Annotated in this window: 50 protein-coding genes, 2 riboswitches and 2 other annotated features (2 of these 54 only partly in view); of the genes, 43 read left to right on the forward strand and 7 right to left on the reverse strand. The window is 33.5% G+C overall.

The window, feature by feature from the left end; genetic code table 11:
* The 14 genes from secA to ACFVRR_RS05445 form a co-directional block, all read left to right on the forward strand.
* A protein-coding gene (gene secA / locus ACFVRR_RS05380) for a preprotein translocase subunit SecA (protein WP_387325564.1) crosses the window boundary here: on the forward strand, positions 1–1,810 show its 3' portion. The gene continues 704 nt to the left of window position 1, outside the view; the window shows 1,810 of its 2,514 coding nt (coding positions 705–2,514); the start codon falls outside the window, past its left edge; it ends in the stop codon at positions 1,808–1,810.
* Between the two features lie 139 nt (positions 1,811–1,949).
* A protein-coding gene (prfB, locus tag ACFVRR_RS05385; RefSeq protein ID WP_387325567.1) for a peptide chain release factor 2 occupies positions 1,950–3,048 on the forward strand; the annotation gives its coding sequence in 2 pieces (ribosomal slippage) (positions 1,950–2,012 and positions 2,014–3,048; 1,098 coding nt in all).
* Between the two features lie 456 nt (positions 3,049–3,504).
* Positions 3,505–4,383, forward strand: a complete 879-nt coding sequence (locus tag ACFVRR_RS05390; protein ID WP_097975035.1) for a YitT family protein — start codon at positions 3,505–3,507, stop codon at positions 4,381–4,383.
* 69 nt (positions 4,384–4,452) lie between these two features.
* Complete coding sequence (gene cccB / locus ACFVRR_RS05395; RefSeq protein ID WP_387325570.1) at positions 4,453–4,782, forward strand: cytochrome c551; 330 nt, start codon at positions 4,453–4,455, stop codon at positions 4,780–4,782.
* 339 nt (positions 4,783–5,121) lie between these two features.
* Entirely contained in the window at positions 5,122–5,808 is a 687-nt protein-coding gene (gene ftsE, locus ACFVRR_RS05400) for a cell division ATP-binding protein FtsE (protein WP_387325573.1), read from the forward strand.
* Positions 5,798–6,691, forward strand: coding sequence for a permease-like cell division protein FtsX (gene ftsX / locus ACFVRR_RS05405; protein ID WP_387325576.1), 894 nt, complete (start codon positions 5,798–5,800; stop codon positions 6,689–6,691). The genes ftsE and ftsX overlap by 11 nt, the downstream gene beginning before the upstream one ends.
* 136 nt (positions 6,692–6,827) lie before the next feature.
* Positions 6,828–8,198 (forward strand): murein hydrolase activator EnvC family protein, encoded by a 1,371-nt coding sequence (locus tag ACFVRR_RS05410; RefSeq protein WP_387325579.1) that lies wholly within the window; start codon positions 6,828–6,830, stop codon positions 8,196–8,198.
* A 224-nt stretch (positions 8,199–8,422) separates the two neighbouring features.
* On the forward strand, positions 8,423–9,886 hold the full coding sequence (locus ACFVRR_RS05415) for a catalase (protein WP_387325582.1): 1,464 nt from the start codon (positions 8,423–8,425) through the stop codon (positions 9,884–9,886).
* Positions 9,887–10,064: 178 nt separating this feature from the next.
* Positions 10,065–11,498, forward strand: a complete 1,434-nt coding sequence (locus ACFVRR_RS05420) for a S41 family peptidase (protein WP_387325584.1) — start codon at positions 10,065–10,067, stop codon at positions 11,496–11,498.
* Positions 11,499–11,773: 275 nt separating this feature from the next.
* On the forward strand, positions 11,774–12,967 hold the full coding sequence (locus ACFVRR_RS05425; protein WP_387325587.1) for a PDZ domain-containing protein: 1,194 nt from the start codon (positions 11,774–11,776) through the stop codon (positions 12,965–12,967).
* A 323-nt stretch (positions 12,968–13,290) separates the two neighbouring features.
* Positions 13,291–14,724 (forward strand): PTS mannitol transporter subunit IIBC, encoded by a 1,434-nt coding sequence (locus tag ACFVRR_RS05430; RefSeq protein WP_387326048.1) that lies wholly within the window; start codon positions 13,291–13,293, stop codon positions 14,722–14,724.
* A 19-nt stretch (positions 14,725–14,743) separates the two neighbouring features.
* On the forward strand, positions 14,744–16,846 hold the full coding sequence (locus ACFVRR_RS05435) for a BglG family transcription antiterminator (protein ID WP_387325589.1): 2,103 nt from the start codon (positions 14,744–14,746) through the stop codon (positions 16,844–16,846).
* A gap of 11 nt (positions 16,847–16,857) precedes the next feature.
* Complete coding sequence (locus tag ACFVRR_RS05440; protein WP_387325592.1) at positions 16,858–17,295, forward strand: PTS mannitol transporter subunit IIA; 438 nt, start codon at positions 16,858–16,860, stop codon at positions 17,293–17,295.
* A 1-nt stretch (position 17,296) separates the two neighbouring features.
* Positions 17,297–18,460, forward strand: coding sequence for a mannitol-1-phosphate 5-dehydrogenase (locus tag ACFVRR_RS05445; protein WP_387325595.1), 1,164 nt, complete (start codon positions 17,297–17,299; stop codon positions 18,458–18,460).
* Between the two features lie 90 nt (positions 18,461–18,550).
* Here the strand turns inward: ACFVRR_RS05445 and ACFVRR_RS05450 are convergent, their stop codons facing one another.
* A complete protein-coding gene (locus ACFVRR_RS05450) occupies positions 18,551–19,798 on the reverse strand; it encodes a helix-turn-helix domain-containing protein (protein ID WP_387325597.1) in 1,248 nt (415 codons plus the stop codon).
* 403 nt (positions 19,799–20,201) lie between these two features.
* On the opposite strand from ACFVRR_RS05450, the gene ACFVRR_RS05455 reads away from it, so the two are divergent.
* On the forward strand, positions 20,202–24,260 hold the full coding sequence (locus ACFVRR_RS05455; protein ID WP_387325600.1) for a S8 family serine peptidase: 4,059 nt from the start codon (positions 20,202–20,204) through the stop codon (positions 24,258–24,260).
* Between the two features lie 147 nt (positions 24,261–24,407).
* Here the strand turns inward: ACFVRR_RS05455 and rluF are convergent, their stop codons facing one another.
* Complete coding sequence (rluF, locus tag ACFVRR_RS05460; protein ID WP_387325603.1) at positions 24,408–25,124, reverse strand: 23S rRNA pseudouridine(2604) synthase RluF; 717 nt, start codon at positions 25,122–25,124, stop codon at positions 24,408–24,410.
* 189 nt (positions 25,125–25,313) lie between these two features.
* Positions 25,314–25,415, forward strand: a riboswitch (purine riboswitch).
* An 87-nt stretch (positions 25,416–25,502) separates the two neighbouring features.
* Between rluF and ACFVRR_RS05465 the strand changes: the two genes are divergently transcribed.
* The gene (locus tag ACFVRR_RS05465) at positions 25,503–26,804 is read left to right on the forward strand and encodes an NCS2 family permease (protein WP_387325606.1); all 1,302 of its coding nucleotides are present in this window, start codon (positions 25,503–25,505) and stop codon (positions 26,802–26,804) included.
* Between the two features lie 65 nt (positions 26,805–26,869).
* On the opposite strand, the gene ACFVRR_RS05470 is transcribed toward ACFVRR_RS05465, so the two are convergent.
* A complete protein-coding gene (locus ACFVRR_RS05470; RefSeq protein WP_387325609.1) occupies positions 26,870–28,204 on the reverse strand; it encodes an APC family permease in 1,335 nt (444 codons plus the stop codon).
* Between the two features lie 284 nt (positions 28,205–28,488).
* Between ACFVRR_RS05470 and ACFVRR_RS05475 the strand changes: the two genes are divergently transcribed.
* From ACFVRR_RS05475 to ACFVRR_RS05490, 4 genes are all read left to right on the forward strand, one after another.
* Positions 28,489–29,202, forward strand: a complete 714-nt coding sequence (locus ACFVRR_RS05475; protein ID WP_387325612.1) for an MBL fold metallo-hydrolase — start codon at positions 28,489–28,491, stop codon at positions 29,200–29,202.
* A 162-nt stretch (positions 29,203–29,364) separates the two neighbouring features.
* Positions 29,365–29,562, forward strand: coding sequence for a hypothetical protein (locus ACFVRR_RS05480; protein WP_387325615.1), 198 nt, complete (start codon positions 29,365–29,367; stop codon positions 29,560–29,562).
* 615 nt (positions 29,563–30,177) lie between these two features.
* Entirely contained in the window at positions 30,178–31,062 is an 885-nt protein-coding gene (locus ACFVRR_RS05485; RefSeq protein WP_387325618.1) for a LysR family transcriptional regulator, read from the forward strand.
* 83 nt (positions 31,063–31,145) lie between these two features.
* On the forward strand, positions 31,146–31,940 hold the full coding sequence (locus tag ACFVRR_RS05490; protein WP_387325620.1) for an SDR family NAD(P)-dependent oxidoreductase: 795 nt from the start codon (positions 31,146–31,148) through the stop codon (positions 31,938–31,940).
* Positions 31,941–31,981: 41 nt separating this feature from the next.
* On the opposite strand, the gene ACFVRR_RS05495 is transcribed toward ACFVRR_RS05490, so the two are convergent.
* The 4 genes from ACFVRR_RS05495 to ACFVRR_RS05510 form a co-directional block, all read right to left on the reverse strand.
* Positions 31,982–32,566: a DUF47 domain-containing protein gene (locus ACFVRR_RS05495; RefSeq protein ID WP_387326050.1), complete on the reverse strand. Its 585-nt coding sequence runs from the start codon at positions 32,564–32,566 to the stop codon at positions 31,982–31,984.
* 118 nt (positions 32,567–32,684) lie between these two features.
* Positions 32,685–33,770, reverse strand: a complete 1,086-nt coding sequence (locus ACFVRR_RS05500) for a Ger(x)C family spore germination protein (RefSeq protein ID WP_387325622.1) — start codon at positions 33,768–33,770, stop codon at positions 32,685–32,687.
* A gap of 11 nt (positions 33,771–33,781) precedes the next feature.
* On the reverse strand, positions 33,782–34,873 hold the full coding sequence (locus ACFVRR_RS05505; protein ID WP_387325625.1) for a GerAB/ArcD/ProY family transporter: 1,092 nt from the start codon (positions 34,871–34,873) through the stop codon (positions 33,782–33,784).
* Positions 34,870–36,357, reverse strand: a complete 1,488-nt coding sequence (locus ACFVRR_RS05510) for a spore germination protein (RefSeq protein WP_387325628.1) — start codon at positions 36,355–36,357, stop codon at positions 34,870–34,872. Before ACFVRR_RS05510 ends, ACFVRR_RS05505 begins: the two co-directional genes overlap by 4 nt.
* Before the next feature lie 237 nt (positions 36,358–36,594).
* Positions 36,595–36,845, forward strand: a binding site (T-box leader).
* A gap of 43 nt (positions 36,846–36,888) precedes the next feature.
* Positions 36,889–37,152: a binding site (T-box leader), on the forward strand.
* Between the two features lie 111 nt (positions 37,153–37,263).
* Between ACFVRR_RS05510 and trpE the strand changes: the two genes are divergently transcribed.
* The 23 genes from trpE to ACFVRR_RS05625 all read left to right on the forward strand — a co-directional run.
* Positions 37,264–38,634, forward strand: coding sequence for an anthranilate synthase component I (gene trpE / locus ACFVRR_RS05515; protein WP_387326053.1), 1,371 nt, complete (start codon positions 37,264–37,266; stop codon positions 38,632–38,634).
* Positions 38,618–39,229 carry an anthranilate synthase component II gene (locus tag ACFVRR_RS05520; protein WP_387325630.1) on the forward strand — a complete coding sequence of 204 codons (612 nt, stop codon included), beginning with the start codon at positions 38,618–38,620 and terminating at the stop codon, positions 39,227–39,229. The genes trpE and ACFVRR_RS05520 overlap by 17 nt, the downstream gene beginning before the upstream one ends.
* On the forward strand, positions 39,201–40,229 hold the full coding sequence (gene trpD / locus ACFVRR_RS05525) for an anthranilate phosphoribosyltransferase (RefSeq protein ID WP_387325632.1): 1,029 nt from the start codon (positions 39,201–39,203) through the stop codon (positions 40,227–40,229). The genes ACFVRR_RS05520 and trpD overlap by 29 nt, the downstream gene beginning before the upstream one ends.
* Positions 40,230–41,018: an indole-3-glycerol phosphate synthase TrpC gene (trpC, locus tag ACFVRR_RS05530; protein ID WP_387325635.1), complete on the forward strand. Its 789-nt coding sequence runs from the start codon at positions 40,230–40,232 to the stop codon at positions 41,016–41,018.
* Positions 41,015–41,620, forward strand: a complete 606-nt coding sequence (locus ACFVRR_RS05535; RefSeq protein WP_387325639.1) for a phosphoribosylanthranilate isomerase — start codon at positions 41,015–41,017, stop codon at positions 41,618–41,620. The genes trpC and ACFVRR_RS05535 overlap by 4 nt, the downstream gene beginning before the upstream one ends.
* Positions 41,621–42,820, forward strand: coding sequence for a tryptophan synthase subunit beta (trpB, locus tag ACFVRR_RS05540; RefSeq protein ID WP_387325641.1), 1,200 nt, complete (start codon positions 41,621–41,623; stop codon positions 42,818–42,820).
* Between the two features lie 6 nt (positions 42,821–42,826).
* On the forward strand, positions 42,827–43,612 hold the full coding sequence (gene trpA, locus ACFVRR_RS05545; protein ID WP_387326055.1) for a tryptophan synthase subunit alpha: 786 nt from the start codon (positions 42,827–42,829) through the stop codon (positions 43,610–43,612).
* Between the two features lie 542 nt (positions 43,613–44,154).
* Complete coding sequence (locus tag ACFVRR_RS05550; RefSeq protein ID WP_097975091.1) at positions 44,155–44,580, forward strand: DMT family transporter; 426 nt, start codon at positions 44,155–44,157, stop codon at positions 44,578–44,580.
* 26 nt (positions 44,581–44,606) lie between these two features.
* A complete protein-coding gene (locus ACFVRR_RS05555; protein WP_387325643.1) occupies positions 44,607–45,305 on the forward strand; it encodes a Crp/Fnr family transcriptional regulator in 699 nt (232 codons plus the stop codon).
* 44 nt (positions 45,306–45,349) lie between these two features.
* On the forward strand, positions 45,350–45,832 hold the full coding sequence (locus tag ACFVRR_RS05560; RefSeq protein ID WP_387325647.1) for a DMT family transporter: 483 nt from the start codon (positions 45,350–45,352) through the stop codon (positions 45,830–45,832).
* 28 nt (positions 45,833–45,860) lie between these two features.
* A complete protein-coding gene (locus ACFVRR_RS05565) occupies positions 45,861–46,580 on the forward strand; it encodes a YjjG family noncanonical pyrimidine nucleotidase (RefSeq protein ID WP_387325649.1) in 720 nt (239 codons plus the stop codon).
* A 221-nt stretch (positions 46,581–46,801) separates the two neighbouring features.
* Complete coding sequence (locus ACFVRR_RS05570; protein WP_387325651.1) at positions 46,802–48,298, forward strand: FTR1 family iron permease; 1,497 nt, start codon at positions 46,802–46,804, stop codon at positions 48,296–48,298.
* Entirely contained in the window at positions 48,288–48,662 is a 375-nt protein-coding gene (locus tag ACFVRR_RS05575; RefSeq protein ID WP_387325653.1) for a hypothetical protein, read from the forward strand. The genes ACFVRR_RS05570 and ACFVRR_RS05575 overlap by 11 nt, the downstream gene beginning before the upstream one ends.
* Positions 48,663–48,880: 218 nt before the next feature.
* Positions 48,881–49,111: a FeoA family protein gene (locus ACFVRR_RS05580; RefSeq protein ID WP_056469652.1), complete on the forward strand. Its 231-nt coding sequence runs from the start codon at positions 48,881–48,883 to the stop codon at positions 49,109–49,111.
* Positions 49,105–51,105 (forward strand): ferrous iron transport protein B, encoded by a 2,001-nt coding sequence (gene feoB, locus ACFVRR_RS05585; RefSeq protein WP_387325655.1) that lies wholly within the window; start codon positions 49,105–49,107, stop codon positions 51,103–51,105. The genes ACFVRR_RS05580 and feoB overlap by 7 nt, the downstream gene beginning before the upstream one ends.
* 18 nt (positions 51,106–51,123) lie before the next feature.
* Positions 51,124–51,279 (forward strand): FeoB-associated Cys-rich membrane protein, encoded by a 156-nt coding sequence (locus ACFVRR_RS05590; RefSeq protein ID WP_056469655.1) that lies wholly within the window; start codon positions 51,124–51,126, stop codon positions 51,277–51,279.
* A 105-nt stretch (positions 51,280–51,384) separates the two neighbouring features.
* A riboswitch (TPP riboswitch) is annotated at positions 51,385–51,495 on the forward strand.
* Between the two features lie 134 nt (positions 51,496–51,629).
* Complete coding sequence (thiD, locus tag ACFVRR_RS05595) at positions 51,630–52,436, forward strand: bifunctional hydroxymethylpyrimidine kinase/phosphomethylpyrimidine kinase (RefSeq protein ID WP_387325658.1); 807 nt, start codon at positions 51,630–51,632, stop codon at positions 52,434–52,436.
* Entirely contained in the window at positions 52,429–53,667 is a 1,239-nt protein-coding gene (gene cytX / locus ACFVRR_RS05600) for a putative hydroxymethylpyrimidine transporter CytX (RefSeq protein WP_387325661.1), read from the forward strand. The genes thiD and cytX overlap by 8 nt, the downstream gene beginning before the upstream one ends.
* Entirely contained in the window at positions 53,651–54,463 is an 813-nt protein-coding gene (thiM, locus tag ACFVRR_RS05605; RefSeq protein WP_387325664.1) for a hydroxyethylthiazole kinase, read from the forward strand. Before cytX ends, thiM begins: the two co-directional genes overlap by 17 nt.
* A complete protein-coding gene (thiE, locus tag ACFVRR_RS05610) occupies positions 54,454–55,089 on the forward strand; it encodes a thiamine phosphate synthase (RefSeq protein WP_387325667.1) in 636 nt (211 codons plus the stop codon). Before thiM ends, thiE begins: the two co-directional genes overlap by 10 nt.
* Positions 55,090–55,327: 238 nt before the next feature.
* Positions 55,328–55,891 carry a hypothetical protein gene (locus tag ACFVRR_RS05615; RefSeq protein ID WP_387325670.1) on the forward strand — a complete coding sequence of 188 codons (564 nt, stop codon included), beginning with the start codon at positions 55,328–55,330 and terminating at the stop codon, positions 55,889–55,891.
* 49 nt (positions 55,892–55,940) lie between these two features.
* Positions 55,941–56,693, forward strand: a complete 753-nt coding sequence (locus ACFVRR_RS05620; protein WP_387325672.1) for a hypothetical protein — start codon at positions 55,941–55,943, stop codon at positions 56,691–56,693.
* A 581-nt stretch (positions 56,694–57,274) separates the two neighbouring features.
* Positions 57,275–57,671: the start of an acyl-CoA dehydrogenase family protein gene (locus ACFVRR_RS05625; protein ID WP_387325675.1), read on the forward strand. 749 nt of this gene lie beyond the right edge of the window; 397 of the gene's 1,146 nt are visible here — the first part of the coding sequence; its start codon is at positions 57,275–57,277; its stop codon lies off the right edge, out of view.

Below are 57,671 nucleotides of genomic sequence, written 5' to 3' on the forward strand. Positions count from 1 at the left end.
TGCTGCAAATGCTTTTGTTGGAATGCTTAAGCTAGATAAAGATTATACGTACGATGTAAAAACAAAATCAGTTTTATTAACTGAAGATGGTATTTCACGTGCTGAAAAAGCTTTTGGCGTTGAAAACCTGTTTGATTTGAAAAACGTTAACTTAAACCATCATATTACTCAGGCATTACGTGCTCACGTGACGATGACTCACGATGTAGATTATGTAGTTCAAGATGGTGAAATTGTAATCGTTGACCAATTTACTGGTCGTTTAATGAAAGGCCGTCGATACAGTGAAGGTCTTCACCAAGCGATCGAAGCTAAAGAAGGATTAAAAATTCAAAACGAAAGTATGACGCTTGCGACAATTACTTTCCAAAACTACTTCCGTATGTACAAAAAACTTTCGGGTATGACAGGTACAGCTAAAACTGAGGAAGAAGAATTCCGTAATATTTACAATATGAATGTTCTAGTTATTCCTACGAACAGACCAATTGCTCGTATGGATAAACCTGATCTAGTATATAAAACAATGACTGGGAAATTTAATGCTGTTGTTGATGAAATCGTAGAGCGTCACAAAGCTGGGCAACCAGTTCTAGTTGGTACAGTAGCGATCGAGACTTCAGAATTAATCTCACAATTGTTAAAGCGTAAAGGTGTTAAACACGAAGTATTAAATGCAAAAAACCATGAACGTGAGGCTGATATTATCGCATTAGCTGGTCACCGTGGCGCAGTTACGATTGCCACAAACATGGCTGGTCGTGGTACAGATATCAAACTAGGAGAAGGCATTCGTGAGCTTGGTGGTTTAGCTGTAATTGGTACAGAGCGTCATGAAAGCCGTCGTATTGATAATCAGTTACGTGGTCGTTCTGGTCGTCAAGGTGACCCTGGTGTGACAACTTTCTATTTATCAATGGAAGATGAATTAATGCGTCGTTTTGGTTCAGAAAATTTATCAGTTATGATGGACCGTTTAGGATTAGATGATTCTCAACCGATTGAAAGTAAAATGGTTTCACGTGCAGTTGAATCTGCACAAAAACGAGTAGAGGGTAATAACTTTGATGCTCGTAAACAATTACTTCAATATGATGATGTATTACGTCAACAACGTGAAGTTATATATGCTCAACGTTCTGAAGTTATTGATTCAGATGATTTACAACCAATCGTTAAGAATATGATTGAAGGTACTATTAACAGAGTAGTTCAAGCTCATACTCCAAACGAGCAGCTTCAAGAAGAGTGGAATTTAGAAGGAGTCATTGATTTCTTAGAAGCAAACTTATTAAATGAAGATGAAATCACAGTTGAACAATTACGTGTAATTGAACCGGATGAAATGGTTGAATTAATTCAAAAAACAGTATTCGAGCGTTACGAAGAAAAACAGGTAGCTTTACCAGTTGAACAAATGCGTGAGTTTGAAAAAGTTGTATTATTACGTACTGTTGATAGCAAGTGGATGGCTCATATCGATTCAATGGATCAACTTCGCGAGGGAATCCATTTACGTGCGTATGCACAAATTGATCCACTACGTGAATATCAAATGGAAGGCTTCGCAATGTTTGAAGAGATGATTGCTTCAATTGAAGAAGAGGTATCTCGCATTATTATGAAAGCTGAAATTGAAGCTGATGTAGAGCGTGAAGCTGTTCAAGGCGATGCAATTCATGTAAGTAATGATGGTGAAGGTGAAGTAAAGAAAAAACCAATCGTAAAAGGCGAAGAAACTGGCCGTAATGAAGATTGTCCTTGTGGATCAGGTAAGAAGTATAAAAACTGCCACGGTAAAGGAATCTAATAAAATAGAAACTAAATGAAAAGGGGCAAAGGCAAGTAGTGATTAGAAAAGAGGAGTAACTTTAAAAGGTTATTCTTACTTTACTACTTGTCTTTACCTGCTTTTTATTGTTCGTAAAATTTAATCGAGGTGTTATGTAATGGAATTAGTAGAAGTGAAGCAAGAACTAGAAAAGATGGCGAAACGCCTTCAAGCATTTAGGGGGTCTCTTTGACGTCGAAACAAAACAAGCAAGACTAGATGAGCTTGAAGCGTTCATGTCAGAGCCGGATTTTTGGGATGATCAAAAAGCTGCACAAGTAGTAATTAGTGAAGTAAATGGTTTAAAAGAAGTCATTAATGAATTCAATGATTTAAATGATGGATATGAGAATCTTGAAGTAACTTATGAGTTAGTTAAAGAAGAAAATGACGACGAACTATTTGAAGAATTAGTAACTGAAGTAAAAGCTTTAACTGGAAAACTGAATGATTTTGAACTTCAATTATTATTAAGCGAGCCATATGATAAAAATAATGCAATTCTTGAACTTCACCCAGGAGCAGGTGGAACTGAGTCTCAAGACTGGGGTTCAATGTTATTACGTATGTACACTAGATGGGCTGAAAAACGTGGATTTAAAGTCGAAACCTTAGATTATCTACCTGGTGATGAGGCTGGTATTAAGAGCGTAACTTTAGCAATTAAAGGCCATAATGCTTATGGCTATTTAAAAGCAGAAAAAGGCGTTCATCGTTTAGTACGTATATCTCCTTTCGATTCATCAGGTCGTCGTCATACTTCTTTCGTTTCTTGCGAAGTAATGCCTGAGTTCAATGAAGAAATTGAAATCGATATACGTACAGAAGATTTAAAAATTGATACGTATCGTGCAAGTGGAGCGGGTGGTCAGCACATTAATACAACTGACTCAGCAGTACGTATTACGCATGTTCCAACTAACACTGTAGTAACATGTCAAACAGAACGTTCACAAATTAAAAACCGTGAACATGCAATGAAAATGTTAAAAGCAAAACTATATCAACGTAAAATAGAAGAGCAACAAGCTCAACTAGATGAAATCCGTGGAGAACAAAAAGAAATTGGCTGGGGAAGTCAAATTCGTTCATATGTTTTCCACCCATACTCAATGGTTAAAGATCATCGAACAAACACAGAGGTTGGTAATGTACATGCAGTAATGGATGGAGATCTTGATCCATTTATTGATGCTTACTTACGTTCTAAGATTTAATGTTGAAAAATGGGCTGATAAGATTGGGGGAAACTTCTTTCTTACCAGCCCTAATCTTTGGGGACAAAAGAGGTATATTTAATCATTTAGTTAGCTGTAAATCTATCTTTTAACCTATAAAATCTACGATCAGACTGCCTGCCAAACACTTGCAATTAGTCTGATCATCAAATTTGTGGGACTTTGTCTAAAAAGACATCTCTTAATTATTGAGATGTTATTCTTTTGAGCTTTTTTCTTTAGGGGATTAATAAGGATTCTACCTTACTAATGTGAAGGGGTTATATGAATCATATTTATTTTTAAGTTGTTTTACAAATAGAAGAAAGTAAATTTTGTTTATATGTAATTAAATCTTATTGTTTTTTTCATAATAAAAAATAGAGAGTGTATCCGATATACAGGATATAAAATAGAAAAGTTGTCTGTAAGTGAGAAATATTGAGGGGGATAAGTTTGAAAAAGGTCAGATATTCTACTGCTCTAACTGTAGGGTGGGGTAAAACGTTTTTTGAGTACTTTTTTGTATTAATTGGTTCTGCAATTATTGCTGTCGCGTTTTGTGTGTTTTTATTACCAAATCATATTGCTTCTGGAGGGGTCAGCGGTATTTCGACGATTCTAAAGAGCACTATGGGATTTAATCCAGCGTTTGTACAATGGGCTTTTAATATTCCTTTATTTATAGCAGGTGTAATTTTCTTAGGTAGACAATTCGGCGCTAAAACATTAGTTGGAACAATTTTTATTCCACTTGTTGTTTATTTAGTTGATTTATACAATATAAAACCTGCAACTGATAATCCACTTTTAGCATCAATTTTTGGAGGACTATTTATTGGTTTAGGTTTAGGAATCGTGTTCCGTGGTAAAGCATCTACTGGTGGAACAGATTTAGCAGCTCAAATTGTTCATAAATATACTGGTTTATCACTTGGGATTTGTGTAGCATTTATTGACGGATTAATTGTACTTACATCTGCAATCGTGTTTAATCTTGAAAGTGGTATGTATGCACTAATCGCACTTTTTGTTACGAGTAAAACAATTGATTTAGTTCAAATCGGTCTTGCTAGATCAAAAATGGCACTAATTATTACTTCAGAAGTGGAGCCTGTAACAACAGCAATTGTTCACCAATTAGATCGTGGAGTAACAAAGTTAACCGGTGTTGGTGGATATACAAATGAAGACCGTTTAGTATTAATGTGTGTACTTGATCAAACTGAATTTTCTTCTTTACGCGATATCGTTCGGTCAGTTGATCGAAATGCTTTCATTACAGTTGTAGATGCAACAGAAGTACTTGGAGAAGGTTTCACAAACTTGACATAATAAGGTAAAATAAATAATTTTATTAGTAGTAGACTATAGTTATGGATTTTTAAAGGGGCGATGATTTTTGTGAAAAAACTACTTCTTGCTTTTATAACTGGTGGTATGCTGTTAACGATTACAGCATGTGGTTCAAATAATAATTCTAGTAAAAATAATGATTCAGGTGAGCCGGTTTCAGTTGCTAATGGGGAAAAGTTATTTAAACAAAGCTGTGCTAGCTGCCATGGTGGAGAATTAGAAGGTGTAATTGGACCAAGCTTAAAAAAGGTCGGAGCGAAATATTCTGAAAAAGAAATAGAAAATATTATCCATGATGGAAGAGGTTCAATGCCTAGTGGAGTTGTTCAAGGAAATGACGCGAAAAGTGTAGCGAAATGGCTTGCGACTAAAAAATAAAATGTTTTAATTATTATAGAAAAAAATGAAAGAAACAGACAATTTTCTGTTAATTAGAAAAGGTCTGTTTCTTTTCATTTTAGTTACATTTTTCCATAATTTGTTAAATAAGCTCTTAAATCGTTCGGAAATAATCTTGACTATTATTAAAATGTAACATAAATTTATCAATTTTGACATTTTTTAAGTGGTATAATAGAGGAGCTTAGCTGAATTTATCGAAATATGTAAATAGCAGGCGAAATAATAAGATCAAGTAAAGTAAAGTATAATTTCATCCAGAATGGATCTTATATAGTTTGATAGAAGAAAACGGAACAAAAAATTAAGGAGAATGTCATGATTGAGTTAAAAGATGTTTATAAGACTTATCCTAATGGTGTTCTTGCGGTAGATGGTATTAATGTAAAAATTCGCCAAGGTGAATTTGTGTATGTCGTGGGACCAAGTGGTGCCGGAAAGTCGACATTCATTAAAATGATGTATCGTGAAGAAAGACCATCAAAGGGTACAATCTTAATTAATGGAATGGATTTAAGCCATATGAAGGATAAAAAAGTTCCTTTATTACGTAGAAATATTGGGGTAGTTTTCCAAGACTATAAATTATTACCGACTTTATCAGTTTATGAAAATATTGCATTTGCACTTGAAGTTATTGAAGAAAATCCGAAAACAATTAAGAAGAGAGTAATGGAAGTACTTGACCTTGTTAAGTTAAAACATAAAGCGCGATTCTTACCAACAGAGCTTTCTGGTGGTGAACAGCAACGTGTTTCGATTGCCCGTTCTATTGTAAATAAACCACAAGTTGTGATCGCCGATGAGCCAACAGGTAATCTAGATCCTGAAACAACATGGGAGATTATGGATATATTTAAAGAAATCAATGAACGTGGAACAACTGTAGTAATGGCAACTCATAATAAAGAAATCGTAAATACGATAAAGCGACGTGTAATCGCAATTGAAGCTGGAAAAATTGTACGCGACCAAGCGAGAGGAGTGTACGGTTATGAAAGCTAGAACTGCAAGAAGACATGTTCGTGAAGGTCTACGTAGTTTAAAACGAAATGGTTGGATGACGTTTGCATCGGTAAGTGCTGTTGCAGTTACTTTAATGCTTGTTGGCGTATTTTTAACCGTAATTTTGAATGTTAATCACATTGGAACAACTTTAGAAAAAGATGTTGAAGTACGTGTTTTGGTTGATTTAACAGCCAACAAAGATCAACAAGCTACTTTAAAAGAAGAAATCAAAAAATTAGATCATGTAACTACTGTAAAGTTCTCATCGAAAGATCAAGAATTAAACAATCTAATCAAAAGTATGGGAGAAGATGGAAAAGCATTCCAACTGTTTGAACAGCAAAATCCATTAAATGATACGTTTATTGTTAAAACAGATTCTCCAGAACAAATCGCACCAGTAGCCAAAAAAATTGAAGGCTTAAAATATATTGATGAAGTAATTTATGGTAAAAAACAAGTTCAAAAATTATTTAATGCAGTTTCGGTAGGTCGTAATATCGGTATAGTACTGATTTTCGGACTATTATTTACTGCGATGTTCTTAATCTCTAATACTATCAAAATAACGATCATGGCAAGACGACGTGAGATTGAGATTATGAGATTGGTAGGGGCAACTAATAACTTTATTCGTTGGCCGTTCTTATTAGAAGGTTTACTGTTAGGTGTGTTAGGATCGGTTATTCCGATTGTTTTACTATTAACGGGATATAAGGTCATTTATAATATGTTAATGCCAAAATTAGCAGGAACAATGTTCACATTATTACCATTTTCACCGTTTGTGTACCAGCTATCTGCAATATTAATAGCTATTGGTGCAATAATCGGGATGTGGGGTTCTGTCATGTCAATTCGTAAGTTTTTACGTAAATAAGATTAAATTTTTCATTTGTAGTTCTATTGTTTTAATAGTGTAATTCGATTGATAAGCTCTAGTTCCCAATTTAACGTCTGTCTGAGTTGATACAGGTACTAGGGCTTTTCTATATACATATAAGGAGGGATCTTAGATGAGTAAGAGAAAATCATCGAAAGTAATAACGATTATGTTATGCAGTACTTTCATCATCGGTGCTATCCCATCCGTTTCTTTTGCTGAAAGTAAATACCAATCAGAAATTGACCGCATTAAAAAGAAGCGTAGTGAAGTTAAGGATCAGACGGATGCGACAAACAACAAAATTGCTGATATAAAGCATGACCAGCAAGAAGTTGTTGCGGAGCTTGAAAAACTTGATGCTCGGATGAAACTGACTAAGCAAAAAGTTAACCAAACTGAAGATGCAGTTAGTGATGGGAAAAAGCAAATTTCAAAACTAAAGGAAGAAATCAAGTTTATTGAAGACCGCATTAAATCTCGTGAAGAATTATTGAAAAACCGAATGCGTTCTCTTCAAAAAGCTGGTGGAATGGTATCATACATTGATGTCATTTTAGGCGCTAATAGTTTCGGAGATTTGATCCAAAGAATGAGTGCCGTACAAATTATTATGAAGGCTGACGAGGACATTATTAATCAGCAAAACTTGGACTTAAAAGAAGTTAGTGCTAAAAAAGATGATTTGACTATTAAACAAGCAAAAATCGAAAGAGATTTAGCGAACTTAAAGAGTCTTAATAATCAACTTGCAAGTCAGGTTAGCGAAAAGAACAAATTAATGGCTTCATTAAAAGCTAAAGAAAGTGAAGCTCATGAAGATGTTTTAGATTTAAAGGAACAAGATCAATTATTAGCAAGTCAGCAGGCTGCAATGCAAAAAGCTCTTGAAATCGCTAAGAAACAAGCTGCTGAAAGAGCTGCGGCAGAAGCTAGACGTAAAGCAGAGGCTAAACGTAAAGAAGAAGCAGCTGCAAAAAGTAAAAAGCCATCTACAAGTACAAGTCAATCAAGTGGATCTGAAAGCTCAAGTAGTTCAGGTAATTCTAGTAACTCAGATAATACCGGTAGTTCTGATAACACACCAACCGTGTCTAGTGGCAACTTTACAAGACCAGCAAACGGTTATATCTCTTCAGGATTTGGACAACGTTCATTTGAAGGTGGCGAGTTCCATGAAGGTGTTGATATTGCCTCAGCGGGAAGTGTACCAGTTGTAGCAGCAGGCGATGGGGTTGTAATTCGTGCTTATGTCTCTTCTTCTTATGGAAATTGTGTATTTATTACGCATAATATTGATGGACAAGTATGGACAACTGTATATGCGCACTTGGCTAGTTTTAATGTATCAACTGGACAAACTGTTTCAAAAGGTATGAAAATTGGTTATATGGGAAATTCAGGTCATTCTACTGGACAACATTTACACTTTGAATTACATAAAGGTGAATGGAATTATGCTAAATCAAATGCAGTAGATCCTATGAAATATATTAATTTTTAATTTACTAAAAACCTATCCTAAAACACTAGGATAGGTTTTTTTTGCTAAATAAATCCCAATTAATTTATAAAACTGGTAATTCATACATAGTTAAGAGGTGATTAAATGCAATTATATTTATCACTAGTTTATAATAATTATAATTTGATATTGATTTTCATTATGAGTTAGAATATTATATAATTATTACTAGATTATAATAATTCTAATTAAGGAGAAATGATATGACAAATAACCGATTAACAACAAATCAAGGAGTGCCAATTGGAGATAATCAAAATTCACTTACAGCTGGACGTAGAGGTCCATCTTTATTAGAGGATTATCAATTAATTGAAAAACTAGCTCATTTTGACCGTGAAAGAGTTCCTGAGCGTGTTGTGCATGCACGCGGAGCTGGCGCACATGGTGTTTTCATAACTAAAAATAGTATGAAAAAATATACGAAAGCTAAGTTTTTACAAGATGCCGGAACAGAAACACCAGTATTTGCTCGTTTCTCAACAGTTATTCATGGATTACATTCTCCTGAAACATTACGTGATCCTCGAGGATTTGCTGTAAAATTCTATACTGAAGATGGTAACTATGATTTTGTAGGTAATAATCTTCCTATATTCTTTATTCGTGATGCAATGAAATTTCCCGATATGGTTCATTCATTAAAGCCGGATCCTAGGACTAATTTACAAACACCTAACAGATATTGGGATTTTATGTCTCTAACACCTGAGTCAACAAATATGTTATTACATGTATTTTCTGATGAAGGGATTCCAGCGAACTATCGTCAAATGAGAGGCTCAAGTGTTCACGCATATAAATGGATAAATGAATACGGTAATACTGTTTATATAAAACTTCGTTGGGTACCAAAGCAAGGAATTGAAAATCTTTCAATGGAAGAAGCTAGTGAAGTTCAAGGTAAAGACTTTAATCATGCAAGCCGTGATTTATACGATTCAATTGAAAACGGCGATTTCCCAGAATGGGACCTATATGTACAAGTATTAAATCCAGCAGATATGGATGACTTCGATTTTGATCCATTAGACCCTACAAAAGATTGGTTTGAAGATGTGATTCCTCGACAATTTGTTGGAACGATGATCCTGAATCGAAACCCTGAAAATGTATTTGCAGAAACAGAATCAGTTGGATTTAATCCTGGTGTGTTAGTTCCTGGCATATTACCATCTGAAGATAAGTTACTACAAGGAAGATTATTCTCTTATTCAGATACTCAAAGATATCGCATTGGGGCAAATTATTTACAGCTTCCAATTAACTGTCCTTTTGCGAAAGTAGCAAATGGTCAACGTGATGGTCATATGCCTTTTAGTCAGCAAACACATCAAATTAACTATGAACCAAATAGCTACTCGGATACGCCAAAAGAGGATGCTGATTATGTTGAAGTAGTGCAGCCATTAAGTGGTGTTTCTGAGCGCAAAAAAATAGAAAAAACAAATGACTTCGGCCAAGCAGGAGACGTTTGGAATAGATATAGTAAAGCGGAGCAGGGTGCTGTTATTAATAATATTAGTGCTGACTTAGCAGATGTAGATGAAAAAATTAAGCTTCGTGCAGTTTGTAACTTTTATCGTGCAGATTCAAAATTAGGTGAGAGACTTGCGGATAAGTTAGGCATTAATCTAACGCCATACTTGCAACATCTACCAAAATAAATTAAACTCTTCTAATAAAAATTTATTAAATCGTGTTCTACTTGCAAACATAAGTGATACAGGCTTATCATATAATAGAACAGAAATGGCATCGCACGTCTGTGTGATGCTTTTTAAAGTACATACACTATTTAATAGATTGGTACGTTCTTAAGGAACGAAAAATAGGAGGTTCTGTATGAATCGTAAAACAACAGCTCTACTTGCAACAGCAACATTTGTTGTTGGTATGGGGGTAGGTACATTTGCATTTAATGATGGTACAAGTACAATCGTTTCGAAATTCTCTGAGAGTAAAGAAGTAAAAGCTTCAGAAGATGAAAACATTGCTAAAATACAAAAAGCTTACGAAATTATTGCAAATCAATATGTGAAAAAGATTGATCCTGATAAGTTAACTGAAGGTGCAATCCAAGGGATGGTAACAACTTTAGATGATCCGTTTTCTACTTATATGGATGGAAAGACAGCTAAACAATTCCATGAATCATTAGGTTCTTCTTTCCAAGGAATTGGAGCGGAAGTTTCTAAGGATGGTGAAAAATTAATTATTGTATCTCCTATTAAGAACTCACCTGCGGAAAAGGCTGGTCTGAAACCAAAGGATGAAATTTTATCAGTTGATGGTAAGAGTGTAAAAGGTTTATCTCAATATGATGCAGTTTTAAAAATCCGTGGTAAAAAAGGAACAAATGTTACGATTGAAATACAACGACCAGGAGTTCCAGAGCCAATTAAATTTACAATTAAACGCGATGATATTCCAATGTATACAGTATTTAGTTCGGTGAAAGACGTAAATAATGAAAAAATTGGTTATATTCATATTACCTCGTTTAACGAAAAAACAGCAGATGAGTTCAAGAAAGAATTGAAAAAGCTAGAGGATCAAAATATCCAAGGATTAACAATTGACGTTCGAGGAAATCCTGGAGGGTACTTACAAGCTGTAGAAGGCGTTTTAGAAGAATTAGTTGTAAAAAGTGAGCCTTACTTACAGGTTGAAAATAGAAATGGCCAACGAGAAAAGTATTATACTAAATTAAATAAAGCGAAACCATATCCAATTGATGTATTAATTGATAAAGGTAGTGCATCTGCGGCTGAAATTTTAGCTGCGGCATTAAGTGAAGCAGGACATTATGAATTAATTGGGGAAAAATCTTATGGTAAAGGTACTGTACAATCTACATTAGATTTCAAAGATGGTAGCAATATTAAGTTAACACAATTTAAATGGTTAACTCCAGATGGTACTTGGATTCACAAAAAAGGTATTAAACCAGATGTTGCTGTAAAACAACCTGATTATTTCTACGCTACACCAATTGATAAAAAGAAAACATTTAAATTTGATGACAATGATGAAAATATTAAACAAGCGCAAATCATGTTAAAAGGTTTAGGATACGACCCGGGCCGTAAAGATGGATATTTCAGTAAGCAAACAGAGACAGCAGTTAAGAATTATCAAAAAGCTGTTGGGATTACTGTTAACGGTGAGATTGATCCTCTAACTTCAGAAAAACTTGAATCATCATTAATTGATAAAATTAAAGATGAAAAGAATGATCTTCAGTTAGAAAAAGCTTTAGATATGGTAGCTCAATAATAATACACAGAGAGGACAATTTTGAATTGTCCTCTTTGTATAGCAAAGTCCAGTTTTAGAGGACAAAATTAATTTCGTCCTCATTTGACATAATTCCCGGGAAATAGATTTGAAATTACAATCCATGCAGGAGTTTTAGTTTAGTATGTCGAAAGTACACTTTATGGAGAAGTGTGCTTTTTTTATTGTTTTGTAGCATATTCTCTTTGAAAAAACATTAATAAACCGATAACATAAGAATATCAATCTATTATATAAAAAAGGTGGTGAATGTTATGTGGTCAAATTTATTATCTGAACTATTAGTTGGATTAGGTAAACTATTTTTAAATCCATTTACTTATATATTTTTCATCGCATCAATTTTCTGTGGCAATTTACGTGTAAAACGAGAACGTAAGCATTTTTCGGTTCGAAATTTTAATGTAACGTTCGAGTGGAAAACTTCACTATGGTATGGATTACTGATTGGATTAATTCTTTCAGTTATCACATTGGTAGCTGGAATTAGCATTCCGATTGAAATGGTTTATTTATTAAGTGTATTAACAATTATTTGTGCACTAATTTTACAATTCAGATGGATGTCTCCTGCTTATCTTTTTGGACTAGCATTAGTAGCTCTGCCATTACTAAATAGAGGGCAAGATTCACTACCTTTGTTGAAAAACTTTATACCTAATGATCTGAATGCGATGCTTCCTGCTATAACAATTCTATTGGCTTTACTTTTATTGGCTGAAGGAATTTTAGTTCAACGTAATGCTGCAAATCATACAACTCCTTTATTTATTGAAAGTAAACGTGGAAAAAGAGTAGGGGCACATGAGGCAAATAGATTATGGATGGTGCCATTATTTTTACTAATACCAAGTGGTTCGATCGTTAGTGACTATTCATGGTGGCCTACACTTGCTTTAGGTGATAGTGGGTATTCGATTCTTTGTGTACCATTTGGAATTGGATTTTACCAGTTAATTCAAGGAATGCTACCAAAGGAATCAATTAAGCTTGTCGGTAAACAAATAGTTGCTTTAGCAATTATAGTTTGTGCAGGTGGAATATTAAGTTATTTTATTGGTTTCGTAGCATTTATAGCTGTAGCAATCGCAGTAGTAGGACGAGAAGCTATAAACTATATTCATAAAAATCGAGATATTAATACACCATCTTACTTTACAGTTAAATCAACTGGCCTAATTGTTTTAGGGATTTTACCAAACTCTGTAGCGGATAAAATGAACATTATAGTAGGCGAAAGTATTACGAAAGTAAATGGACAAAATGTCTCTACTGTTAATGAGTTTTATGAAGCTCTACAAATTAATCGTGCGTACTGTAAATTAGAAGTAGTTGATTTTAATTCTGAAATCCGTATAACGCAATCTTCAGTGTATGAAGGTGAACACCATGAGTTAGGATTTTTATTCCCAGAAGAAGAATCTAAATATAGTGGACAGGTTGGATAAGAGTAGTAGGATGGAAGCTTTCATTTCTACAATATAAAATCAAAAGGAACATATTCATAACTTGAATATGTTCCTTTTTTTATATCGGTTTACGAGTCTAATGTAGGGGTGTTTTTATAGGTACTATGTCATGTTTTCGAGTGTTTTGAGACCTATTGCTCAAGTAGACTGAATCTATCATTCTGTTATAAGTAGAGTTTATAGAAAATATAGCTCTTTTAAATTTTGTCACATTAGTAAGCGACAAATACGAATATTCATTTCATTGTATTGGCACTGTAAGCGTTTTATCATTTGTATATAAGCTTAACAGGGGAGGTAAGATTTTGAATACAGATAAAAACAATAATATAAAAGTAAAAATACAACGCTTTGGTAGTTTTCTAAGCGGTATGGTAATGCCAAACATTGGTGCTTTTATAGCATGGGGATTAATAACTGCACTGTTTATACCTACTGGATGGGTCCCTAATGCAAAGTTGGCGGTATTAGTAGGTCCAATGATTACTTATTTATTACCATTGCTAATTGGTTTTACTGGAGGAAGAATGGTCCATGATATTCGAGGCGGAGTTGTTGGGGCAATTGCAACAATGGGGGTAATTGTTGGAGCAGAGATGCCGATGTTCTTAGGCGCTATGATTATGGGACCACTTGGCGGTTTGGCTATTAAGAAATTTGACCAGGCTATACAAGGAAAAGTTAAGTCAGGATTTGAGATGTTAGTTAATAATTTCTCAGCGGGTATTTTAGGAGCAATTTTAGCAATAATTGGTTTAATAGGTGTTAATCCAGTTGTTTCGACGCTAACAGAAGCATTAGCTAATGGCGTAGATCTAATGGTAAAAGCAAATGTCATTCCTTTGGCAAACATATTTATTGAACCAGCAAAAATCTTATTTTTAAACAATGCTATTAACCATGGAATTTTAAGTCCAATTGGTCTTGAACAAGCAAAATCAGCTGGAAAGTCACTTTTGTTCTTACTAGAAGCTAATCCAGGACCGGGCTTAGGTGTACTATTAGCATATACGATATTCGGAAAAGGTACAGCTAAACAAACAGCGCCAGGAGCAGTAATTATCCATTTCTTAGGTGGGATTCATGAGATTTATTTCCCTTATATCTTAATGAGACCTTTATTAATCCTTTCTGTTATCGCTGGTGGTGTAGCTGGTACATTTACTTTTAATATATTAGGCGCGGGCCTAGTAGCAGCAGCTTCTCCAGGTAGTATTATAGCAATATTAGCAATGGCTCCAAAAGGAGGATACTTACCAATTCTTGCGGGAGTACTTGTTGCAACAGCCGTATCATTTATTGTTTCAGCTGTCGTTCTAAAATCATCTAAGTCAGTTTCATCAGATGAAGATTTAGAAAGAGCAGCTCAAAAAACACAAGATTTAAAAGGTAAAGAAAGCAAAGTAGCTAGTCTATTACAGACTGAAAAAGAAGTAGCTAGTTCTCTTGGTATTGATAAAGAAGTGAAGAAGATTATTTTTGCCTGTGATGCTGGTATGGGATCAAGTGCTATGGGAGCATCAATATTACGCAAAAAGGTAAAAACAGCGGGGATAGAATTAGAGATTACGAATGTAGCAATTAATAATTTACCAAATGATGTGGATGTTGTCATAACTCATAAAGATTTAACTGATCGAGCAAAAGCAAAAGTACCGAATGCAGTTCATATCTCAGTAGAGAACTTCCTAAACAGTCCAAAGTATGATGAATTAGTGAATTCTTTAATAAAATAAAAAATTTAAAGAGGTATATATGTATATATCAGCAAGAGAAAGAGAAATCATTAATTTGTTGTTAGATCATCCAAACGGAATCAATGTTCAAGAAATTGCAGAGAACTTAAATGTTAGTAGCCGAACCGTACAACGGGAACTAAAAGGAGTCGAAAGTATTGCCTCTGCTCATAACCTTTTCTTAAAAAAGGTATTAGGTGTTGGAATGTATATAGAAGGGACACCTGAGCAAAAAAATGAGCTCCAAATTGCAATTTTAAAAAGTGGGCAGGAGTTTACTCAAAAGGAAAGACAGGAGTTAATTCTATGTTCCTTATTAAAAGAACCAGAATCTATTAAACTAAGCTCACTAGCAAATGATTTGCATGTTACCGTTGCTACAGTTAGTAACGATCTCAATAAAGTAGAAGAATGGTTAAAAGAGTTCGATTTGGACCTTATAAGAAAGAAAGGGTACGGCATTGCTTTACTAGGTTCGGAACGAAAAAAAAGAAAAGCCCTAGGACATCTAATTGCGCAGCAATTAAATGAATATGAGTTTTTATCTGTAGTGGAAGATGAGTATGAATCAGAAAATAGATTCTCAAATGGATTATTAGAAATAATAAAACTAGAAAAACTCACCATGATTGGAAAAATGGTTCGGGATATTGAACAACAATTACCTTATTCTCTAGCTGATAGTGCATTTATGACATTTACAATTCACTTATCTCTTGCAATTGAAAGAATTATTCAAGGCGAAGTCGTAAAAATGGATCAAGTGGTTCTTGAGGAATTAAGTACCACTAAAGAATTTAATATCGCAAGTCAGATTGTTAATGAATTAGAAGAAGTGTTTAAAATTAATATCCCAAGTGCTGAAAAAGCGTATATCACGATGCACTTATTAGGTGCAAGGCAGCGTCAAGAAAAAAATGATTGGCTAGAAGAGAGCAGTACGGAAATCGTCGTAGGCTCAAAAAAGTTAATCAATTATGTATCCAAGGAACTTGAAATAAATTTTGAAGAAGACCAAGCCTTATTTGAAGGGCTAATTACCCATATTGAACCAGCAATCTATCGAATTCAAAAAAAACTAGATGCAAATAATCCTTTAGCAAGTCAAATTCAAGAGGATTATCCTGCAATGTTTAAGATCATTCAAAAGGGATTAAAAGAAGCTTTTCCAAAGATTGTTTTTCCAACTGAGGAAATCGCTTATCTTGTCCTACATTTTGGTTCATCTCAAGTAATCTATGATAACAGTAAAGAGATTAGAGCGCTTGTATTATGTTCAAGTGGAATCGGTTCTTCTAAAATGTTAGCGAGTCGAATCAAAAAAGAGATAAAAGAAATAACAGATATCGAAGTATCGTCTTTAGCAAACTTAAGAAATATTCAAATTGACCAATATGACATTATTTTATCTACAGTTGAGATGACGGGATTTTCCCAAAAATATATTAGCGTAAATCCTTTATTGCCAAAGAATGAGGCAGAGCAGATTCGTGATGAAATAAAACGCAACTCTCTTACAACGGAAGCAACTCTATTAAGAAAGCTCCAAAACAAAAAGCTTCAAAAGCAGATCAAGCTAGAAACGCCAGAATTAATTAAACAAAATCTTGAAGTAGTTCATCAGTATTCAGAAACTGTACTCCATATTTTGAATACATTTGAGACAATTTCATTACCGTTTATTCCAACCTCTTCTATTTTATTATTGGAAGTATGCAAACAAGCAAACGTTAGAGGATTAATAGGTGATTATTTTGAGGTAACAAATCAACTTACAGAAAGAGAAAAGAAGGGTGGACTAGGGATACCAGGTACTAGCATAGCACTGTATCATTGTCGTTCAGAATATGTTATGCAACCAGTGTTTTTATCCTTTTTGCTTCATGAGCCAATGATAGTAAAAGCAATGGACCATTCGTCAATAAAAATCAATACATTATTATTATTACTAGCTCCAGTTGATATGCAAACAGGTCAATTAGAGGTGTTGAGTACAATTAGTTCTACAATTATTGAAGATGAAAAATCAACACAGATTTTTACATCTAATAACTATACAGATATATATAACATACTAAGCTATGCGTTATATGAAAATTTACAAAAAAGATTTAAGAATTGAGGGATTAATAAATGATTCAGACAGTATTACCAACAGATAATGTTTTATTAAATGTAGATGTGAAAACAAAAGATGAAGCTATTCGTTTAGCAGGAAATCTTTTAGTAAAAAACGGTTATGTAAAAGAAAGTTATATTGAAAAAATGATTGAAAGAGAAGAGTCTTTAACAACTTATATGGGGAACTTTATTGCGATTCCACACGGAACTGAGGAGTCAAAGCAAGAGGTAATCTCATCTGGAATTTCGATTCTTCAAATTCCTAATGGAGTAGACTTTGGAAACGGAAATATTGTAAAGGTAGTATTCGGTATTGCAGGCAAAGATAATGAGCATCTTGATCTATTATCTCAAATTGCGATCCTTTGTTCAGAGGAAGAAAATGTACATAAATTGGTCGCAGCCACATCAAAAGAGGAACTAATTTTAATGTTTAGCGAGGAGGAGTAAAATGTTAGCTGTACACTTTGGCGCTGGAAATATTGGAAGAGGATTTATAGGACAATTATTACATAAGGCAGGGTATGAAATTTGCTTTGTTGATGTTAACGAAGAGATTATTAATGAACTGAATGAGAAGAAATCATATACTGTCATGCTAGCAGATCGTACTCAGGAAGAAATAAAGATAACAAATGTAAGAGGTATTAACAGCCTGAAGGATCCAGGAGAAGTTGCAAAAGTAATTTCACAGGCTGATATTGTAACAACAGCAGTAGGTCCCTCAATTCTTCCTAAAATAGCAAAGCTAATTGCAGAGGGATTAATTGAAAGAGTTGAGAATTCAGATAAAGCGTTAAATATAATAGCATGTGAAAATATGATTGGTGGAAGTTCTTTTTTAAGAGATGAAGTTTATTTAAATATGACATTAGCTCAGAAGAAAAAAACTGAACAGTCGGTCAGTTTTCCAGATGCTGCAGTAGATCGAATCGTACCAATTCAAAGTCATGAAGATAAATTATTAGTGGCAGTTGAACCTTTTTATGAGTGGGTAATTGACCAATCTAAAATGATCGGTGAAGTTCCAGCAATTGATGGTGTAACTTATGTAGAGGATTTACTTCCTTATATTGAAAGAAAGTTATTTACCGTAAATACTGGTCACGCAGCGACTGCATATTTAGGCAATTTCTACGGATATAAAACGATTAAAGAAGCAATTTCTGATGAGAATATTAGGAATACTGTTAGTTCTATTTTAGATGAAACAGGAAAGTTATTAGTTAAAAAATATAACTTTGACTTAGATCAACATAGCGCTTATATTAAAAAAATAATAGGTAGATTCGATAATGAATATATTTCAGATGAATTATCTCGTGTTGCTCGTTCTCCAATTCGTAAATTAGGAGCAAATGACCGTTTTATTAAGCCGGCAAGAGAGTTGATAAACTTTGGGATAACACCTAACTATCTAGTTAAAGCAATTGCAGTTGCGCTATTCTATAAAAATAATGATGATCATGAAGCAGTTGAACTACAAAGCTTCCTCCAAGATCACTCTGTGGAAGAGTTGCTTGTTAAATACTCAGAATTATCAGATTGCAAAAAGCTAATTAGTTTTATTCTTGATGAATATAATCAGTTAGAGAAGGACTTACTTGTACATTAATTTTACTAGAATGATAGACTTTACAAAATCATTAAAAGGGACTCATTCTATGAATCAGTCCCTTTTAGTTAATATGCCTTATTCATTTTATTAAGTACCATTAATAAACATATCCCCAGTATGAACGGCTTTTTCATATTGTTTAGTCTCAACATAGTAATTGTAAAGCAATTTTGCATACTTAATCGCATGTGTGACATGATGGTGACTTTTAAAGAAAGGAAATGCAGTTTGTTCCATGTAATCAAAATACTCATCAAATTTTCCATTAAAACGTAAAATTAGAAGGGTAAAGAGAATCTTATATAAATCATTTGTCGCCTTTTCTGAAAGGACAAGTCCTTCATTTGCCTCATTTAGCAATTCATTCGTTGATAAAGTCTTCCCTTCTTCAGCGTTATCTAGATAGTTATACAAACGATTTAAATAAGGTAATGACTGCTTATCTGCTTCTTCAACGGATTTTTTATAAAAAATATGTGCATTATTAAAGTCCTGCTTCCAAAAATACATTAGACCTAAATTATGTAGGATCATTCCTCTTTTATCTAAAAGGCCTAAAGCTTCGCTATGCTCAATCAAACTCTCATACCTTTTTACTATTTCTTCAAAATCTAGTTGTGTGCTGTCTTTTAATTGTACTAACATTAGGGATTCTGCCAATATTGCTCTCGCATAATTATTTGTTTTATTAAAGAATCTAAAAGCTTTTTCACCATAAAAATATGCCATAACTTTAGACCGTGTCCAATGGTAGGCTGATCCTAGATGATAGTAATATTCTTTATTTCCGTATTCACCTATATTGACCTTCTTCAATTCCTGTAATGCAATTTGTCTATTTACATTTTCGAGACGAGTATATTGGGTTAAATAATATATTCCTCTGACATGGTGGAATAAATTCTTTTCATATGTTGACATAGTAGGGGAATCTTTTTCGATCCGTTTAATAATGCGATATGCTTTTTCTATGTTTTTACACAAAATAAAATATCTGGCTAATAAAAGCTGATAATATATCGCATAGTTAGACGCACTAATATAGTGAATGCTTTCTAATTCTTCTTTTATTATCATGACATCCTTCATTCGCTCTAATATTATAGCATTGTGCCATTTTTGAAGTTTCTTTTCAATATTTTGAACAGCGACTATCTCATTTTTAATGTCAATCTGAAGTCGTTGAGAGAACAGTTGAATAATTTCTTCAGAATATCGAGTTTCCCCTCTTTCAATTCTACTTACATGGGTAGCGGTACAAATGTCTTTTCCTAATTCCTCTTGGGTCAATCCCGCTTTTTTACGATAAAATTTAATGATCTCGCCTTCAAGCATATGTTCTCTCCTTTTCTAATTCCAGATGATTAACTATGAAGTTTTTGCGTCAGTGCAAGATTACATTCCTACAATTTGCGAATGTCTATTGCAACGCAAATCTAAGAAACTAGAAAGTACAAAGACTTTGAAATACCTATTCATTTATTATAACTAGAAATTTTTAAAGTCAAATACTTTCATTTCAAATTAAAAATAACACAAATTTTTCAGCAAAATTTCATGCTTTTTTAATATTTAATGAAATTTCCTTTCAAATTTCAATACTTTTTAGGAAAAAAAACCTACAAAATGACCAAAATTTCGATTAAAAATAACACAATATGCATTTTTCATAAATGCTATTACTATTGAAATAGTAAGAATTTTTTAATTATACAGAGAAAAGTGGGGGATGAAGTCTATGAAGGTAACAACATTAGCAAAGCACTCGGCAGTACTTGCTCTTTCAACGAGTCTGCTTATTTCACCTTTTAGTGCAAAGTCATACTTAACGGCAAAAGCAGCAACGTCTAAAGCAGAAGAAATTTTAGCTTCAATTACACCAGAACAAAGAGAAGCATTAAAACAACTAGAATTAAACAATCAAGAGGGACTTCAAGGCTTTGAGGAAGGTGAACTGAATTCTGATAAAAACATCTCTGTCATCGTTCAGTTTAATTCAGATCCTAGTAAAGTTGCAGTAGTAGAAGCAGCAGTTGATGGAAAGTCTTTAACGAAAACATCAGCACAAGCACAAGTTGACAAAGAGCACAAAGTTTTTAAAGAAGATGTAGGAAAGTTCGTTAAGATTAAGGACAAGAAAAACGCTCCTGTTATTACAAAAACATATAAAACAGCATTTAATGGTGCAGCGATTACACTTCCTGCAAATCAAGTGAAAGAACTTTTAAAATCAGATGCTGTTAAAACGATTTATAAAGATGTAACGTTTAATATTGATCCAATTAAAGAAGAAGTTCCAACAGATGTTGCAAGAAAAACAACTACATCAGTAGATAGTATTCCTTATTTAAACGTAGACAAGCTACATAAAGAGGGAATAACAGGTAAAGGTGTTAAAGTAGGGGTTCTAGATACTGGTATTGACTATAACCACCCTGATTTAAAAGACGCTTTTAAAGGCGGATACGATTTTGTAGAAAATGATAATGATCCAATGGAAGCTACTTACAAAGACTGGCAGGCATCAAACCAACCTGAAAGTAATGGTAATGGCACTTACTATACAGAGCATGGTACGCATGTATCAGGGACAATTGTTGGACAAAATAAAAATGATAGTGAAGTTTCAGTTGAAGGAGTTGCTCCTGACGCGGATCTATATATGTACCGTGTGCTTGGTCCATACGGAAGCGGTTCATCTGAAAATGTAATCGCAGGTATTGATAAAGCAGTTCAAGATGGTATGGATGTTATTAACCTCTCATTAGGAGCAGGAATTAATGATCCATATTATCCAACTAGTACGGCAATAAATTATGCAGTATTAAATGGCGTAACAGCGGTGGTTTCAGCAGGTAACAGTGGTCCTAAAGCTTATACTTTAGGATCACCAGGTACGGCAGCATTTGCTTTAACGGTTGGAGCTAGTGATGTTCCAACTACAATTACAACATTTGATGGAAAAGTAGCAGGTGGATGGTCAACAGATCTTATTAGTATGGCTAGAAGCTTTGCTGATACCTTTAATAGTTTAGAAGGCAAATCTCTTGAACTAGTAGATGTTGGATTAGGAACATTAGATGATTACAAAAATAAAAATGTTGCAGGAAAAATTGCTTTCGTTCAGCGTGGAAACTTTGCTCTAGTTGATAAAGTGAAGTTTGCAAAGCAAAATGGAGCAAAAGCTGTTATTATGTACAACAATGTGGATGGCCATGTTGGATATAACTTAGGTGAGTCAATGGAATATATTCCTGCATTCTCAATGACAAAGAAAGCAGGAGAAGAATTAAAGTCGAAAATTGCAAATGGAAATACAACTTTTACATTTGCAAATCTAAAGGAAAAGTTTACTGAAGGTGATAAGCTAGCGGACTTTAGCTCAAGAGGACCAGTTAACGGTAACTTCCAAATGAAGCCTGAAATCACAGCACCTGGTGTAAGTGTTCTATCTACGGTTCCTTCATATATAGCAAATCATAATACACCAGAAGACTATAAATATGCATACCAAAGAATGGATGGAACGTCTATGGCATCGCCATTTGCAGCTGGTGTTGCGGCGTTATTACTCGGACAGAATCCAAACCTTCAGCCAGCAGACGTTAAATCAATCCTTATGAACACTGCTGATAAACTAAATGGAGATTATAGCGTGTTTGAAGTAGGAGCAGGTCGTGTAGATCCATATCAAGCTCTTCACACTCAAACAGAAATAAAAGTACAAGATGAGACATTGATCCCTGTCGGCAACGAATTATTAAAGGCAAAAAATGAAACTGGCGGGTTAAGTTTCGGTAAACAAGTTGTCAAAGATGACTCAGAATTAAAAGTAAAGAAAGACATTGAGTTTAAAAACAATAGCGATAAAAAGAAAACATTTGATGTAAAAGTAGTGGATAATGCAAATGGTAAGAATGGATTACAAGATAACGGGGTTGTTCTAGATATTAGTAATTCAATTAAAGTGGACAAGAACACCGTTAAAACAGTAAAAGCAACATTAACGGTGCCATCTACAGCAAAAAAAGGTTTTTATGAAGGCTATGTTTTAATAACCAATAGTGAAGATAAAACAGAGCAATATCGTATCCCATTTAGTTTTAAGAAATCAGATGAAGGCTTTGACATGCTAGATCTAATAACGCCTGCTATTTCACCTTCTTATTATAATCATGGGTATGACGGTTATCGCACAACAACAGCATTATTGAAATTCAATTTAGGTTCACCAATCAATACACTAGATGTCATCTTGCAAGACGGAAAAACGAATGAAGATTTAGGATTAGTCGGTACACTTAATCTAGAAGGAAGACCAACGGACAATGACTACTTCCTTCAAGCGTTTAGTGGGGGGTATAACAAGTTTACGGGAGATAAAAAACATCCTATTTCTGACGAAACAACTATTGCTACTCCTGGTCATTACAAATTAAAATACGTTACTACTTTACCAAGTGGAAAACAAAAAATAAACTTTGATGATGTATTTATTGATATTGATACACCTAAAGTAAAAAGCTCATTAGATGGAGATTCACCGTTTATTGAGTATAAACCAGGTCAAAAGTCAGTTCCATTTGAAATGGAAATAAAAGATGACGCTTTAGCTGAAATGCAGAATGCAGGTATGAATTTAGATGAAACATCGAACTTTGCTATCTTTACGTATGGCATGCCTTTTCCAAACGGTCCAATTAAAATGGACAAAAATGGTAAGTGGATTGATGAGGTAGAAATGGCTGAGGGTGTTAATTCTCTGTCATTTAATTTAATTGGTTACGATAAAGCTGGAAATCAAGCAAACTGGAAGGAATATTACTTTGTCAAAGAAGGTACACCTGTCTCATACGCGAAACATAATGTAGAGTTAGCTAGATCAGGAGATATCTTGTCTGCATCTCTAGTATTAGACAACTTACAAGGTGTTAAAGAAGTAACATGGAATTTTGATGATGCACAGGCTGCAGGTGTTCCTTATGTTAATCTTGTTGAAGCATCTTTAACGGATAAATTCAAGGATAAAGCAACCATTCAAGTAACTGGTAATAAAATAAAGGTCACTTTTAAAGAAGCGATCGTATTTGACCGTGCAGAAATAGTAAACGTAAAAGTAAAAGTACAAGATCAACTTTTCTATCCAATAGGTTATATTAACCCATCAGCTAATATAGTAGATGCAAATGGTCAAGCAGTTAAGCTATTAAATGCAGGTAAACGATTCCAATTAAAACCAAGATTTAATCGAGTGCAAGGCAATATTATACCAGAGGGGTACTTAGTTGAAGGTCAATCATATACTGGATACCGTAATTGGACAAAAGTAGGCGCAACAATGAAAGTAACAAATGGAGCCTATAATCTAGACGCGACTAATTTAATTAGTAGTGGTGGACGCTTTAATATTGAACCACTTCCTCTAAATAAAGATGCATATACATTTGAAGTTAATGTACCTGGACACTTTATTACAAAGGAAACAAAGAAATTTGGTTTCGAATACAAAGGTGAACTATATGGTAAAGCGGATTCAATTAACGTTAACTTAGTTGGTGGAGATGTTAACCAAGATAACGTAATTGATGTACAAGATGCACTTTACGTCCAAACTAATTGGGGAACAAACAATCGAAATGCAGATATCAATTTCGACGGAACAGTAAATGCAAAAGATTTTGCTTTTATCGAGAAAAATTACTTACAGCAAAATCCATCAGTACAAAATGCGCCTACACCGAAAACAATCTATAATAACCAAACGTTACAAACGATTAAAAGTCAATTAGGCTTATAAATATATATCCCAAAGAAGCTACTATTAAATATTACTTAATAGTGGTTTCTTTTTTTATAGGAATTAAAATCATACAAATAGAAGGATACCCCTAATTGAACAAAAAAGACTAATTTCAATTAAATTGAAACAGTCTTTTTTTTAAGTTTACCATTCATTTGGCTCGTAATTTAATTCTCTAAATAACTGAGTTTTTTCTTTCTTAGATAAGTCTCTCCATTGACCCATTGGTAGATTACCTAAATGAATATTCATAATGCGAGTTCTTTGCAATCGGTATACTTCATATCCAAGCGCTTCACACATACGACGAATTTGACGGTTTAAGCCTTGTGTTAAGATAATCTGGAAATCATATTTCGAAAGCTGTTTAACTTCACATGGTAATGTTTTCGTACCTAATATTTTTACCCCTTCGGACATTTTAGTTAAAAAGTCAGGAGTTATTGGTTTATCTACAGATACAATATATTCTTTTTCATGCCTATTTTCAGCTCGTAAAATTTCATTTACAATATCGCCGTCATTTGTAAGGAGAATCAAACCTTCAGAATCCTTATCAAGTCTTCCAATATTAAAAATACGTAATGGGTGGTTTACGAGATCAACAATATTCCCTTTAACACCTTTTTCAGTAGTACTTGTTATACCAACTGGCTTGTTCAAGGCTATATAAACATGATTTCGAGCTAGTCTAATATGTTCACCATTTACAATTACTTCATCACCAGGTTCAACTTGATCACCGACTTTTGCTACTCTACCATTTAATTTTACTCGCCCTTCACTAATTAACTTATCCGCCCCACGTCTCGAGGCCTTTCCAGATTCACTAATAAATTTATTTAAACGAATGTTAAACAACCCCTTAAATTCTAAATTATACTTTCAGAATAACATAGATAGCTTTTTAATGAGAATAGTATTCGACTATTAGTAAAAAGTACTTTTAAATTGTTATTACTATTTTATCCACATTCATTGTATTATTTTCTAAATTATATAACAAAAATGTTTTTTATTGACAGACTGTAAGGCAGGTCGTATGATAGTAAAAATATATTAATATTTTCTCATATAAACTTGAAAATAAGGTTCAAGAGTTTCTACCTAGCGCCCGTAAACTGCTAGACTATGAGGAAGAGCTCTGGATTTTTGTTTTCTTTACAATGTAAAACTGCCTGCTTTTTCTCATGAAAAGCAGGCAGTTTTTTTATTTTAATATAATAAAGGAGTCATCGTATGTTTCAACTTAAAGAACGAAATACTTCAGTTAAAATTGAAGTATTAGCTGGTTTAACTACATTTTTAACTTTGGCGTACATCATTATTGTCAATCCTATGATCTTAAAGGACGCAGGTGTACCGTTTAATCAAGCATTTTTAGCTACTATTCTAGCAACCATTATTGGTACTTTAACGATGTCATTAATAGCTAACTATCCAATCGTTATTGCGCCTGCAATGGGGTTAAATGCCTACTTTACTTATTCTGTAATTGGAGGACATAATCTCCCATACTCAGTAGGTTTTTCTGCTGTTTTTATTACTGGAATTTTATTTTTACTCCTTTCTTTAACTTCTTTCCGAACAAAATTGATTCAAGCAATTCCTGCTAACTTAAAGCATGCAATTGCTGCTGGAATTGGTTTATTTATTACCTTTATTGGTTTGCGTTTATCAGGTATTGTCGCAGATCATCCTACTAATCTAGTTCAAATTGGTGATTTTAGTTCTCCTAAAGTTGCACTTACATTGATCGGTCTACTAATAACAATTGTATTTATGGCACTTAACTTAAATGGTGCGTTATTTCTAGGGATGATTACGACAGGTCTAATTGCATATTTTACAGGTCAGTTAAATTTTGCAAATGGTTTTGTTGCTATGCCACATTTACCAAAAGGAATTTTAGTATACAACCCAATTGATTCAGTGAAAGACATTATTGAATATGGACTTTATAGTGTCATTTTCTCATTCTTACTTGTCATGTTATTCGATACAACAGGAGCTTTACTAGCAATTGTTAAACAAGCAGGTCTTATCAAAAATGGTAAGTTAGAAAAGGGAGGAAGTGCATTCTCTGCTGATTCAATTGGAACAATTGTTGGTGCAATGTTAGGAACAAGTCCGACTGCAGCAACTGTAGAATCCTCTGCAGGTGTTGGTGCTGGTGGAAAAACTGGTTTAACATCATTAACTGTTGTAGTCCTATTTGTAATCGCAGCATTTTTTAGCCCAATGATTGGTTCAGTATCAGAAGTTGCCGCAATTACAGCGCCTAGCTTAATTATTGTTGGCTGTTTTATGATTAAGAGTATTTCGGAGATTAAATGGGATGATTTTGAAGAAGCATTCCCGGCATTTTTAGTCATTGTTAGTATGCCATTAACATCAAGTATTGCAAACGGTATTGCTTTAGGCTTTATTTCTTATCCGATCATGAAAATCGTTAAACGTAAATTTAAAGACGTGCACCCATTTGTATATATATTTGCAGTACTATTCTTAGTTCAATTAGTATTTTTTGCACATAAATAATAGAGACATAAAAAAGCAGGTAAAAGATATAGAAGTCTTTTACCTGCTTTTTATTAATCTATATATTAACTTGCTTTATATTTATCTTCGCTTCTAATAGTCGATTTTAGTCTCCAATAAACAGGTAAACCAACAATTGCAATACCAATTGATACAAGTGCATCTATTGGTGCATTTATAATCGTACTACCGATGATGTAAAGTGTACCTAATATTGCCACAATCGGAGTGATAGGGTATAGAGGTACTTTATATAATTTATTTCCACCTTTATCTTTTTTACGTAATATGAAGATTGCATTAAATGCTAGTCCATAAAATAAGAAAACTGCAAATATAGCCATATCAGAAAGTCGATCTGGGTTCCAGAATATCATCATTACTAATGCTAAAACAATTTGAAAAACTGTTGAGCCTACTGGCGTATTAAATTTAGGATGAATACTAGATAATACTTTTGAACCAGGTAGGAAGTTTCGTTCTGCCATCGCGAATGTAACCCTTGGGAATGTAAGAATTTTGCCATTTAAACAGCCAAAAATAGAAATTAAAATTCCGATGGCAAGAATTTTTCCACCAATACTACCAAATAGTGAAGAAGCTGCCGCAGTAGCTGCATTAGGACCTAATTCAACAATTTTACTAGCAGATAAAACATGTAGCATCGCGATATTAACAGAAAGATAAGCTAAAATAACAATAACAATACCAGAAATAATTGCTCTAGGAAGAGTCTTTGAAGGATTCTTCATTTCTCCTGCCATAAAACCTACATTCATCCAACCGTCATATGCCCATAAAGTCGCTAATACTGCTGCGCCCATATTAAGTGCTTGGGTTGAACTACCACTCTCTGCATTAAAAACTGATACGTCCCCTTGAAGAATACCAAAAACAGCAATTAAAATAATAGGAACTAGTTTACCTGCAGTAGAGATTGTTTGAATAAATCCACCAAGTTGAGTGCCTAGTATGTTTAGACCACCAAGTAATATAATCGTGATAATACCAATAACTTTGCTACTTCCATGAAAACCGAAAAAATCTGCCAACAAAGAGCCAAAATAGAGACTTAGTGCACCCATAACAGCTGGTCCATAGACAAGGGTTTGTACCCAACCGCATAAAAATCCCCACTTCTCACCATAAACCTCTTCTATGTAAGCATATAATCCACCAGTTCTCGGGATTTTTACACTTACTTCAGCAATCGTTAATCCACTTGCTAATGTAATAACGCCACCGATAATCCACGCTAAAAGAGCCATAGTGGAGTTAGCAGTTGAAGACAGTACGATCCCAGGTTTCATAAAGATACCAGAACCGATTACTGTTCCGATTACTAAAGACGTTGATACGAAAAAGCCAATATTTTTCTTTAAATTTAGTTCTTTTTCCACGTTATACGCTCCTTCCAGGACTATATTTATAAAATTAGAAAGATTATAGCATATTAATTTTCTAATCTGTTTTTTTCTGAATAGTTAAATTTATGTCTTATGTATTCGTGATGTAGTGGATAAGACCCATTAATTTTGATAAATCTTTCATAATATTTATTCATTTTGACTAGATAACTTATTGATAAAAGGTTATTAGTCGTAAATATAGAACACTATATTGTAGGTATTTCAGACCGATTTTTAGTTAATTATGGAATGCTATCTATTCTGGAGGTGAAGACGTGGAAGTTTCTTTCGAACGTGTGGTAGATAACATATACGCTTTAGTGATATGGGATACCGAATGGAAGTCATATAATAATTGCTACTTTATAATTCAAGATAATGGAGTTACTCTCATTGATTCAGGAAAGGGGATCCACTCTAAATATATAAGGAAAGCTCTGGTTGAATTAGGGAAAACACCAGAAGACGTCCATCTCTTTTTAGCTACACATGGACATGAAGATCATATTGAAGGTTCTAGTATTTTTAAAAACGCTAAGAAATTTATCCATTCAAATGATAATAATTTGATTGATTCACATGAATTAAGTCAATTTAATAATGACCTGGAAGATTTTGAAGTAATAAAGGAGTTTGAATATGATTTAGTTGGATACCATACTCCAGGTTCGGTCGTATTTTACCATCGCCCATCAAAAGTAGTTTTTACAGGTGATTTCTTATGTTTCTTCGGTGATCCTTTATCAAAGGATGGACTGGTCTCTAAAGGAGATGACCTTAGAAATGAGTGGGTAAAATATTTGAGAGATGGCGGAGTCTCAACAGAACAATTAAATCATTTTCTAGGTGGACTAAAAAAAATAAATCAGTTTGATAGTAGTGTAATGTGTACTGGACATGGAGGTGTCTTAGTAGGAAATATTAAAGAGTTTATAAGTGAACTAATTGATGTCGGAGTTCAATATAGTAAAAGAGTATCAGACTGTTGACCGATTTAATCAGTCTTTTTTATGGGAAGCAGTGTTTAGAAAGAGCTTAATTTTGCACTTTAGAAAGGTTAGATTGGAATATTCTTACCAATAATGAACTATATAGACTGTAAAAGGATTTCTTTCAAATACTTAAATTTACTTTAATGGGAGTGCATCGTAATGAGGTTAAAATCACTAATTGGGCTATTATTAGGTTCATTGGCAACATTCTTCATTTTAAGTCTCCTAAGTAATAAACTTACCAATAAAGAGTACTGGTTTTATGCAACAATCTATCTTGTCTTTATGGTTTTAGCATACTTTGCAATTAACTTAATTCGAAAAGTTAAGTCATCAAAGAAGACTGATTCATTTTGAATCAGTCTTCTTTGATGAAAAACAATCTTGCCAATTAGTTACCAAATTTTCGTAAAAGGAGTAGAGTGATGTTGATTTCCACTACAGGATGCTCGCTTTCCATGGGGCGAGATTCTTTCGCCTCCTCGGCGAGCCTGCGGGGTCTCAGCCTTCCCGCATATCCCATAGGAGTCGAGCACCCCTTTTGTTCCAATCAACTTATTCATCAAAAAAAGTTTACGATAAAAAGCTATTTAATATCCTTTACTTAGTGTGAAGTAACAGTTTATTAATCAGTTTGTATGTCAATTTAGAACGAATATCAACATATAAACTAATCACTTGAGATTATTTATCTAAAATTAGATCTTAAATAACTTCTCAAGAATAAACAATTACTAGAGTTTGTTGATATTATAAAACCGCTCAAACATATTAGCATTAAAATCATTATTAGATCATCAAAAAGTGAATTATCTTATCAAAAAGATTCACTTAATATACGTTTGACCATTTTATATTTCAACACTCTGAATCAGTCTTTTTTATTTACCTGTTTTATCATATTTCCTATTATAAGAAAAATAAATGATGATAATATTGATAATAAGTAAATCTGATACTGGGAGATAGAGTATGGATCAAATTCTTTTAGTTTTTATGGCGGTCGCTGAAAAAAGAAACTTTTCAAGAGCGGCTGAGGAGTTACATATGACTCAACCATCCGTTAGTCAGCAAATTCAATTACTTGAAAAGCATATTGGTGCAAAGCTTTTAATTAGAACGAATAAATATGTTCAGTTAACGAAGGCTGGAGAAATTGTTTATTTGCATGCTAAGGAAATAACTAGTTTATACAAACGTATGTCGACACTTGTAAATGATCTGATGAATGAGGCTAGTGGGCATCTTAAAATAGGTGCAAGTTATACATTTGGTGAATATGTATTACCGCAAATTTTAGCGGAAATGAAGAGACAATTCCCGAATGTCATTCCATCGGTACAAATAGGGAATACGCGAGAAATTGTTCAGGCTGCACTAAGCTTTCAAATTGATATTGGTATAGTTGAAGGCGAAGCGACTCATACAAATTTAAATATACAGCCTTTTGCGAATGATGAAATGTATATTATAGCTGGAACTAAGAGCGAAATATTCGCTATTGAAGCTGTGACATTGAATCAAATTGAAAATGAAACTTGGATTGTTAGGGAAGAAGGATCTGGAACAAGGGAAGCGACTGAACGATTATTTGAAGTATTAAAGATACGTCCTAAAAATATAATTGAATTTGGTAGTACACAATTAATTAAAGAAGCTGTAGAAGCTGGCATGGGAATTACCTATCTATCTGAGCTAGCAATAAAAAAAGAAAAGCAGTTAAATACCATTGATTACCTTAAAGTAGAGAGGACACCTATTCAACGAAATTTTTCAATTATCACAGATAAAATCGAACTTCAAACGAAATCGATGGAAATATTTATTGAGTTAGTTAAGAATTATTATGAGAAATAAAGTAGGAATCCTTTTTTTATTAAGTTGAACATATAGTTAAAAAGAAAAGTGTTCAAACGATAAAAAGATAAAGGATCATCAAAATGACTGTTAAAAAACAAAAAGGTAAAACAGTTTTAATTACCGGGCCAACAGAAGGAATCGGCTATGAGTTAACTAAATTATTTGCAAAAGATCATTTCAACTTAGTTTTAGTTGCTAGGAATAAAATTAAATTAGAAGAAATGGCTAATTCATTGATGAAGCAATTCAATATAAAAGTACTAGTTATTACAGAAGACCTTTCTAAAGTAAATTCTGCTAAGTCCATTTTTGATCAAGTTACAAAATCACAAATGGAGATTGATATTCTAGTAAATAATGCTGGTGTTGCCCTATACGGAGACTTTGGTCGGACGGATTTAAATAAAGAGTTAAAGATGATTCAGCTAAATATTGTTACTTTAACAGAAATCGTAAAATACTTCTTACCAAATATGCTTCAAAAAAAATCGGGCCAAATTATTAATATTGCATCTACTTCAGCTTTTCAACCAGGGCCAAAAATGTCTGTCTATGCAGCTTCAAAGGCTTATGTATTATCATTTAGTGAAGCTCTTTGTGAGGAATTAAGACATTCAGGAGTTGCCGTAACAGCTGTTTGTCCAGGACCAACTAGAACGGGAATTATAAATTCATCCGGTGGAAATAATTCAAAGCTATTTAAAGGTAAAATTATGACACCAAAAAAAGTTGCGAAGTTGACCTATGAGGCAGTTAGTAAGAAGAAAACTGTTGTTATTACAGGTATTAAGAATAAAATTTTGGCGCAATCTGTTCGCTTCATTCCACGATCAATCGTTAGAAAACTTGCAAAAAAACTATTAGAAGAGAACTAAAAAATACAGTCTAATTGGCTGTATTTTTTAGTTACTATTAATTACGCATTACCCATAATAATCTGTTCAAGTGTATTTGCTACATCTTGTGCACTATCAGAAACTGCTTCTAACATTTCATAAATCTCTTTGAACTGAATGATTTTGATTGGATCTTTTTCATTTTTAAATAACTCTTTAATGGAAGTGCGTAATAACGCGTCACACTGTGACTCATAATCTTTTACTTGGATCGCATGTACGCGCATTTCTAATAATTTCTTCCGTGAAAGTAACTGAATAGCTTTTAGAATTTCATTCGCAGCACTACGAATATTTTTAACAAACTTCACCATGAATTCATCGATTTGAATGATGGAGTACATTTCGAATGTTGCTGAACATTGCTCCATACCGTCTAGTACATCATCCATTTTATTAGCAAGTTCTAGTATATCTTCACGTTCAATTGGTGTAATAAATGTTTTATTTAATTCAACGATAATTTGATGGATATATGTATCACCTTTTGTTTCATAAGCCTTCATTTCAGCAGAGAATGCTTTTAAATCAGTAGCATTTTTTATTTTAAAGTCATCAAAATAAATCGAACATTCATTTAAATTATTTGCAATATTTAAGAGCATTTCAAAGAATGTATCATTTTTTTTACCGAGTCTCAAGTATGGTTCCTCCTAAAAAACAGATTGTTTCTAATCCTTACATTATGTTGCTCAAGAGAATGAAATATTATAAATATGATTCTTAAAAAACAGGTCCAGTTCGATCAATTTTTGCTTTTACGGAAGTTTTGAACTTAACATTCTTATATTCTTTGTCCCAATTTATTTTTTTCCATAAATCTGGATAAGAGCTAGATAAGATTCCGCCAATTCCTAATGCGTCACAATTAGCTTCCAATAATGATTTAGTAATTTCATCAGACTGTTTAGTAAGAATTTTTGAAATATCCTTATTTAATTTGTCTTTGTTTAGCTTTTCGCCTACCTTACCTGTATAACTAACAATTGTCAAATCAAGGGTTAGATTTAGCTTACAAGTTATTTGTTTTGTCTTTTTATCTACTTTTATATTTAAATTTCTTTTCACTTTTTTTACTCTAAATGAAATTGATTTTCGTTCTCCTAATTCTAAAGCCATTTCACTATATTTAGTTAGGCGATCCATTAGTAACAATAAAAGACTTCCTTTTTCATTAGGTAAGCTAATTCCAGAAAACTTATCCCCATTAAATAGGTCTATTCCACCGATTGTAATTTTATCATTTTCGTCTTTTGTTACAAAAGGTAAAACGATATCTCGACCTGTATCTGTAATTTGCGTCCATGCTGTAAAAGCAGTTTCTTTCGGAATCTTTGTTGTTTCCTCAGCAGCCTCTAGACCTTTTAAAATGACAAATGCAATAGGGCTTGTTCCAGGATCGAGTGTAATAATGTCTGAAGCTTTATCTTCTGCTATTACAATTCTACTAGAAACATAAGCTTGTCTAGGGCGATAAAAAAGCTCTAAAAAAGGATAGATCCCTTTCTTTGCCAAGTCCCTTCCAATTAAGATTATATGCGCTTTACTTACATCAATTAGACCAGGTAGTTTATTATTAATGTCAATTTCCATTCCGGATACACTAGGCCGCTTTACTTTAACAAGTTCGTCCTTAACTTCAAACTGTCCTCCACCTTTATTTTCAATATTTAATGCTCTAACTGTAGCTAATAAATTATCGTCTTGATCTAAATCGAAGCTAATACCATTAACCATTTTTTTATCTATTAATAGATTTTGGTCCCAACAGCTTGCTAAAAAAAAGGTAAACAAACATAAGGTTATCAAAAATGATTTTCTTATAATTGTTCACTCCTTTCAGTTTTTGAAATGATGAAGGATAGACAAAACAGAATGAAGGGAAGCCCAAATACAACTACATAGCTTAAATAAGTTACATATTTATCAAAGATAGCTAGTCGCTCCTCATCAAATGGTAGGATTGTTATGAAAAAAATTAAAATTCCACTAATACATACATTTTTTTTAAATGATTTTTCATTACTAATACTTTTAGCTGATAAAAATAAGTAAAGGATTACCGAGGTTGTCATTGGTACAATCCAGACTGATAAAAAGATCAAATCTAAGCGGTCGATCATTTCAAACGAAAGGACTTTAAATAAATATAAAACAGGCTCCCTAATTTGCAGAAGTTGTGTTGGACTAAAGCTTATAAGGCAAATAAAGGTAAAATATGTATAGAATAATGTCACAGAGAAATTGGCAAGGCTCACAGTTTTTAATATTCCTTTTTCCGTATCAAGCACAAAAGGAAAAATTAGTAAAAGACTTTCAAATCCTAATATTGAGAGTAAGGATTTATGGCTTCCTAAAATGATATTTTTCACTCCTGAATGCCCAATCGGAAGAATAAAGCGAAATTCTTTTGGTAAATAAAAGGTTAAGAATGATAGTAAAAATAGGAGGATGATCAAAACCGATGCTAATACAAAAAATCTTGATATGATTCTCAAGTCACTGATTGTTAAATAAATGCTTGATAAAATAATAATTAGTGAAAGTACCCATATTGGAGTTAGCGGTAATAACCAAAGAGTTATGCTTCTGATAAAAAGAACACAAGCCAGACTTCCAATCATAATAAAATAGATATAGATAAATAAGTTACAGAACTTACCTACATATTTACCTAAAATCTTTTTTGTAATATCTGTATATGTAGCACTTGGATATCTTTTTAGTAAAAGCCAGTAAATGAATAATGTAATTTGGACTGCTACTCCTGCAATAAGGGTAGAAATCCATCCATCACCTTTGGCCGTACCTTGAACTGCATTTGGTAATGAAAGTAGTCCAATACCGATTTGACTCTGGATAATAAAAAAGTAGAGCTGTAATTTAGAAATCGAATTACTATTTGTTATCATTTTTTCTTCCACACCCTAGATATTCTTTGCTGTACAATCTTTTGGGGAAGTGCATCAGTTGGTCTTGTATTTTGTTTCCAGGAAGGCAGTCTAAAGAAAGTATCCTTTATATCTTCCTTTCGAAAAGGTGCCATCGGAGAAAAGTATGGCATGCCAAAAGATTTTAATTTACACATATGCATAAAAATTAACATTAAAGTTAGTGTGATCCCGAAAAAACCTAGTATCGAAGCCATGATCATCGTCGGAAAGCCCAATAGTCTCATACTAGTACCCATCTCACTAACCGGTGCTACAAACGAAGCAATTGCTGTAAAACCAATTACAACGATCATCGTGTTTGATACTAGATGCGCTTCAACAACAGCGGTACCAATAACTAGCCCCCCGACTATACCAATTGTTTGAGCGATAGGAGATGGTAGTCTAATAGCGGCTTCCTTTAGTAGCTCTAATATGATTTGCATTGCAATAGCTTCGACGAGAGGGAGGAATGGTACAAACTCTAAAGAAACCCTAATTGAATAAAGAAGGCCTATTGGTAGTACTTCAGAGTGGAAGGATACGATCGCAATGTATATGGCAGGTAAGCTAATTGCAACAATAAAGCTAAATACCCTAACAATACGAAAAAATGAACCAATTAACCACCGGTGATTATAATCATCGGGAGCTTGATAAAAAGCGAAAAAGGTAATTGGTACAATCGAAACTGTTGGATTCCCATCTACAAGTAAATTTATTTTTCCGTCTAAAAGATAAGATGCAGCCCGGTCTGGTCTTTCTGTATTTAATACTTGTGGAAATGGTGAAAACGTACTATCCTCGATTAATTCTTCTAATTGTCCTGTTGAACGAAGACTGTCTAAGTCAAGACCTGAAATTCTTTCTTCTATGACCTCGACAAGTTTTCGATTTACAATGGAATCGACATATACCATAGCAACCTTAGTATTCGTAATTTTACCAATCGTAAAATACTTAATCTTTAACTCAGGTGTACGGATTCTTTTTCTAAGTAATTGTATATTTGTATTTATACTTTCTACAAAACCATCGTGAGCACCATTAATATTTTGTTCATTAGCAGGTTCAGTAATTGCACGTTCCTTATCATCTGAAGCTGCTGCTAGAATTCCATTTGAACAATTTTCTTCTAAAATTAGACAAAATCCGTCTAATAAACTATCACCTAATTCTGAGATCTTTGTTGAATTTTTAATCTCATATGATTTGACGATATTGCCTGTCTCATCCTTAGTTTCTCTTAAAATAGGTTCAATAATAAATGATTGAAGTGCCTCAATTTTTATCATGGATTCAAGAAACAAAATAGCAAAAATCTGGACATTTTTGTGGATAATCTTAACTACCAAATCTTCTGTATGACTTAAATAATCTTGAATCATTTCAATATTATTTTTAAGATTATTTGATAAAATTTCTTCTTTATTTGACGTAATTGTTGTTGTATTGGTTCTCATATTGATACCTCTTTGATGGAAGGTCTAATTGTGTTTATTCTTTCCAAATTTAGGTTGTGTATGCAATGAAGACTCATATGAAAAATCATTTACATTTTCGTTTTTTAGATTAACAAAAACGTATAATATCAGTTTTCTAAAAAGTAAAAAAAACGAATTTTGTAGAAATAAACTTGTTGACTTTTTATTTTTTGCATAATAATATAAGGACAATTAATTTAAATAAAAATCTATAATTACTTTGCGTTGACGAAGAGTAGTAACGATTACGGAAACTAAAGAGAGCTGATGGTTGGTGCGAATCAGTGTGAAAGTAATCGCGAATGGACTTCCGAGCATTCAAACCGAACCTTAAATAAGTAGTAGGCTTTGGCGAGTAGTCTTCTCGTTACAAAAGACGGGTATTCAATTGAAAGATGATTGGATACCGACAAAGCGAGCTGTTAATCAGCTAATGAAGGTGGCACCACGGGTCTCTCGTCCTTTTTTAAGACGGGGGGCCCTTTTTGTATTTCTTTAAAACTAAATAATATTAAATCGCTGAGTAAGAAGAGTAAATATTGGTGAATGTCACAGAGAGTTAGACAATGGTGGGAGTCTAATACAGGAACCTTTATCGAATGGGCTTACGAGAGGCATCTTGAACATTAAAGTAGGGATGCACGGATTTCCACCGTTAAAAGGATAGGGTATCGGAATTATTTTAGTAACTTATTCCCGTATCCGAAAAGTGGGATTCAGATCAATCTGATCCAATCTGAGGTGGTACCGCGGTAGCAACTAATCGTCCTCTATATGCACAATCTTTGTGCGTATAGGGGACTTTTTTTATATTCATCATTAAATTTTTGGAGGTCGAACAAATTGTCAGTACAAAACAAAGCAGAAATAGTCATTGAAACGATAATGGGGGATTTGTTTACACCGATTTCATTATTTAAGAAATTGAACGCTAGCAAAAAGTTTTTATTTGAAAGCTCATTTAAGCATAACGATTCTGGCCGTTATTCATTTGTTGGTTCAAAACCTGCTTTTGAATTGATTGGGACAAATCAAAGTGGTCAAATCATCTATAAAAATGGCAAAAAAGAAGAGTTTGTTGGAAATCCTCTTTTAAAACTGAAAGAGTTAATACCAAAGCAGGATTATTTGGAGGTATTGGATATCCCTTTCATTGGTGGGGGAATTGGGTATGTAGGATATGATATGATTCGCCAGTTTGAAGAAATCGGTGATGAGCTAGAAGATGTTATCGGAATGCCAGATCTTCATTTAATGTTTTTTGAAGTCATTATTGTATTTGATCATTTGGAACAGAAAATTCATTTGGTTGGAACAAAGCTTTCCGATGAAACAACATTAGAAGATTTGAAGAGCGAAATTCAGAAGTATAAGCAAGTAATTCTATCTAATTCAAATCAAGAGGAGGAAGTAAAACCTGTTGTATTTTCTACTTTCGAGTCTGAAGTTAGTAAAGCTGACTATATGTCCAAAGTAGAAAAGGCAAAGTCATTTATTCAAAAAGGAGATATTTTTCAAGTCGTTCTATCACATCGAATGGGAGCAAAATTTGAAGGGAATCCATTTGATTACTATCGAAAATTACGGATCCAAAATCCGTCACCCTATATGTATTATATCGATTTTGGTGATAGCGTTGTTGCTGGTACTTCCCCTGAAAGTTTAATAAAAGTTAAAGATAATCAGGTCATTACGAATCCGATTGCCGGTACGAAACGAAGAGGGAAAACGGATGAACAAGACTTAATGATCGAAAGAGATTTATTACAGGATGAAAAGGAACTTGCCGAACATAAAATGCTTGTTGATTTAGGAAGAAATGATCTAGGCAAAGTTTGCGAGTTTGGAACAATCAAATTAGAAAAATATATGACCGTTGAAAGATACAAATATGTAATGCATATCGTTTCCGAAGTTAGTGGGCAATTAAAAAAACCAAATACTTCACTTGATGCACTTATTGCTTGCTTACCAGCTGGAACCGTATCTGGTGCACCTAAGATTAGAGCAATGGAAATCATTAATGAATTAGAGAGTTCAAAGCGAGGGGTATATTCCGGTGCAGTCGGTTATGTATCAGTTAATGGAAACCTTGATTTTGCATTAGCTATTCGAACGATGATTTTAAAAAATCAAATGGCCTATATTCAAGCAGGAGCAGGTATTGTTTATGACAGCAAACCTGAACACGAATATGAAGAAACCATTAATAAACTAAAAGCTTTTTTGGAGGAAAATCATGATTCTAATAATTGATCACTATGATTCTTTTACTTACAATCTTTATCAATTTTTGGGAGAACTTGGCGAAGAAATGAAAATCGCTAGATATGACAAAATTTCGATAGATGAAATAAAAGAAATGAATCCAAAAGCAATTATTCTTTCTCCGGGACCAGGTAAACCCGAAGAGAAACAGGAAACGAATGAACTCATTCAAACTTTTCATAAGACTGTCCCAATACTAGGCATTTGCTTAGGGCACCAAGCAATCGGTTATGCATTCGGCGCAAAAATTATTAAAGCTAGACAAATCAAACATGGAAAAACATCGAAAATTAGGCATGATGGCAGTAATTTATTTGCCTACATGTCCCAGCCGCTAGAAGTTATGCGATACCATTCACTCGTAATTGAAAAGGAAACAATACCGCCATTATTTGAAACTTTAGCATTCGCTATGGACGATCAAGAAATCATGGCCATTAAACACCGAAAATATCCAATCTACGGTATGCAATTTCATCCGGAATCTATTGGAACAGAATACGGAAAACAACTTTTATTAAACTTTTTAAATGAAATAAAGGAGGAATTAAAAGATGAAAGAGTACCTTCAACGCTTAGCTAATCGAGAGTCGTTTACAGTAGAAGAAATGCAAGTAGCTGTCGGTAGGATTTTACAAGATGATCAAATATCAGATAGTGAAATCGCAGCATTTCTAGTTGCTTTAAAAACAAAAGGTGAAACAGTAAATGAAATAGCAGGACTAGTAAACGCAATTCGAAATCATACGGTAGGATTTACTAGGAAGTTTCATAATGTCATTGATAATTGTGGGACTGGTGGAGATAATTCATCGAGCTTTAATGTGAGTACAACATCAGCTTTTGTTATTGCGGGAAGTGGGGTTCCAATTGCAAAACATGGAAATCGTAGTATGTCTAGCAAAACAGGTAGCGCAGATGTATTAGAACAATTAGGTGTGGAGCTATCGATTCCAACACAAGCTTCCGAAGAGCTTTTAGATGAAATAGGCATTACATTTTTATTTGCTCCATATGTTCATCCAAGATTGAAAAAAGTTATGAAGGTTAGACGTGAGCTACAAATTCCGACCATTTTTAATTTAATTGGACCTTTAACAAATCCAGTTGAATTAGAGACCCAACTATTAGGAATTTACAGAAGAGATTATTTAGAAGTTTTTGCAGAAGTGCTAAATAAATTAGGACGTAAACGAGCGATTGTATTAAACGGTGCAGGGCATTTAGATGAAGCATCATTAGCTGGTGAAAATCATATCGTCCTACTAGAAAATAATGAGCTGAAAAAGATGACACTTCATCCGGAGGAAGTTGGATTAACTTCTTACCCAAATACAGAAATCAAAGGTGGAGATTCAAAGAGAAATGCAGATATTCTTCTTCGAGTATTAAAAGGAGAAAAAGGAGCTTTTAGAGATACGGTTTTATTAAATGCTGGTTTAGCAATTTATACTTCAGGAATTGTCAACCAAATTACGGATGGTATTAGGAAGGCTGAAGAGAGCATCGATTCTGGTGCAGCTTATGAGAAATTACAAAAACTAGTCGAAAAAACTAGCAAACTAAAAAGAGAGGTTATTTAAATGGAAACCATTTTAGATCGAATCATTTCTCAAAAACAAATCGAAATTAAAAGTTTAAGAGCGATTAGTCGAAAATTAACAAGTGAAACAAAGAAGTTATCATTAATCGAAAAGTTAAAAGCTGCAGACCAATTATCGATCATTGCGGAGTTTAAACGAGCATCACCATCAAAAGGTGATATTAATACAAATCTTAATCCCGCCGAACAAGCAAAGAAATATGAAGAAAATGGAGCAGCCGCAATCTCTGTTTTAACTGATACAACTTTCTTTAAAGGTTCCTTTAAAGATCTGAAAATTGTGCGTGATTCCGTTAATATTCCGATATTATGTAAGGATTTTATTATCGATCCAGTTCAAATAGATATCGCCAAAGAGCATGGAGCAAACATTATTTTACTAATTGCTGCTGCATTACCTTTTACAGAACTAAATCATTTATATCAATATGCTAAACAGCAAAATCTTGAAGTGTTGATGGAAGTACATGATGAGGAAGATTTAGAAAAAGCACTAAAAATTAGGCCTGATCTATACGGCATTAATAACCGAAACTTAAAAACATTTGAAGTGGATCTAGGTGTAACTGAAAGACTAGCACCACTGATTCAAGCAGATGGAGGGTTCATTATTAGTGAAAGTGGAATTTTCAATCAGTATGATGCAAAACGTGTAAGAGATGTTGGGGCAAATGGAATTTTAGTCGGAGAGGCATTAATGAGGAGTAATGAATTATCATCAAACATGAGCGAGTTGATGGTTCCTATACTAAAGGAGGCTAAGCAGTGAAAGTGAAAATTTGTGGCATTACCGATTTAAAAACAGCTAAATGTGCAATAAATGCTGGAGCTGATGCCATTGGATTTGTATTTGCAGAAAGTAAACGTCAAATTGAAATTTCTGAAGCAAAAAAGATCATCGAATCACTGCCAGATTCGGTGTTGAAGATTGGCGTTTTTGTAAATGAAACAAAGGAGACATTGGAATCCATTTGCGAGGAAGTTGGTTTAACGCATCTTCAGCTACATGGAGATGAAACGCCAGAATTTTGTCGTTCATTATCCTTTCCAGTAATCAAAGCATTACGAGTTGAGTCGGAAAAGGACGTTGAAAAAATCGCAGAATATGATTGTGATTATATTTTAGTAGATAGCCCGAGTGGAAAATATCGTGGCGGAAATGGAACAACTTTTAACTGGGATCTTGTTAAATCAAAGAAAATAGATAACTTGATTTTAGCTGGTGGATTGACGATTGAGAATGTAATACCTGCAACTAGCGTCGTAAAACCAATAATGGTCGATGTAAGTAGTGGAGTCGAAACGAACGGGAAAAAAGATGAAGAAAAAATAAAAAGTTTTATAAAAAAAGTTAAATTAGGAGGAATTTAAATGTCTACGTACACACTTCCAGATATAAAAGGTCATTTCGGTATGTATGGAGGGAAATATATACCTGAAACGCTTGTTCAAGCTATAACTGAATTAGAAGAAGCTTATTTAACTATTAAAGATGATCCGGCATTTAATGAGGAAATTGAGAGTTTGTTAAAGGATTATGTAGGTCGCCAAACACCTCTATATTTTGCAGAAAATTTAACTAAGCATGCTAACGGAGCTAATATTTATTTAAAACGTGAGGATTTAAATCATACTGGTGCTCACAAAATTAACAACGCGATAGGTCAGGCATTACTTGCGATTCGAATGGGTAAACGAAAAATCGTTGCCGAAACAGGAGCAGGACAACATGGTGTAGCAACTGCAACAGTTTGCGCTCTATTAAATTTAGAATGTGTTATTTTTATGGGTGCTGAGGATGTTCGAAGACAAGAACTGAATGTTTTCCGAATGGAATTACTAGGCGCAAAAGTGATTAGTGTTGAATCAGGAAGTGCGACATTAAAGGATGCAGTAAATGAAGCCCTTCGTTACTGGGTTGCAAATGTAGATGACACTCATTATTTATTAGGATCAGTAATGGGGCCACATCCTTTTCCTATGATGGTAAGAGATTTCCAAAGTGTAATTGGAAAAGAAACAAGACAACAATTTTTAGCGAAGGAAGGTAAACTTCCTGATGCAGTAGTAGCATGTATCGGCGGAGGAAGTAATGCAATTGGTATGTTCCATCCGTTTATTACGGATGAAAGTGTAAAGTTATATGGAGTAGAAGCGGCAGGGCATGGAATCAATACAGATAAGCAAGCAGCATCTTTAACAAAAGGTGTACCAGGCGTATTACACGGTGCATTAATGTATTTACTTCAAGATGAAGATGGTCAAATACAAGAAGCTCATTCAATTTCTGCGGGACTTGACTACCCAGGAGTAGGTCCTGAGCATTGTTATTTGAAGGATATTGAACGAGTAAAATACGAATCAATCACAGATGAAGAAGCACTTGAAGCATTCCAATTACTAGCAAGATTAGAAGGAATTATCCCAGCATTAGAAAGTGCACATGCAGTTGCCTACGCAATAAAGCTAGCGGCAACGATGAAGAAGGATGAAAATTTAGTCATCTGTTTATCTGGTAGAGGCGATAAAGATGTTCATACCGTTCGTGAGCGATTAAAGGAGGGCAAATAAATGATGTTGAATCGAATTGAATTCCAATTTTCAGAACGACTAAAAAAAGGTGAAAAGCTATTTATTCCTTATGTAATGGCAGGAGATGGTGGTCTTGAAGTACTAGGAGGAAGACTTGCTTTACTTGAAAAATTTGGCGCATCAGCAATCGAAATAGGTATTCCATTCTCAGACCCAGTAGCAGATGGACCAGTAATTCAACAAGCGGGAATTCGAGCATTACAGGCTGGTACAACATTAAAAGCTGTAATTGAAAAAATAAAAGAAGTTCGTAAATTAATTTCTGTACCTTTAATCGTTATGACATATATGAATCCCATTTTAGCTTATGGAATTGACAGATTCGTATCTGACCTTCAGCAAGCAGGAGTAGACGGCTGTATTATTCCTGACCTACCAATCGAAGAAGAAGAAATTATCATCCATCAACTTGAAGAATTTGGAGTAGAACTAATTCGTTTAGTCACAATGGCTACACCAAAAGATCGAATCATTAAAATTGCTGAAAAAGGAAGAGGTTTCTTATACACAGTAACAGTAAAAGGGATTACTGGTGTTCGAAATGAACTAGACGACAGCCTATCATCCTTTTTAAAAGGTGTTAAAGAAATTAGTAATAAACCTGTAATAGCTGGATTCGGTGTATCTACCCCAGAACAAGTAAAGGAATTAAGCCAAGATTGTGATGGAGTCATTGTTGGAAGTAAAATTGTTGATTTATTTAATCAAAATAAGATCAATGAAATTAAACTTTTAATGGAATCAAGTTTAGTAAGCGAGGAAGTAATTTAATGTTAAGTGAATCAGGCTATTTAAGTGGCCTGATTTTTTTATTTTTTGAGGTATTCTTTCGAGCCTAACCATGCTTAGCTCTAAAAAATTGGCTGGATCTAGGTAATTGCGGTTATCGAAGTATTTGCAGTTCCTCAAATAATTGCAGCTGGGAATTTAATTGCGAATCAATATATTTTATTTGCATTTTTTTCACTAGATCAGAGTGCATTTCATCATATAGTATCCGGACTTCAACTATTTTACTACAAAGTATCCACAAAACTAGACTTGCCTTTAAAAAATGCATCATCAATTTATCCACTAATCGTTACAATATCCACATTTTCATTTGAGATTTTCCACATAATAGCAGAGTATCCACAGAATTCTCACACTCCCAAAAATATAACTACAAACTATCCACAGAAATTTAACTGATTTAAAAAGTTTTCCACAATTGCAGAATACACTCATATTTCTCTCTAGGACATATGTCCTTCCCAAACAACCATCCAATATCGTTTAATAATGAAGAAATCACAATGTCAGGAGAGATCTATATGAAAGGAATTTTATTAGCAATTATCGGCGGAGCATTCATTACACTACAGGGAGTTGCAAATTCTCAAATTAGCAGTGATATTGGTACTTGGCAAGCAGCTACAATTACGCAGTTCACAGGTTTTATTGTAGCTTTATTCATACTACTATTAATAAAAGATAAAAAATTAGCTGAAGTTAAGAAAGTGAATCCAATTTATTTATTAAGTGGTGCACTTGGAGCATTTGTTATATTTTGTAATGTGACATCAATTCATATTATCGGTGTGACATTTTCAATTTCTGTTCTTTTAATCGCACAGCTAAGTTTAACATTTATCATTGATAGTAGAGGTTGGTTCGGCGTCAAAAAGCTTACTATTAGTCCTTCACAATTTATTGGAATTGGTATGATGATGATCGGTGTGATTGTGTTAGGATCTTAAAAGTAATTGTTGGAGGTGAAGTTAACTTGAAAGTCACTAGTGATATTGAACAAATTAATCAATTTTTAGCTGAACTTCATATTAAAGAAGTCTTTAATGAGGATGTAAAAGCTCATATGACTCTTCATCGATTCATGCAAGGAGAGCTTATTTGTTCCCAAGGAGACTTACCACAAACTTTGTTTGTTTTAGTAAAAGGGAAAGTCAAAGTTTATACAACTACAGAAGAGGGTAAAACATTAATTCTTTCATTTAAAAAGCCGCTTGAATTAATTGGCGACATTGAATATGTAAGAGGTTTAAATTATATAAATACGGTTGAGGCAGTTTCTGCAGTTGAAATGATTGCTATAGATTATCGATGGCTAAAAAAATTTGCTAAAGACTATGCACCATTTCTTCAGTTTTTATTAGACATCATAACGGAAAAGTTTCTTATTAAGTCGAATGCGATGAGTTTTAATTTAATGTATCCAGTCGAAGTTCGGCTAGCGAGTTATCTATTATCGGTTTCATACCATGAAGCGAATTCTTTACAAAACGAAAATTCAAATCCGATCAATCTTAAAGACGCAGCAAATCTAATCGGAACGAGTTATCGACATGTTAATCGAGTTATTCAACAGTTCTGTAAGGATGACCTAGTGGAGCGGAAAAATGGGGGAATCCTTATTAAGAATCGAGCTGGCTTGAGTGTTCTTGCTGGTAATAATATTTATGAATAAATTCTTAGGACTAATAAAGTATTTTATTTTTGGAGGTGCAATTTATGATTTATGGATTAATATTATCTTTAATAGCAGGATCACTAATTGGTTTACAAAATATATTCAATAGTAAAGTTAATGAACGGGCGGGAATATGGGTAACAACTACATTTGTATTAGGAATGGGCTTTTTAGCTTCTTTCTTAATGGGGCTTTTATTTGAAGGTAAGGAATTATTTGTTTTGCATAATATGAAAAATTGGTATTGGATTAGCGGAATAGTCGGTGTAGGTGTTGTTTTCTGCTTAACGAATAGTACTAAAATTCTTGGACCAACTTATGCGATATCAATTGTTCTCACATCTCAATTATTGTTTGCAATGTTATTTGATTCTATGGGATGGCTAGGTCTTGAGAAAGTTCCGTTTTCTCCTAAGCATCTAATTGGTGTTTTGCTTATTATCAGTGGTATATTAATTTTTAAATTAAATGGAATTAGGTTTAAACGGATTAAGCTAGTTAAAAATCAATCTAGTAAAATATGAATTAAATAAATAGAGATGGGGAAATGTTATGAAAACATACAAAACATTATTATTAGATGTAGATGATACATTATTAGATTTTGGTGCAGCAGAAAAAGTAGCATTACAATCTCTATTTAAAGATCAAAAATTACCATTAACGGATGAAGTTAAGTCAAGGTACAAAGTAATAAACCATGGACTTTGGAAGTCATTTGAAGAAGGTAAAATAAGTCGTGATGATGTGGTGAATACACGTTTTTCAACCTTATTTAAAGAGTTTGGTATTGAAGTTGACGGTTTTCTGCTGGAACAGTCTTACCAAAGTTATTTAGGAGAGGGAAATCAATTAGTTGAAGGTGCATTTGAATTACTTACAAGTCTTCAGCACGAGTTCGAATTATATATTGTTACAAACGGAGTTTCAAAGACACAATATAAACGTTTGAATGCGGCGGGTATTTATCCTTTCTTTAAAGACATTTTCGTTTCTGAGGATACTGGTTATCAAAAACCGATGAAAGAATACTTTCAATATGTATTTGATCGAATTCCAAATATTGAGTTAGATCAGACATTGATTATCGGAGATTCATTTAGCGCGGATATAATTGGTGGGGCAGGGTCAGGAATTGATACTTGCTGGGTCAATCCAAAAATGCTTTCAAATGACTCAGATGTAGTTCCAACCTATGAAATACAAAAACTAGATGAACTTTATAAGATTTTAAATATTGAACAGAAGGTTTTGGTTACTTCATCTAACTAAGACCTCTTAAAAAGCAAAGTTTTCACTCTGTCTGAATAGTTGATTACTTTGAAAACACGTTGAAGCAAAAAGGTTTATATACTTTTTGCTTTTTTATTTTGCTCGTTGTTGATATACACATTAGAAATAATTAATAAAAATATAATTGACTATTACTTGAAATAACCTTATTATCAAGAGGTGATAATGATTATCATTTATATTTAAGGGGAAAATCAACGATGAAGCAGGCTCTTATTAAAGTAACTTTAACAGCTTTACTATTTTTAGTTTTACCGTTTAAAACCTTTGCTGCAAGCCCTGAAGAGGATTTAACACATGCAAATTCTTTTGTAGAAAGTGCAATCCAATCTGCACAAAAAGGAGATTTTAAATCTGCTGAGCAGGAATATAAAAAATTCAACAACGAGTGGCTTGATAAAGAGGATGGAATAAAAAACAAATCGATTGATGCGTATGGCAAAATCGAGGAAGCTATGGGAATGGTTCAGTATAACCTAGCACAAAAAACAGTGAATCAAAATGCACTAGTAACTGCACTTAAAGAATTAGAAGCGGTAAATGAAAAGTTTATTTCTCATCAGTTCGCTAGTTCAAAATTAGATTCAAAAAGTACAGGTAGTGTAGAAGATTTAATCGAAATATTAAACAAAGCTTTAGCAGATTTAAAAGATAACAATGTATCAGGAGCAACTTCAGAGATTGATCAATTTAGAAAATCTTGGATCAATATTGAAGGTGTTGTATTAACACAATCTCAAACAGTGTACACAGACGCTGAAAGAGACATGGTAACTTCTTATGCAATGCTAACTGCTAAAACGCCTGATGTGAAAGCGGCTACAAAAACAATTACAGATATGCGTGATTATCTATTACCATTAGCGTCTAAAACTAGTTATACAATGATCGATGCTATTACTATCTTACTGAGAGAAGGATTAGAAGCATTACTAGTAGTTGTAGCATTACTAGGTTTTATTAAAAAGTCTGGACAAGAAAAGAAAAGTAAGTGGATCTGGTTTGGTGTTGGCACGGGATTAACTGTCAGTATCATTCTAGGTGTCATTGTAAATGTTTTATTCTCAGCAGGTGCTTTTGGAAGTAACAACTTCTTAATCGCAGGCTGGACTGGGGTATTTGCTGCTGTCATGCTCTTATATATGAGTTATTGGTTACATAGCAAATCTAATACGAAGCAATGGCAACAATATATTAAAACTAAAAGTGATAAAGCATTAAATACAGGTAGTTTATTATCTTTATCCATTCTTGCGTTTTTAGCAGTTTTCCGTGAGGGAACTGAAACGGTATTATTCTTTATTGGAATGGCGTCATCAATTAAACTATCGTCATTATTAATAGGAATTGGGTTAGGATTTGCAATTTTAGCAATACTAAGCTTCTTAATCTTAAAGGTTGGTCTGAAAATCCCAATGAGACCGTTTTTCCTTATTTCAAGTATATTAATGTTCTATTTATGCTTTAAATTTGCCGGCATGGGAATTCATGGTTTACAACTATCTGGATTACTTCCAGCGACTCAGGCACCTATTCCTACAATTGATTTCTTTGCGATTTATTCAACTTGGGAGAGCTTTGTACCCCAGATGATTTTGTTGCTAATAGCTTGTATTACTGTTATTTATAATAGATTCTCAAATAAAAATAATAATAAAAGTAGTAAAAATTCAGGGGGAACGAAAAATGTTATCTAATAAAAAACTAGTCGCAGCAATGGCTTTAGGACTATCTTTAACTTTATCTGCATGTGGAACGAAAACAGACAATGCAATTAAAACTGGTTCTGATGATATGATCAAAACGATTTCAGAATTAAAAACACAAATTTCAAATAATGATGAAGCAAAGGCAAAAGATAGCGGAGAAGCGCTTGAAAAATCATGGGAAAAATTCGAAGACTCGGTAAAAGGTAAAGACAAAGATCTTTATGAAAAAGTTGAAACGCCACTTCATATTATTGAAGCAGGAGTAAAAGTATCCCCATTGAATGCAGATACACTTAACCAAGCTGGTGACGAATTAGAAAGTGTATTAAAAGAAGTTAAAGATTTAAAATAATAAACAATAATCATCTTTTTCTAAAAAAGCCTACATAGAAATATCTTTGTAGGTTTTTTCTTGATTTTATTCACGAAATTTTGGGAATTTTTTCTTAAGTTAACGTTTTCATAAAAGCAGGTAGACAATTAACTTGTCTTCACTTAAGATAAAGATATTGATAAGGATTATCATTATTAATTGTTTATATAATAAGTTTTGATCCGGGGGAATCACTTATGTTACTTTCAGAATTAAAAAAAGGCGAAAAAGCAAAAATAACGGACTTGTCATCACTAGGTGAGGCAGTGAAGAGACGTCTTTTAGATCTAGGGATAAGTGAAGGGGCTATGGTCTGCCTACAATGTACAATGCCGTTCAAAGGGCCTTGTATGATTGAAAATTGCGGACAATCACTTGGCATTCGATTTCATGATGCATCTGGGATAAAGGTAGAAAAAATATGTTAAATATAGCGCTTATTGGAAATCCAAATACAGGAAAAACTTCTCTATTTAATAATTTAACAGGTACATACCAATATGTAGGAAATTGGAGTGGGGTTACCGTTGAAAAAAAGGTAGGGAGTATAAAAAATAAACTTGGAAATCTAATTGATTTGCCAGGTATCTATTCTCTAAGCCCTCTTTCAAAAGATGAGGCCGTTGTTTCGCATTTTTTTGTAAATGAAACATTTGATGGGATGATTAATATTGTTGACGCTGCTCAATTAGAGAGAAATTTAATGCTCACTCTTCAACTTCTAGAATTTAATAAATCAATGATTATTGGTCTAAATATGGTTGATGTTGCTAAAAGAAGAGGAATTTCAGTTGATCCTGCTAGTATCTCAAAGATATTACAGGTACCAGTTATTCCAATTGACGCTAGATCTGGTAAGGGAACAAACGAGGTAAACGAATTACTAGAGACAATTCCTCAATCTGAAGTTGAGTTTGAAATTGATTATGGAATAATTATTGAAGACGGTATTAAAAATATTATGACGCTATTACCTTCAACTTTATCTATTCCTAAAAGATGGACTGCAATACAAATTTTAGAGGGCAATAAAGAGGTAATTGAATTTATCGCTTCATCCTACGATTTTAGTAAAATTGACCAAGTAATTAAAATAACAGAGGCACAATTAAACAGTGAACAAGGTGTATCACCTTCAAAATGGATTTATTCTATAAGAAAAGAAGTCATTTCAAAATTAATTGGAAGTTCTGTAGAGAAAGAATCTAATGAAGCAGTTACATTAACTGATCGCATTGATCGATTTGTGACACACCCAATTTTGGGTATTCCTATTTTCCTAGTTACAATGTTTTTAATGTTTAAGCTTACTTTTGATTGGTTGGGGTTACCCTTATCTGACGCATTAGATGGGTTTTTATCAGGACCTGTAACGGACTGGCTAACAAACGGCTTAAATGCAATACATGCATCTGATTTTATAAAAGCAGTTGTTCTTGATGGTATTGTTGCCGGTGTTGGTGGAGTTTTAGTCTTTGTTCCACAAATTTTTATTTTGTTTTTACTAATTTCATTCCTTGAAGATTTTGGATATATGTCTCGAGCGGCTTTAGTAATGGATCGTTCGATGGAAATGGTTGGTTTAACTGGTAAGGCATTTATTCCAATGATTATTGGATTTGGTTGTAATGTACCTGGAGTTATGGCTGCTAGAACGATTGAACAGCCTAGAGAGAGACTACTCACGATTTTGTTAACACCATTAATGTCTTGTTCGGCGCGTTTACCGGTATATGCACTATTCGTTGGCGCGTTTTTTGCGAAAAATCAAGCAATAGTTGTTTTTTCACTCTATATACTCGGAATAGTAGTTGCATTAGTATTAGCTAAGGTTTTTTCATCTACTATATTAAAGGGTGAGTTTTCATTATTTGTCGTAGAACTCCCACCGTATCGTATGCCACAAGGTAAAGCTTTATTTAGAAGCACATGGGATAAAGGTAAAGGATTTATTCGAAAAGCAGGTACGTTTATTTTTGGTGGTTCTGTAGTAATATGGTTATTATCTTATATGGGACCAAGTGGTTTAGGTGTTTCGATGGATGATAGCTTTTTAGCAATGATTGGTGGAATACTTACACCAATACTTGCACCTTTAGGTTTCGGGACGTGGCAAGCAGGTGCTTCTTTACTAACAGGATTTTTGGCTAAAGAGGTAGTCGTATCTGCCATGAATATTATCTATCATGTGCCAAATGCACATTCTTTACAAGGAATATTGTCAACACAGTTTTCTGCACTTTCTGCATTTAGCTTTATGGTATTTGTCTTATTGTATGTACCATGTCTTGCAACTGTTGCGACAATTCGTAAAGAGACAGGTTCAGCTAAATGGACGTATTTCTCAGTTGGATATGCATTAGTTATTGCGTATATATTAGCGCTAATTATCTATCAAGTTGGAAGTCTCTTAGGCTATTAAAGAAAGGGGTATCTACTTATGATTGTCAATATTATAATAGGAGCTCTTATTTTTGGATATGCAGGGTGGACACTTTTACGATATATAAAGAAAACGAAAAAAGGTAAATGTGGCTCTTGCTCAATCGCAAAGACTTGTAGTTCAAATTGTGATACTGTAAATTATTCAAAATAGCAATATAGAATTAACTAAAAAGATAAAATTTAAAGTAAACTGTCTAAATACTTGAATAAAGTAGAAGGATTAATTAAGATGATAAAGTAATAAACTTTAATAATTGAATAGTACTAGGGGTGCCGTAAATGTTCGGCTGAGATTAAGACACATAAGTCTTTGACCCTTTAACCTGATCTGGATAATGCCAGCGTAGGAAAGTGAACGTAGAATACATATTTTGTATTCATAACATTGATTTGTTCGAGCACAAGTCCTTATGGGATTTGTGCTTTTTTGTATTTAAAATCAAGTGTCATCTTCTATCTGTAAGATCAAAGAGTTCTATTCATGAAATAGGGGGAAGAGAATTGAAGAAAGTATTAACGATAGCAGGCTCTGATTCAAGTGGTGGTGCAGGGATTCAAGCGGATTTAAAGACATTTTCAGCTCATCGTGTTTTTGGAATGAGTGTAATTACAGCAGTAACTGCTCAAAATACACAAGGAGTGTTTGCAGTACAAGATATGACACCAGAGATGATTGCTAGTCAGTTAGATGCAATTTTTACTGATATTAAAGTGGATGCTGTAAAAATTGGAATGGTATCTCAAATAGAGACGATTAAAGTCATTGCTGAGAAATTAAAGCAATATAAACCAAAGCAAATCGTAGTTGATCCAGTTATGGTTTCAAAAAGCGGATTTGACTTATTAAGTCCGGATGCAAAGGAAGCTTTAATTCAAGAATTGATTCCGTTAGCAACGGTTATTACGCCAAATCTTCCTGAAGCAGAAGTCATTACTGGAAGAAAAATTACAACCATTGAAGAGATGAAAGAAGCTGCTATTCAAATTCACTCATTAGGTGCTAAAAACGTCCTTGTAAAAGGTGGTCATCTAGAGGGGGAGGCTACCGATATTTGTTTTAATGGTGACGAATTTACAAGCTTTAATAGCGTTAGAATTAATACAATTAATACCCACGGTACAGGTTGTACTTTATCTTCAGCCATTACATCTAATTTAGCAAATGAACTTGAATTAAATGAGGCTATTAGAGAGGCGAAAAATTATATAACATTAGCAATCCAACATTCCTTTTCAATCGGAAAAGGGGTAGGTCCTGTACATCATTTTTACTCATTGTATGAAAAGGCAGGAGTCCAATATGTCTAATCAAAATGCAAAAATGACGAAGTGGAACTTTACAACACTTTGGTTTGGTGCGGCAGTTTCTGTAGCAGAAATTATGACTGGTGCCCTAGTAGCACCACTTGGTTTTAAGAAAGGTTTGACGGCCATTTTAGTAGGGCATTTACTTGGAACATTATTGCTAATTTTAGGTGGAGTCATTGGTTCTCAGCAAAGGTTATCAGCAATGGAATCTACAAAAATTTCATTTGGTAACTATGGTAGCTATTTGTTTTCGATTTTGAATGTTCTACAGTTACTAGGCTGGACAGCAATTATGATTTTAACTGGAGCTCGCTCAATCAATTTAGTTACAATAAAAGATTATCGGTTTGACCACCTATGGGTTTGGTGTTTAGTAATTGGAGTATTAATCGCAATCTGGTTGTACTTTGGACAAAATGCTTCTAAAAAACTTAATAGTTTAGCGGTTGGTTTACTATTTGTTTTAACAATTGTGCTATGTTTTGTCATTTTTAAAAGTGATAAAATCTTAACTCAACCAAGCACTTCTGGACTATCTTTTGGTGCAGCCGTTGAATTATCAGTAATTATGCCATTATCGTGGATTCCATTAATTAGTGATTATACTCGTTTCGCGAAGACAACAAAAGATGGAGCGATTGGTAGCTTTATAGGTTATATGTTTGGTAGCTCTTGGATGTATATTATTGGGCTAGGCGCAGTATTAGCATTTAATGAAGTAGACCCGGTTGCTGTTTTAATGAGTGCAAATCTAGGATTATTTGCAGTTGGTATCGTCGTCTTAGCAACTGTTACAACGACTTTCATGGATGCTTACTCTGCCGGAATATCAGTTACAACCATCTTTCCAAAGTTAAATGGAAAACATATCGCCCTTATTGTTACAGCTATTGGAACGTTATTGGCCGTTATTTTCCCTATTGAGAAGTATGAAGGATTTTTATATACAATTGGTTCCTTTTTTGCACCGTTATATGCAATTTTATTAACGGACTATTTTATTCTAAAAAGAACAAATATAAGTAAAGCGTTGAAGATTGATTGGATCGCGTTTATTACATGGATTTTAGGCGTTTTTATTTATCGTAAGTTTGTACAATTAGACTTCTTCCTTGGAGCTACTGTTCCAAGTATGATTTTAATTTGTGTCATTTATATAGTTGTTCAGTTTGTTATTAATAAGCTTGTTCCAAAGCAAATCGGGGGAGAAAAAAATGTTAACTATGAATGAAATGAGTCAAATTCTTGAAAGTGTGAAAGAGAAAAAGCCTTTAGTTCATCACATTACAAATTATGTAACTGTAAATGACTGTGCAAATATGGTGTTAGCTCTAGGTGGATCACCAGTTATGGCAGATGATTTAGCCGAAGTAGAAGAAATGGTATCTTTTGCATCAGCTCTTGTTATTAATATTGGAACATTAAATGAAAGAACAATTCAATCAATGATTAAAGCTGGTAAAAAAGCCAATCAATTAGGCGTACCAGTTATATTAGATCCTGTTGGTGTAGGAGCAACTACTTTACGTACAGAAACGACTTCTAAATTATTGAAAGAAGTACGTTTTTCAGTAGTTCGTGGAAATATGTCAGAAATTAAAATGATTGCTGGCTTAAATGTTCAAATTAAAGGTGTGGATTCTGTAGCTGGTGAAGAAGACGGCGTTGAAATTGCGAAATCTCTATCAGCGAAATTAGGCTCAGTAGTTGCAATTACAGGTGCGGTAGATATTATTGCAGAACAAGACCGAGTATGTACCATTTCAAATGGAGATAAAATGCTAGCTGATGTTACTGGAACTGGATGTATGAGTACATCATTAATTGGAACTTATGCTGGTGCAACGACTGATTATTTCCTAGCAGCTGTTTCCGGTATTACGACAATGGGTCTTTGTGGAGAGCTTGCTAAGGCTCGATTAACTGAAGGACAAGGAATCGGTACATTTAAAGTAAACTTATTTGATGAGGTATCTAAAGCTTCTGTTGATACACTTATAACAGGAGGACAAATTGAATGGCTATAACAAAAAGTAAAATAGATTATAAGCTTTATTTAGTAACGGATCGAGATGTATTAGGTTCAAGGGATTTAGTTCAATCTGTTGAGGAAGCAATTAAAGGTGGAACAACAATCGTACAAATAAGAGAAAAAAATTGTAGCAGTCTAGATTTTTACAGTATTGCTATGCAAGTAAAAGAAGTCACTTCAAAATATAATGTTCCATTGATTATTAATGACCGTTTAGACATCGCATTGGCAATACAGGCTGATGGCTTGCATATCGGTCAAGAAGATTTATCTTTAACTGTGGCTAGACAGATTGTTGGGAAAGATATGATTATTGGTGTATCTGCATCAACATTAGAAGAAGCAATGATTGCACAGGAACAAGGTGCGGATTATGTTGGTATTGGTTCAGTGTATCCGACGAGTACAAAACTAGATGCAAAATATTTAGCACTTGATGAGTTACGAAGAATACGTGAGGCAGTAAAAATTCCAATCGTAGGCATCGGTGGAATTAATGAAAAAAACGTTTCTGAATTAATGGAAACAAAAATTGACGGTGTTGCAATTGTTTCTGCGATATTAGGGAAAGAAGATATTAAATCAGCTGCTGAACATTTGAGTATGTTGGTTAATAAATAATAAATTGGTATCTGGGGTATCTATTACATCGTAATTTGATGGATAGGTGCCCTTTTTGTATTTTATACATACTCATTCAAACATAGTAACAATTACTATATTCTAAACCTTCCTTAACTAATGTAAATTTACGTTTCAACGTTGTTTATTGAATATCATCTGTAACAAATTATACAAAAATATTTGATCATTAATATTGAAACATACCGAAATAAATATAAAAGGAGGTAGAATTTTAGTGAAACAATTTAAGAAAAAAAGACTTGGATTAATTTTGTCATATGGAATTATTTTTTCTACATTAGACCCATTATCTGCACTGGCAGCAGTTGTTCCTTCAAATAGTCGTCCTAGTGTTACTAATGGATCGACTAATGAATTTGGCAGTTCTGAACTTTTAGGTCCCTGGAAAGATAAAAAGTGGAATTATTACGTATACTCATATAAATATAATGGATGGGATAAAGATGCATTTGAAGCTGTAAATGCACAAGCGACAGTTACACTATCTTCTACTTCAAATTCTACTTATACCCTTTCCGGTTCTACTGAATTTGGAATCAAAAAAATTGCCGAAGCAAATCTAGGGGGAACATTTGGTAAGAGTTGGGGAAAAACATCTACTGTAGAATTTACTGCACAAAAAGGTTATTTCTATGAATTATGGAGTACTAATAAAATTAAGGTAGAAAAGTATAAATACACATACAAACCTTTACTTGGCTCAAAAAAGACTTTGTACAGCAGGGCGAATGATCGTGACGGAACGTATAAATGGTTTTTCAGATATCCTCGAAAATAGTTTATTCTTTTGAAATTTAAATTAGGAAAAAAAGAAGTGAGGAATTTTTTTGAAAAAACAGCTTTGTTTATTTTTACTAACCGCTACACTCATTGCTATATTTACAGCATGCAACTCCCAAAAAAATAATCACCCTACGCATCCCAAGCTTTCTGCTGTTGCTAAATTAGAAGGAGAAATAAAAAAAGAAAAAAATTATTTATTCTTTAATAAAAATGAGTATACGAAAAGAATAACTTTATATTTCTACGATAATTACAATAAAGCACCAATTACAAATGTTAGATTATTTCGTGATAATGTATTAGTTAGTAAAAACACGAAAGTAATTGATACATCAATTCATGATAATGGTATATTTACATTTGAATTGCATGAGTATGTACCTTTCTTTAATAGTATCGTATTAAGTAATCATAATGATAGACTTTTAAAATTAAAAACAGGCGATTATCATTTTGAATTGATCGATCTGGCAAATAATATAGAAAATGATTACCGGTGGTACCTAGAAAGTTATAACACAGGTGAAGGTAATTTTAAATTTGAAATGGATGCTAATTTTAGCAGGGAAAATTCTCAAAAAACACAGTATGAGTTAAATTCTGCATATAAAAAGTTAAAAGGATTTAGTGTGGTAGAAATTCCTACATTTAAAGAAAAGAGTAATACTTTATTCTTTAAATACTCTGCAACTAGTTCAACCAAAGAGGCTGGTTCCTATGAAGTTTTAGTAGTTCAGAAGAATAGTAGTGGACAAAAGTATTTAATGGGTTCTGTTGTTGTTCCATTAAAGGAATAATTACTAACTAGAATTAAGTCACTTCATTAAAAAATGAAGTGATTTTTATTTTTTGAAGAGGAAAACTTGATTGTCTTGAACTATTTAATAGATTCATACCATCATATCAATTCTTTAATTGATTAGAACAATTGGCTAGTTTTCCGAATGAAAGGATAAACTGTTGTGCGATTTTTAGTGTAAATACCCCAACTAGTATGGTAATTTATCAGATTAATTGCAGTTATCGTAAATTTAATTCCAGATTTGCCATTTTTATTTGCAGCTCTCTAAGACTTATTTGCACAGTCAGTCTTCTTATTTGCACCCCTCTAAAACACATTTGCACTCCACCATCCAACAGTAATTCACACTACATCCCCACAATCCTCCCACTTTTCCTAACTTTTCCTCTCTTGTCTCAATTTGTCGAACATAGATTAAAGGATAATGGTAGAAAATATCGAATATTATCAATTGTAAGACTAAAATATTTATTTCTTATACACGAAATATGAGACTCCACTGCTATTTGCTGCAGTTGGAGACATTCTTACGTTTTTTTAAACGTACCTAAATATTAAAAGGAGAGTGACTAACACATGGATTTTTTATTATCTAAAGAACAGCAAATGATTCAAGAAATGGTACGAGATTTCGCGGCAAAGGAAATTGAGCCTTTTGCAGAGGAACTTGATCGTGATAGCAAATTCCCAATTGAAACATTCAAAAAAATGGGTGAATTAGGTTTATTAGGAATTCCGTTCCCTGAAGAGTATGGCGGTAGCGGTGGCGATACAATTAGTTATGCGTTAGCTGTAGAGGAAATAGGGCGTGCATGTGGAGGAACAGGTTTAAGCTTTGCTGCAACATGTTCATTAGGTGCTTCTCCAATTTACTATTTTGGTACAGAGGAACAAAAGCAAAAATACTTAGTACCAATGGCGCAAGGAAAAACGCTAGGAGCTTTCGGTTTAACTGAGCCAAATGCGGGTTCTG

Origin of the sequence: Gottfriedia sp. NPDC057948, from assembly GCF_042887255.1 — a bacterium.
GTDB lineage: Bacteria > Bacillota > Bacilli > Bacillales > Bacillaceae_G > Gottfriedia.

What these genes read in the sequence shown, in the direction of transcription:
- ftsE (WP_387325573.1), top strand. Translation starts at nt 5,122, where the DNA reads ATGATTGAGTTAAAAGATGTTTATAAGACTTATCCTAATGGTGTTCTT.
- ftsX (WP_387325576.1), top strand. Translation starts at nt 5,798, where the DNA reads ATGAAAGCTAGAACTGCAAGAAGACATGTTCGTGAAGGTCTACGTAGT.
- ACFVRR_RS05410 (WP_387325579.1), top strand. Translation starts at nt 6,828, where the DNA reads ATGAGTAAGAGAAAATCATCGAAAGTAATAACGATTATGTTATGCAGT.
- ACFVRR_RS05415 (WP_387325582.1), top strand. Translation starts at nt 8,423, where the DNA reads ATGACAAATAACCGATTAACAACAAATCAAGGAGTGCCAATTGGAGAT.
- ACFVRR_RS05420 (WP_387325584.1), top strand. Translation starts at nt 10,065, where the DNA reads ATGAATCGTAAAACAACAGCTCTACTTGCAACAGCAACATTTGTTGTT.
- ACFVRR_RS05425 (WP_387325587.1), top strand. Translation starts at nt 11,774, where the DNA reads ATGTGGTCAAATTTATTATCTGAACTATTAGTTGGATTAGGTAAACTA.
- ACFVRR_RS05435 (WP_387325589.1), top strand. Translation starts at nt 14,744, where the DNA reads ATGTATATATCAGCAAGAGAAAGAGAAATCATTAATTTGTTGTTAGAT.
- ACFVRR_RS05440 (WP_387325592.1), top strand. Translation starts at nt 16,858, where the DNA reads ATGATTCAGACAGTATTACCAACAGATAATGTTTTATTAAATGTAGAT.
- ACFVRR_RS05445 (WP_387325595.1), top strand. Translation starts at nt 17,297, where the DNA reads ATGTTAGCTGTACACTTTGGCGCTGGAAATATTGGAAGAGGATTTATA.
- ACFVRR_RS05450 (WP_387325597.1), bottom strand. Translation starts at nt 19,798, where the DNA reads ATGCTTGAAGGCGAGATCATTAAATTTTATCGTAAAAAAGCGGGATTG.
- ACFVRR_RS05455 (WP_387325600.1), top strand. Translation starts at nt 20,202, where the DNA reads ATGAAGGTAACAACATTAGCAAAGCACTCGGCAGTACTTGCTCTTTCA.
- ACFVRR_RS05465 (WP_387325606.1), top strand. Translation starts at nt 25,503, where the DNA reads ATGTTTCAACTTAAAGAACGAAATACTTCAGTTAAAATTGAAGTATTA.
- ACFVRR_RS05480 (WP_387325615.1), top strand. Translation starts at nt 29,365, where the DNA reads ATGAGGTTAAAATCACTAATTGGGCTATTATTAGGTTCATTGGCAACA.
- ACFVRR_RS05485 (WP_387325618.1), top strand. Translation starts at nt 30,178, where the DNA reads ATGGATCAAATTCTTTTAGTTTTTATGGCGGTCGCTGAAAAAAGAAAC.
- ACFVRR_RS05490 (WP_387325620.1), top strand. Translation starts at nt 31,146, where the DNA reads ATGACTGTTAAAAAACAAAAAGGTAAAACAGTTTTAATTACCGGGCCA.
- ACFVRR_RS05495 (WP_387326050.1), bottom strand. Translation starts at nt 32,566, where the DNA reads ATGCTCTTAAATATTGCAAATAATTTAAATGAATGTTCGATTTATTTT.
- ACFVRR_RS05505 (WP_387325625.1), bottom strand. Translation starts at nt 34,873, where the DNA reads ATGATAACAAATAGTAATTCGATTTCTAAATTACAGCTCTACTTTTTT.
- ACFVRR_RS05510 (WP_387325628.1), bottom strand. Translation starts at nt 36,357, where the DNA reads ATGAGAACCAATACAACAACAATTACGTCAAATAAAGAAGAAATTTTA.
- trpE (WP_387326053.1), top strand. Translation starts at nt 37,264, where the DNA reads ATGGGGGATTTGTTTACACCGATTTCATTATTTAAGAAATTGAACGCT.
- ACFVRR_RS05520 (WP_387325630.1), top strand. Translation starts at nt 38,618, where the DNA reads ATGATTCTAATAATTGATCACTATGATTCTTTTACTTACAATCTTTAT.
- trpD (WP_387325632.1), top strand. Translation starts at nt 39,201, where the DNA reads ATGAAAGAGTACCTTCAACGCTTAGCTAATCGAGAGTCGTTTACAGTA.
- trpC (WP_387325635.1), top strand. Translation starts at nt 40,230, where the DNA reads ATGGAAACCATTTTAGATCGAATCATTTCTCAAAAACAAATCGAAATT.
- trpB (WP_387325641.1), top strand. Translation starts at nt 41,621, where the DNA reads ATGTCTACGTACACACTTCCAGATATAAAAGGTCATTTCGGTATGTAT.
- ACFVRR_RS05550 (WP_097975091.1), top strand. Translation starts at nt 44,155, where the DNA reads ATGAAAGGAATTTTATTAGCAATTATCGGCGGAGCATTCATTACACTA.
- ACFVRR_RS05560 (WP_387325647.1), top strand. Translation starts at nt 45,350, where the DNA reads ATGATTTATGGATTAATATTATCTTTAATAGCAGGATCACTAATTGGT.
- ACFVRR_RS05565 (WP_387325649.1), top strand. Translation starts at nt 45,861, where the DNA reads ATGAAAACATACAAAACATTATTATTAGATGTAGATGATACATTATTA.
- ACFVRR_RS05570 (WP_387325651.1), top strand. Translation starts at nt 46,802, where the DNA reads ATGAAGCAGGCTCTTATTAAAGTAACTTTAACAGCTTTACTATTTTTA.
- ACFVRR_RS05575 (WP_387325653.1), top strand. Translation starts at nt 48,288, where the DNA reads ATGTTATCTAATAAAAAACTAGTCGCAGCAATGGCTTTAGGACTATCT.
- ACFVRR_RS05580 (WP_056469652.1), top strand. Translation starts at nt 48,881, where the DNA reads ATGTTACTTTCAGAATTAAAAAAAGGCGAAAAAGCAAAAATAACGGAC.
- feoB (WP_387325655.1), top strand. Translation starts at nt 49,105, where the DNA reads ATGTTAAATATAGCGCTTATTGGAAATCCAAATACAGGAAAAACTTCT.
- ACFVRR_RS05590 (WP_056469655.1), top strand. Translation starts at nt 51,124, where the DNA reads ATGATTGTCAATATTATAATAGGAGCTCTTATTTTTGGATATGCAGGG.
- cytX (WP_387325661.1), top strand. Translation starts at nt 52,429, where the DNA reads ATGTCTAATCAAAATGCAAAAATGACGAAGTGGAACTTTACAACACTT.
- thiM (WP_387325664.1), top strand. Translation starts at nt 53,651, where the DNA reads ATGTTAACTATGAATGAAATGAGTCAAATTCTTGAAAGTGTGAAAGAG.
- thiE (WP_387325667.1), top strand. Translation starts at nt 54,454, where the DNA reads ATGGCTATAACAAAAAGTAAAATAGATTATAAGCTTTATTTAGTAACG.